This is a genomic window from Roseobacter sp. SK209-2-6 (assembly GCF_000169455.1).
GTDB lineage: Bacteria > Pseudomonadota > Alphaproteobacteria > Rhodobacterales > Rhodobacteraceae > Pseudophaeobacter.
Window position 1 is genome coordinate 1 of record NZ_AAYC01000019.1, and the last position, 57671, is coordinate 57671.

The 57671-nt window shown below is 54.1% G+C and carries 41 protein-coding genes and 4 pseudogenes (1 of these 45 running past the window's edge); 33 read left to right on the forward strand and 12 right to left on the reverse strand.

Features of this window, described 5'->3' with window-relative positions; all coding sequences use genetic code 11:
- The 8 genes and pseudogenes from RSK20926_RS23415 to RSK20926_RS20590 form a co-directional block, all read left to right on the forward strand.
- A pseudogene (locus tag RSK20926_RS23415) lies at nt 1–1086 on the forward strand (ABC transporter substrate-binding protein); the annotation flags it as partial.
- Between the two features lie 154 nt (nt 1087–1240).
- Nucleotides 1241–2353: an ABC transporter ATP-binding protein gene (locus RSK20926_RS20555; protein WP_008205124.1), complete on the forward strand. Its 1113-nt coding sequence runs from the start codon at nt 1241–1243 to the stop codon at nt 2351–2353.
- Between the two features lie 12 nt (nt 2354–2365).
- Nucleotides 2366–3433: an ABC transporter permease gene (locus tag RSK20926_RS20560; RefSeq protein WP_008209725.1), complete on the forward strand. Its 1068-nt coding sequence runs from the start codon at nt 2366–2368 to the stop codon at nt 3431–3433.
- A complete protein-coding gene (locus RSK20926_RS20565) occupies nt 3330–4559 on the forward strand; it encodes an ABC transporter permease (protein ID WP_232281949.1) in 1230 nt (409 codons plus the stop codon). The genes RSK20926_RS20560 and RSK20926_RS20565 overlap by 104 nt, the downstream gene beginning before the upstream one ends.
- Before the next feature lie 286 nt (nt 4560–4845).
- Nucleotides 4846–5618, forward strand: a pseudogene (locus RSK20926_RS22620) (IS3 family transposase); the annotation flags it as partial.
- Complete coding sequence (locus RSK20926_RS23265) at nt 5604–6206, forward strand: DUF3732 domain-containing protein (RefSeq protein ID WP_442852531.1); 603 nt, start codon at nt 5604–5606, stop codon at nt 6204–6206. The pseudogene RSK20926_RS22620 and the gene RSK20926_RS23265, both read left to right, overlap by 15 nt.
- A 151-nt stretch (nt 6207–6357) precedes the next feature.
- A pseudogene (locus RSK20926_RS20580) lies at nt 6358–7098 on the forward strand (ISNCY family transposase); the annotation flags it as partial.
- Between the two features lie 56 nt (nt 7099–7154).
- Nucleotides 7155–8281, forward strand: a protein-coding gene (locus RSK20926_RS20590) for an IS3-like element ISRosp5 family transposase (RefSeq protein ID WP_085979697.1) whose coding sequence is annotated in 2 segments (ribosomal slippage) — nt 7155–7419 and nt 7419–8281 — 1128 coding nt in all. Because the reading frame shifts where the segments join, the coding sequence is not laid out codon by codon here.
- 36 nt (nt 8282–8317) lie between these two features.
- On the opposite strand, the gene RSK20926_RS20595 is transcribed toward RSK20926_RS20590, so the two are convergent.
- Both RSK20926_RS20595 and RSK20926_RS20600 read right to left on the reverse strand, forming a co-directional pair.
- Nucleotides 8318–10606 (reverse strand): response regulator, encoded by a 2289-nt coding sequence (locus RSK20926_RS20595; RefSeq protein WP_008209737.1) that lies wholly within the window; start codon nt 10604–10606, stop codon nt 8318–8320.
- Nucleotides 10607–10620: 14 nt separating this feature from the next.
- Nucleotides 10621–11436: a PhnD/SsuA/transferrin family substrate-binding protein gene (locus RSK20926_RS20600; RefSeq protein ID WP_008209738.1), complete on the reverse strand. Its 816-nt coding sequence runs from the start codon at nt 11434–11436 to the stop codon at nt 10621–10623.
- 489 nt (nt 11437–11925) lie between these two features.
- On the opposite strand from RSK20926_RS20600, the gene RSK20926_RS20610 reads away from it, so the two are divergent.
- The gene (locus RSK20926_RS20610; protein ID WP_008209740.1) at nt 11926–15783 is read left to right on the forward strand and encodes a PEP/pyruvate-binding domain-containing protein; all 3858 of its coding nucleotides are present in this window, start codon (nt 11926–11928) and stop codon (nt 15781–15783) included.
- A gap of 424 nt (nt 15784–16207) precedes the next feature.
- Here the strand turns inward: RSK20926_RS20610 and RSK20926_RS22940 are convergent, their stop codons facing one another.
- Together RSK20926_RS22940 and RSK20926_RS20620 are read right to left on the reverse strand one after the other, a co-directional pair.
- Entirely contained in the window at nt 16208–16357 is a 150-nt protein-coding gene (locus tag RSK20926_RS22940; protein ID WP_157133197.1) for a hypothetical protein, read from the reverse strand.
- Nucleotides 16358–16603: 246 nt separating this feature from the next.
- Nucleotides 16604–17287, reverse strand: a complete 684-nt coding sequence (locus RSK20926_RS20620) for a hypothetical protein (RefSeq protein ID WP_037256123.1) — start codon at nt 17285–17287, stop codon at nt 16604–16606.
- A 544-nt stretch (nt 17288–17831) separates the two neighbouring features.
- Here RSK20926_RS20620 and RSK20926_RS20625 point away from each other — a divergent pair.
- Nucleotides 17832–19136, forward strand: coding sequence for an AAA family ATPase (locus tag RSK20926_RS20625; RefSeq protein WP_037256125.1), 1305 nt, complete (start codon nt 17832–17834; stop codon nt 19134–19136).
- Nucleotides 19133–20239 carry a ParB/RepB/Spo0J family partition protein gene (locus RSK20926_RS20630; protein ID WP_037256126.1) on the forward strand — a complete coding sequence of 369 codons (1107 nt, stop codon included), beginning with the start codon at nt 19133–19135 and terminating at the stop codon, nt 20237–20239. Before RSK20926_RS20625 ends, RSK20926_RS20630 begins: the two co-directional genes overlap by 4 nt.
- A 75-nt stretch (nt 20240–20314) precedes the next feature.
- Here the strand turns inward: RSK20926_RS20630 and RSK20926_RS20635 are convergent, their stop codons facing one another.
- A complete protein-coding gene (locus RSK20926_RS20635; RefSeq protein ID WP_008209747.1) occupies nt 20315–21355 on the reverse strand; it encodes an OmpA family protein in 1041 nt (346 codons plus the stop codon).
- A 262-nt stretch (nt 21356–21617) separates the two neighbouring features.
- Here RSK20926_RS20635 and RSK20926_RS20640 point away from each other — a divergent pair, with 262 nt between their 5' ends.
- A complete protein-coding gene (locus RSK20926_RS20640; RefSeq protein WP_157133199.1) occupies nt 21618–23039 on the forward strand; it encodes a caspase family protein in 1422 nt (473 codons plus the stop codon).
- Nucleotides 23040–23100: 61 nt separating this feature from the next.
- Here the strand turns inward: RSK20926_RS20640 and RSK20926_RS22635 are convergent, their stop codons facing one another.
- The 6 genes from RSK20926_RS22635 to RSK20926_RS20670 all read right to left on the reverse strand — a co-directional run bounded on the left by RSK20926_RS22635 (nt 23101) and on the right by RSK20926_RS20670 (nt 27446).
- The gene (locus RSK20926_RS22635; protein ID WP_008209751.1) at nt 23101–24219 is read right to left on the reverse strand and encodes a DUF4384 domain-containing protein; all 1119 of its coding nucleotides are present in this window, start codon (nt 24217–24219) and stop codon (nt 23101–23103) included.
- A 380-nt stretch (nt 24220–24599) separates the two neighbouring features.
- Nucleotides 24600–25022 carry an ExbD/TolR family protein gene (locus RSK20926_RS20650; RefSeq protein WP_008209755.1) on the reverse strand — a complete coding sequence of 141 codons (423 nt, stop codon included), beginning with the start codon at nt 25020–25022 and terminating at the stop codon, nt 24600–24602.
- Nucleotides 25019–25432 carry an ExbD/TolR family protein gene (locus RSK20926_RS20655; RefSeq protein ID WP_008209757.1) on the reverse strand — a complete coding sequence of 138 codons (414 nt, stop codon included), beginning with the start codon at nt 25430–25432 and terminating at the stop codon, nt 25019–25021. The genes RSK20926_RS20650 and RSK20926_RS20655 overlap by 4 nt, the downstream gene beginning before the upstream one ends.
- A gap of 9 nt (nt 25433–25441) precedes the next feature.
- Entirely contained in the window at nt 25442–26074 is a 633-nt protein-coding gene (locus RSK20926_RS20660; RefSeq protein WP_008209760.1) for a MotA/TolQ/ExbB proton channel family protein, read from the reverse strand.
- Between the two features lie 3 nt (nt 26075–26077).
- Complete coding sequence (locus tag RSK20926_RS20665) at nt 26078–26515, reverse strand: hypothetical protein (RefSeq protein WP_050773144.1); 438 nt, start codon at nt 26513–26515, stop codon at nt 26078–26080.
- Nucleotides 26516–26600: 85 nt separating this feature from the next.
- Entirely contained in the window at nt 26601–27446 is an 846-nt protein-coding gene (locus tag RSK20926_RS20670; RefSeq protein WP_008209764.1) for a hypothetical protein, read from the reverse strand.
- A 176-nt stretch (nt 27447–27622) separates the two neighbouring features.
- Here RSK20926_RS20670 and tssA point away from each other — a divergent pair, with 176 nt between their 5' ends.
- The 21 genes and pseudogenes from tssA (at nt 27623) to RSK20926_RS20770 (ending at nt 56184) form a co-directional block, all read left to right on the forward strand.
- Nucleotides 27623–28681 (forward strand): type VI secretion system protein TssA, encoded by a 1059-nt coding sequence (tssA, locus tag RSK20926_RS20675; protein ID WP_008209766.1) that lies wholly within the window; start codon nt 27623–27625, stop codon nt 28679–28681.
- 82 nt (nt 28682–28763) lie between these two features.
- Nucleotides 28764–29282 carry a type VI secretion system contractile sheath small subunit gene (gene tssB, locus RSK20926_RS20680; RefSeq protein ID WP_008209769.1) on the forward strand — a complete coding sequence of 173 codons (519 nt, stop codon included), beginning with the start codon at nt 28764–28766 and terminating at the stop codon, nt 29280–29282.
- A gap of 11 nt (nt 29283–29293) precedes the next feature.
- On the forward strand, nt 29294–30790 hold the full coding sequence (tssC, locus tag RSK20926_RS20685; RefSeq protein ID WP_008209771.1) for a type VI secretion system contractile sheath large subunit: 1497 nt from the start codon (nt 29294–29296) through the stop codon (nt 30788–30790).
- Between the two features lie 61 nt (nt 30791–30851).
- Nucleotides 30852–31355, forward strand: coding sequence for an Hcp family type VI secretion system effector (locus RSK20926_RS20690; RefSeq protein ID WP_008209772.1), 504 nt, complete (start codon nt 30852–30854; stop codon nt 31353–31355).
- A gap of 77 nt (nt 31356–31432) precedes the next feature.
- Nucleotides 31433–32236, forward strand: coding sequence for a type VI secretion system accessory protein TagJ (locus tag RSK20926_RS20695; RefSeq protein ID WP_008209774.1), 804 nt, complete (start codon nt 31433–31435; stop codon nt 32234–32236).
- Complete coding sequence (gene tssE, locus RSK20926_RS20700; RefSeq protein WP_037256148.1) at nt 32229–32726, forward strand: type VI secretion system baseplate subunit TssE; 498 nt, start codon at nt 32229–32231, stop codon at nt 32724–32726. The genes RSK20926_RS20695 and tssE overlap by 8 nt, the downstream gene beginning before the upstream one ends.
- A gap of 1 nt (nt 32727) precedes the next feature.
- Nucleotides 32728–34605 (forward strand): type VI secretion system baseplate subunit TssF, encoded by a 1878-nt coding sequence (tssF, locus tag RSK20926_RS20705; RefSeq protein WP_008209777.1) that lies wholly within the window; start codon nt 32728–32730, stop codon nt 34603–34605.
- Nucleotides 34569–35606 carry a type VI secretion system baseplate subunit TssG gene (gene tssG / locus RSK20926_RS20710; RefSeq protein ID WP_037256132.1) on the forward strand — a complete coding sequence of 346 codons (1038 nt, stop codon included), beginning with the start codon at nt 34569–34571 and terminating at the stop codon, nt 35604–35606. Before tssF ends, tssG begins: the two co-directional genes overlap by 37 nt.
- Before the next feature lie 25 nt (nt 35607–35631).
- The gene (gene tssH, locus RSK20926_RS20715; protein WP_008209779.1) at nt 35632–38355 is read left to right on the forward strand and encodes a type VI secretion system ATPase TssH; all 2724 of its coding nucleotides are present in this window, start codon (nt 35632–35634) and stop codon (nt 38353–38355) included.
- A gap of 166 nt (nt 38356–38521) precedes the next feature.
- Entirely contained in the window at nt 38522–39352 is an 831-nt protein-coding gene (locus RSK20926_RS20720; RefSeq protein WP_037256151.1) for an ion transporter, read from the forward strand.
- A pseudogene (gene tssB / locus RSK20926_RS23275) lies at nt 39345–39818 on the forward strand (type VI secretion system contractile sheath small subunit); the annotation flags it as partial. The gene RSK20926_RS20720 and the pseudogene tssB (RSK20926_RS23275), both read left to right, overlap by 8 nt.
- 789 nt (nt 39819–40607) lie before the next feature.
- Nucleotides 40608–43739 carry a type VI secretion system contractile sheath domain-containing protein gene (locus RSK20926_RS23280; protein WP_442852532.1) on the forward strand — a complete coding sequence of 1044 codons (3132 nt, stop codon included), beginning with the start codon at nt 40608–40610 and terminating at the stop codon, nt 43737–43739.
- Nucleotides 43740–43802: 63 nt separating this feature from the next.
- Nucleotides 43803–45914: a type VI secretion system Vgr family protein gene (locus RSK20926_RS20730; RefSeq protein WP_008209782.1), complete on the forward strand. Its 2112-nt coding sequence runs from the start codon at nt 43803–43805 to the stop codon at nt 45912–45914.
- A 9-nt stretch (nt 45915–45923) separates the two neighbouring features.
- Nucleotides 45924–46535: a DUF6931 family protein gene (locus RSK20926_RS20735; RefSeq protein WP_008209783.1), complete on the forward strand. Its 612-nt coding sequence runs from the start codon at nt 45924–45926 to the stop codon at nt 46533–46535.
- Nucleotides 46536–46549: 14 nt separating this feature from the next.
- Nucleotides 46550–46849: a PAAR domain-containing protein gene (locus RSK20926_RS20740; protein WP_008209784.1), complete on the forward strand. Its 300-nt coding sequence runs from the start codon at nt 46550–46552 to the stop codon at nt 46847–46849.
- Nucleotides 46850–46857: 8 nt separating this feature from the next.
- Entirely contained in the window at nt 46858–48357 is a 1500-nt protein-coding gene (gene tagH / locus RSK20926_RS20745; protein ID WP_008209785.1) for a type VI secretion system-associated FHA domain protein TagH, read from the forward strand.
- A gap of 39 nt (nt 48358–48396) precedes the next feature.
- Complete coding sequence (gene tssK / locus RSK20926_RS20750) at nt 48397–49737, forward strand: type VI secretion system baseplate subunit TssK (RefSeq protein ID WP_037256136.1); 1341 nt, start codon at nt 48397–48399, stop codon at nt 49735–49737.
- A gap of 57 nt (nt 49738–49794) precedes the next feature.
- Complete coding sequence (gene icmH / locus RSK20926_RS20755; protein WP_037256155.1) at nt 49795–51213, forward strand: type IVB secretion system protein IcmH/DotU; 1419 nt, start codon at nt 49795–49797, stop codon at nt 51211–51213.
- Nucleotides 51210–54782 carry a type VI secretion system membrane subunit TssM gene (gene tssM / locus RSK20926_RS20760; protein ID WP_008209789.1) on the forward strand — a complete coding sequence of 1191 codons (3573 nt, stop codon included), beginning with the start codon at nt 51210–51212 and terminating at the stop codon, nt 54780–54782. The genes icmH and tssM overlap by 4 nt, the downstream gene beginning before the upstream one ends.
- Nucleotides 54764–55465: a type VI secretion system-associated protein TagF gene (gene tagF, locus RSK20926_RS20765; RefSeq protein WP_232281947.1), complete on the forward strand. Its 702-nt coding sequence runs from the start codon at nt 54764–54766 to the stop codon at nt 55463–55465. The genes tssM and tagF overlap by 19 nt, the downstream gene beginning before the upstream one ends.
- Nucleotides 55462–56184 carry a PP2C family protein-serine/threonine phosphatase gene (locus tag RSK20926_RS20770; RefSeq protein WP_008209793.1) on the forward strand — a complete coding sequence of 241 codons (723 nt, stop codon included), beginning with the start codon at nt 55462–55464 and terminating at the stop codon, nt 56182–56184. The genes tagF and RSK20926_RS20770 overlap by 4 nt, the downstream gene beginning before the upstream one ends.
- Nucleotides 56185–56187: 3 nt before the next feature.
- Here RSK20926_RS20770 and RSK20926_RS20775 read toward each other — a convergent pair whose 3' ends face one another.
- On the reverse strand, nt 56188–57671 hold the 3' portion of the coding sequence (locus RSK20926_RS20775) for a serine/threonine protein kinase (protein WP_008209795.1). The gene runs 733 nt beyond the window's last position; 1484 of the gene's 2217 nt are visible here — the last part of the coding sequence; its start codon lies beyond the right edge, outside the window; its stop codon occupies nt 56188–56190.

The following is a 57671-nucleotide window of genomic DNA, read 5'->3' on the forward strand; positions in this document are numbered from 1 at the left end:
GAAGAGCGCTGGCGCGGCGGCATTGGCGGCGCCGCTGTATTCAAGAAGCGCTTTGGCTTCGTCGGGTGAAATTAATATTTTGATGTGGTCGGACTATCTGCCACCAGAGTTTATCGCAGGTTTTGAAGCCAAGACCGGTATCAAGGTGAACTACACCGGGATCGGCTCAAACGAAGAAATCATCAACAAGATGAAGGCCACCAAGGGCCAGGGCTTTGACATTGTCTCGCCAACCAACAACCGTTCCCTGCAGTGGGGACCGCTGGAGCTGCTGAAGCCTTTTGACATGAATAAGGTCAATATCAGCGCGGTGAACCCGGCAATGGCGAAAATCGGTACCGATGCATGGAACTTTGACATGGTGGCGTCCATTGGCTGCCACATATCTGGGGCACCGAAGGCATTGCCTATCGCACCGATAAATGGCTGCCAGAGGGCGATGCACCTTCTTACGGTGATGTCTGGTCGGAGGAAAATGCTGGCAAGACCATGGGCCGGGCGCACTCGATGATGCTGGGGGCCGGCCTCTATATGGAAGCCTCGGGTGAAATGGACGAAGGCTCTGTCTGGGCCGCCTATGATGACGAAGACACCATGCGTGAGGTCTGGGGCCAGATCACCGATTGGTGTATCTCGCGCAAGAACCGCATCAAACTGATCTGGAACGATGCGGATACCCAGAAAAACGGCCTGCTGAACGAAGGTGTTGTAGTTGGTCAGACCTGGGATGGCCCACCGCTGGCGCTGAAATCCGCTGGTGAGCCGGTGCATTACCAGGCGCCGGTCGAAGGGGCGATGGCCTGGGTTGACGGTATGTCCATGCCTGTTGGCGCACAGAACGAAGAGCAGGTCTATGCCTTCATCGACTACGCCTACGAGCAGGAGCCCGCAGGCAAAGCGATCGACAGCCATGGCTACAACTCGCCGGTTCTGGGCGCAGACACCCATTCCGGCGATGTCTACAAGAAGAACTTTGCGGAAGCCTATCCAGGCAGCTCGCTGGCCAATCTGAACCCATGGCCTGCGGAAGCCCCCTGGTATGCGGAAATCCGCACCGAGTTCGTGAACAAGTTCAAGAGCGCCTAAAGCAGCGCCTGACTTTCTGCTGGCTCCCGTACCTGTGTAGCGGGGGCCAGTTCCGCGCCAGCTTGCGCAAATTTCAACCTGAATGACCGAGCAGCTCTGATCTGCCGCTGGCCTGCCCAGCGGACAGGAAAGCTGCATACTGAGGAGAGACCACATGAGTGCAGGGGTCGGCGTAGATCTTGAGAACCTGTGGATCCGCTTTGGCGACTTTGTTGCCGTGCGCGACGCGAATGTGAACATAAACGGAGGGGATTTCTTTTCCTTCCTGGGGCCCTCGGGCTGCGGCAAGACCACGATCCTTCGGGCGGTCTCCGGCTTTCTGGAGCCCAGCGACGGCCGCGTGCTGATCGGGGGCAACAACATGAAGGGGATCGGGCCCAATAAACGCCCGACCGCGCTGATCTTCCAGAACCTAGCGCTGTTTCCGCTGATGAAGATCTGGGAAAACATCACCTTCTCGATGGAGATCAGGGGCGCCTCGGCCAAGGAGCGCCGCAAGCGGGCGGATGAGCTCTTGGATATGATCGCGTTGCCGGGGCAGGGCGACAAGCTGCCAAGCGAACTCTCCGGCGGTCAGCGCCAGCGGGTGGCCATTGCGCGTGCGCTCTGCGCCGAACCCGATGTGCTGCTGCTGGATGAGCCATTGTCGGCGCTGGACCTGAAGCTGCGCCAGCATATGCGTACCGAGCTGCGCGAGATCCAGCAGCGGGTGGGCATCACCTTTATCTACATCACCCACGACCAGGGCGAAGCCCTGACCATGTCGGACAATATTGCAGTGATGAAGGCCGGGGTGATCGACCAGATCGCCGACGGCAAGACCATCTACAACGATCCCTCGACTGCCTTTGCCGCTTCCTTTGTGGGCGAAAACAACGTGTTCCGCGGCAAGGTCAAGCGCGTCATGGGCAATGAGGCCCTGATCGAAACCAATCGCTCAGGCGATCTGGTGGCGCGGATCTCATCGGCCAATCAGGGCCGGATGAAAGAGGGTGAGGATGCGATGATGTTCATTCGGCCCGAAGCCTTTACCCTGGCGCCTGAAGGCGCCTCCGGTGATCATTTTGTCACCGCCAAGGTCAACCATGAGGAATTCGAGGGCAATGCTTTCAACATCTTCATGGAAGGTGAAGGTGGCAAGGAGCTGAAGGTCTCGATCCCCAACCTGGGGCAGTCCTTTGAGGATCACACCGGCCAGAACATCACCCTGGAATATGAGACGAACAATGCCGTCTGTGTTCCTGCGGGTGAGCTGGCAGCGGAATAGGGAGACCGTTACATGCCCCGTTTCCTGAAGGAATTCTTCACGCGCAACGGTGTCGGGATTGGCTCTTTGATGCTGGGCCTGGTTCTGTTCTGGACCATTGGCCTCATCATCCTGCCACAGCTCTCGATGCTCGACTTTTCGTTCCGGCCGAACCTGCCACCGCCAGAGGTTGGCGGCCCAAAGGATGTCTATACGCTGGAGAACTACAAATACCTGATCTTTGGCCCCGAGGGCGGTGGTCAGGCCTTTAACGCGGTGGACCTCAAGGTCTTCTTCCGCACCCTGGTGGCCGCGGTCTGCGTCACCGTCTTCAACCTGATCCTGTGCTATCCGATCGCCTATTACCTGGCCCAGAGTAAGGGTAATCACATTCGCATCTTTGCGCTGATGCTGATCATCCCCTATTGGATCAACGAGATCCTACGTGCCTTTGCCCTGCGCATCATCTTTGGTGAGACCGGGGTGCTGAACACGCTCCTGGTGGGCAGCGGTGTCTTTGACACGCCCTTTGACTTCATCCGCAACGATATCGCGCTCTATGCAGGCCTGGGTTACGCCTATATCCTGTTGATGATCTTCCCGATCTACAATGTGATCGAGAGTCTGGACCGCAATCAGATCGAAGCGGCGCGGGATATGGGAGCCAGCTGGCCGATGATCCACCGCCGGGTGGTGATCCCCTATGCCAAGCCGGGGATCAGCTCTGGCTGCACCATGGTCTTCATGCTCTCGGCTGGCGCGCTGGCGGCACCACAGATCCTGGGCGGGCCCTCGTCGCTCTGGTTCACCCAGCTGATCACCAACCATTTCACCAACAACTCTGACTGGCCACAGGGGGCAGCCTATGCGGTGGTGCTGCTGGTGACCTGTATCCTCCTGGTGCTTGCCATCATGCGCCTGTTCAAAGTCATATGGGAGATATCGGCAAATGAAGAACTTCTCCTTCATGCGGCTGAGCCTCTGGTTCTACCTGGCGATCTTCTTCGCCTATCTCCTGGGGCCACTGGTGATCATGTCGGTCACTGCCTTCAACTCCCCGGGCTTCCCGCGGATGACGCCCTGGGAATGCCTGACCTTTGAATGGTTCGGAGCCCTGTTCAGCGATGAGCGGATCCTCAACGGGATCTGGAACTCGATCCTGGTGGGCTTTGGCACCGTAATCCTCTCCGTTTCCATGGGGCTGGCAGGTGCGCTGATGCTGACCCAGATCTGGCCCAAACTGCGCGCCACCTATTACACGGTGATCATCGCGCCGATCCTCATCCCTGGGGTGGTTCTCGGCATCTCGACCCTGGTGTTCTGGGACCGGATCAACCGGATGCTGGGCCTGGGGGCGGATAGTTTCCTGTCCAACGGGCTGTTCCTGACCATCATTGGTCAGTCCACCTTTATCGCCAGCTACTGCATGCTGGTGCTGGTGGCGCGTCTGCAGCGCTATGATATCGCGCTGACAGAGGCGGCTCTGGACCTGGGCGCAACCCATGCGCAGGCCTTCCGCAAGGTGCTCTTGCCCTTCATGAAGCCTGCCATTGCCTCTGCGGCGGTGCTGGCCTTCCTGGCGAGTTTTGAGAACTACAACACCACCACCTTCACCTTTGGCGAATATCCAACCCTGACCATCGAGCTGGCGCAGAAGGTGCGCTACGGTATCACGCCCGCGATCTCGGCCCTGGCCTTTATCATCGTGGTGCTGACGGTCTTTGCAGCGCTCGCCAATGAGGCCAATCTGCGCCGCAAGGAACTGGTCGCAAAGGCGCGCAAAGAAGCAACCGTGGAAGAGCTTTCCTCCGGTCGCATCCGCATGCCAGGCTTCCTCAGCTCCAACTGGGCTGCTGTTGCGCTGGTGGTTGTGGCCTGTGCCACGGTTGTGGTGGTCGGAACCGCAACGGTCTACAGCCCGCAGCAATGTATCGCCGATGTGCAGGAGCAAAAGCGCCTGGAAACCGAGGAGCGGATCAACGAGCTGCGCCGCCAACGCGACCTGCGCCGTCAGCAGCAGCAGGAAGCCGAACAGGGCAATGCCGCTGAACCAAACCAGTCGCAGCCAACTGGCAATAACTCAGGCTTCGGAAATGTTTTTGCCCCAAGTGCTTTGTCCGGCGAGGAGGAAGAGGCATCCGAAGCGGAGGAGGCGCCATCTGGTAACAACTCCGGATTTGGCAATGTCTTTGACCCCGGTAGCCTAAACTCCGGTCAAGACAACTAGGCAGATCCGAACACATAGAACGCAAAGGCCCCGCCCGGATTTCAAATCCGGGCGGGGCCTTCTTTTCCTGCAAGGGTGAGCGATAGGTGAACTGCGACTCCTATTACTTCCGAGGGTAAGGGGATCGCCCCAGTTAAGCCATCATCTTTTCCCGGAACACTTCGGCCATCGTCTTACTCACCGATTGGTGTTTTCTACTATCCCTCTCTACCAAGGGAGGGACGGATCGCTGAGCCTCCCCAACTGAACTGGTCCACCGCTATGTTTAGGAACCGGAGGGCCAAGAATGGCGAACAAGCGACCGAAGCCCGAAGAGATTGTCTCGAAGTTGCGGCAGGTTGAAGTTCTGATGGGGCAAAGCATGCGCCGTCTGGATGCGATCAGACAGATCGGCGTTGTCGAACAGACCTATTATCGCTGGCGCAAGCAATACGGTGGAATGGGAATAGATCAGTTGAAGGAGCTGAAGCGGCTCCCGAAGGAGAACGACCGGTTGAGGCGAGCTGTGTCTGACCTGACGCTCGACAAGCTGATCTTGACGGAGGCCGCAAAGGGAGTGATGGCCGTCTAGGAATTGATCCTGTGGATCAATTCAGGCCCGAACGGGCGGAGCCCCTGAGCCCCGCTCGTCGTCGTGCTTGCATCGACCATGTCCGCAGCCAGTTCAAAGTATCTGAACGCAGAGCCTGCCGAGTGCTGGGGCAACATCGTTCGACACAGAGACATGTCCCGAGAGGCTGTGCAGATGAGGATCGTTCGGTTGCCGATATGATCGAGTTGGCCAGGCAGTATGGCTGCTACGGCTATCGTCGGATTGCGGTCTTGCTCAGAGATGCAGGCTGGTCGGTCAGCGACGGGCGTGTCGAACGGCTCTGGCGGCGAGAGGGGCTGAAGGCTCCAGCTAAGCAACCCAAGAAGGGGCGGCTCTGGCTGAATGACGGATCATGCGTGCGGCTGCGGCCGGAATATCAGAACCATGTCTGGTCCTATGACTTCGTTCATTGCCGGACAGATGACGGGAAGGCGTTCCGGACGCTGAACATCATTGATGATCTTTCCGAAAGAATTGATACGGCAAGACTGAGTGTTAAAGCATTGGAAGATGCCGTCAATCCGGATGAAGTAGGTCAAAGGCCAGATACGTTCCTCAATTTGATCAGCCGACAAATGTCCGAGTATGCACGACACCTCGATCTCGAGCACGGATCCGATTCAGTTCGGCTTGATTTGAAGAAACTCACCGTTGTTGCTGATACACCAACAAGGCCAATTTCCCTCAATCAGATGGGCAGTGCTGAGAACTGGGTAAACTATCATGTCTTGACACATCTTTCGCTTCACCATTGGTACCGCAATCAGAAACGTCCTGTTCCAGGTTTCATGATTTTTGATCAACCATCGCAAGCACACTACCCGCCGGATCGTGACCAAAACGAGGATGGAAGCCTAGAACCTTTGGGAGACGCAGATTGTCGAGCAGTCCACGACCTATTCAAGCTAGTGCACAGTGTTGCTCAGGATATTGGCGATGGCTTTCAGTGCATCGTGTTGGATCATGCGAGGATTGCCGAACCTTGGTTCAACGAGTCGATTGTGGAGGAGTGGCGTGGTGACAGGCGCCTCGTTCCACTGGGGTGGGCTGACTAGCCTTGATGCTATGATGAATCTCGCAACCATTAGTCCAAATGCTCTATAATTAACATAATAAACCTTACGCGATAATTTAGATGTAGCCGGGCACATTCTAAACTGGGTTGCGACAAATCCCCTATCTTGCTGAAAAGCAAGGAGAACGGACATGGCCCACACAGAGCTTGATTTGCGTGAGAGACGCACAATTGAAGACATGCGAATGAAAAAGTGCCTGTGAGCAAGATTGCAGCTGAGATCGGCAGACATCGTTCGACGGTTTATCGAGAGATCAAGAGGAACTATTTCTCAGACGAAGAACTGCCGTACTTGAGCGGCTATTACGGGATGAATGCTCAGAAATACGCATCAGCGGTCCGGCACAAGGCGCGCGGCAAACCTCCGAACAACCGCATTCATCATGCCAAGCGCGATTATGTGCTGAGCCTGATCAAAGACAGCTACGCGGATTTCGGGCCGACTTTGGCGGCTGAGATGCTGGCCGAACATCACGGATTCAAAGTGTCGCGCGAAACGGTTCGGAAGTGGATGCAGGAAGACGGCATCTGGTTGTCACGCAAGCAGCGCCGGACATTTCATCAACCACGTCTGCGACGGGAATGTTTTGGCGAGTTGATCCAGATCGATGGTTCTGACCACCGTTGGTTCGAGGATCGGGGTGATCCCTGCACCCTGCTCGTCTTCATCGACGACGCCACCAGCACGCTTGATGGAACTGCGGTTTGTGACGTCCGAGAGTACGTTCAGCTATTTCGAGGCACTGGAAAGCTATCTGCTCAAGCATGGCCGCCCGGTCGCTTTCTACAGTGACAAGCACACGGTGTTTCGGGTTCCAAAACCCAGCGAGCACATGACGGGCATGACCCAATTCGGGCGCGCTCTGGCTGAGTGATCCTCCCCCACTGAAGTGATCCGCCCGTATAGTTAGGAAACGGAGGATCAGATATGGGAATCAAGCGACACAAGCCCGAAGAGATTGTCACGAAGTTACGGCAGGTTGAGGTGCTTTGCGGCCAAGGGATGCCGCGCGTAGACGCCATTCGACAGGTGCAGATTACAGAACAAACCTTCTATCGCTGGCGCAAGCAATATGGCGGTATGGGAACCGACCAACTGAAGGAACTAAAGCGACTTCAGAAGGAGAATGACCGGCTGCGTTGGGCAGTTTCTGATCTGACATTGGACAAGCTCATTCTGTCGGAAGCTGCACGGGGAAACTTCTGAGCCCCTCGCGCCGCCGTAACTGCATTGATCATGTGCGACGCCAGTTCCACGTCTCAGAGCGTCGCGCCTGCCGTGTTCTGGGACAGCACCGTTCCACACAGAGGCGGGTGCCTGTTGGACGTGCTGACGAAGACCGGTTGGTGTCTGACATGATCGAACTGACACGCCAATATGGTCGATACGGTTACCGTCGGATAGCGGCTCTTCTGAGAGACGCCGGCTGGCAAATCAACGACAAACGTGTTGAGCGCCTATGGCGGCGTGAGGGGCTGAAAGTTCCAATGAAACAACCGAAGAAAGGACGGCTCTGGCTGAACGACGGGTCGTGTGTTCGACTCCGGCCCGAATATCGTGACCATGTCTGGTCCTATGACTTCGTGCACCATCGAACGGATGACGGGAAAGCGTTCCGGACACTGAACATTCTGGATGAACACAGCCGGGAATGCCTGGCGATCCGGGTGAAGAGGCGCTTGAACTCGGCAGAAGTTATTGACGCGCTGACAGATCTTTTCATCCTGCGTGGCGTTCCTGCTTTCATCAGATCAGATAATGGCCCAGAGTTCATTGCTCAGGCCGTTCGAGATTGGATCGCAGCGGTCGGTGCCCAAACGGCCTACATTGAACCAGGATCACCTTGGGAGAACGGATACTGTGAAAGCTTCAACGCGCGCTTCAGAGACGAGCTGCTGAATGGAGAGGTATTTTACAGCCTGCGTGAAGCCCAGATCCTGATTGAACAATGGAGAAATCACTACAACACAAAACGGCCGCATAGTGCTCTGGGCTATCGCCCACCGGCTCCGGAAGCCATCGTTCCGGTGGAAACCAGGCCGATCATGCACTAACACTCACACTGGACCACTTCGATGGGGCTGATCACTCTAGTGAGACCAAGTCCCTGTCTTCTCACGCCTGTCCTGCTGGATCACCCATTTTTCCAACGTCTCAAGAAGCGATTTTTTGTTGATGGGTTTACTCAAGAAATCATCCATGCCAGCTGCAAGGCACTTTTCTTTGTGAGCTTCTAGAGCATTCGCTGTTAGCGCAATAATGGGACAGCCTGCTTCATGAGCCACTGCTTCAAGTTCGCGGATCTTTAGCGTCGCTTCAACCCCATCCATGACGGGCATCATCATATCCATCAGGATGAGATCCGGGCGGTCCTTTTTAAACAGCTCAACTGCTTCAGCCCCATTCCCCGCAATGGTAATTTCATAGTTATCGTTTTTCAGCATTCGCGTTACGACCAACTGATTAGTGCGGTTGTCTTCGGCGATGAGCAGTTTCTTGTACTGTGTTTTCACCTCAGGTTCAGACTTTGGCAGCGAAGGTATGCTAGGAAGTTCACCCACATTCAGAACACGGTTGATCACCTGTCTCAGGTGCGAAGCCCTGAGAGGTTTCAGCGCAATTTCACAGATGTTCTCTACTTCACGAACGGAACGCGCCATGGCTTGCTCCACCGAAGACAGCATGACGATGGGGACTTGCGCGAACTCCGGTATCTTGTGAATACATTTGGCCAGCTCACGCCCATCGGTCACCGGCATCTGATAGTCCAGGATTGCGAAGTCCAAATGACATTTTTCCAATCGCAAATCTGCCAACAGCTCCAGGGCCCGATTGGCTGATTCAGCCTGAAAACACTGAACCCCCCAAGAAGTGAGGCGCTCTGAGAGGATGGAGCGGTTGAGTTCCAGGTCATCAACAATGAGACAAGTCAGCCCCTTAAAGTCGAAATCCCCTTCCTGCACCGAAGGCACCGCATCGCATTCAGTGAGCGGCAGCCTGATAGTGAACACAGAACCTTTGCCCGCGACCGATTTCACTGTAACCCGACCGCCCATTAGCGACAAAAGTCGTGAAGAAATGGCAAGCCCCAGTCCGGTACCTTCAAAACTGCGCGTTGCAGCGCTGTCAACTTGCTCGAACGCGCTAAAGATGTCGTCCAACCGTTCTTCTGGAATACCGATCCCGGTATCCAATACTTCTATCCCCAGTTGGTACCCCTTGGGTCCCTTGGCTCCTGAAACATCGATTGCGACATAGCCTGTAGAGGTGAATTTTATCGCGTTCCCAACAATATTGGTCACAACCTGCCGAACGCGACCGACATCTCCTGTGAAGAACTCCGGTAGGTCGGGCGCATAGCGCAGGGTAATCTCTACCCCTTTCATTGTTGCCCTAGGCGACAGCAGAGTCACCACATCTTCGATAGCAACCTGCAGATTGAAAGGTGCATTATCCAGTTCAACTTTTCCCGCCTCAATCTTGGAGAAATTCAAGATATCATTGATGATTGTAAGCAAGGCAGAGCCGGATTTGGAGATGGTCTCTGCATACATTTGCTGATCTTCATCCAGCTCTGTATCCAGGATCAGCTCTGCCATACCAATCACACCATTCATCGGTGTCCTAATTTCGTGGCTCATATTGGCAAGGAATTCGGATTTTGCCCGATTGGCTATGTCTGCCGCTTTACACGCTTCTTGCAGCGCATGTTCACGCTCGTTGCGCTCTGCAAAAGCATCCTCCAATACCCCGACGGAATAGTTCAGCGCCCAGAATTCGCGAGAAGCATACCAGGGTACGGAGGTGCGATGGGACACAACACCTGAAATAGCATCAGACATACGCGTATGGATCGAACGTAAGGGCCGCAATGCGAGCATGTTCACTAGCACAAGCACCAATACCGAAAGAACCGCAACTGAAAGAACTGTCCACATGATCATGTGGCGAACACGTTGCTGAACCATGAGCTGGCCGTCACGCATCGACCACTGAACGATCATAGTCCCAAATTTGAAGCCTTCGAGTTCGACAGACTGCTCATATGTCACGAACTCTTCTTTGCCGTTAACTTGCTCGCGTTCCACCGCTGCGATCAAATGCCCGTCTGCGTTCAGGATCTGGATTGAAAGGAGTTTGGGGTTGCGCGAAACCGCTTCATGCAGCCCTGTCTCTAGCACCGGCACATCTTCGACAATTATCGATTCCAGCATCAAGCCGCTCAGCAAGGAGACTGTGAGTCCCGCTTGCTCCGTCAGCTGATCTCTAAGCCGGTTCCCCTCATAGCGTTGCGAAAAATCTCCAACAACAAAGGCGACGAGCAGTGCCGCCAAGGCAAGCGACAGTACAATTTGAAACAGGATGCCAGTGCGTTTCATTTTCAGTTTTCTTACTAGAAGCTTCTGCTTTTTTCTATTGCATCCCGCACAATGTCATAGTCGGAATCTTCGCTTGCTATGAACCCATTCTTCGAGACACGGCGAACAATTTCTTCATTTTGCGCGGAGAGCATAACAGAACGCATTGCTTCAACGATAGCAGGATCAAGCTGCGCAGAAGCCAGCCATGGTTTCGTTACATTCTCAAAGGATGTGAGCACACGGATTGGCACCCCCTTGGCGACCAATTTCTTGTAGGTGCTTTCTTTCAACGCGCCTGCGGAATACTTCCCAACCCCGACGGCTTCTCCAACCAAATCATGTCGCCCCAAATAGTCAAAGCTATGCAAGTCGGACCCAGAGATACCTGAGTCGAGCAAATTGGCCTGAGCCAAATAGCGCCCAATTGTCGAAAGCTCATCCCCAAAAGCAAAGGTCAGCCCTGCGAGGTCTTCAAGAGACTGGATAGAGCTATCGCGATGTACGACGATAACCCCCTTAAAGCGCTTCTTGCCCTTTTTGGATTCCATGGCCACGATCTGAACATCAGGGTTTTCCTGTTTCACTACAACATAGGAAGCAGGGCCAAACCGTGCGAAATCGACATTCCCTTCCGCAAGTTGGCGAATGCCTTCCCTATATTCTTTTGCCACCGTCATCTTGATGGTCACTTTCTGCCCCAGCTGTTCCGTCATCCGGCTCGCTAAGAAAGACAGGAAAGGGCGGTATTTTCTAACCGTCTCTGTCGGCTTATCAGCGGCATATGTACCAAAAGTAAGCGTGACCTGGGCCTGCGCAGCAGTGGCAATGACCAAAAATGAAAATGCCATCGCGACAGCAAGGGTCCCACTCGTTCGTCGAAGCCCGTACATCAACCATTGGAAGATTCCGGTCTCGGGGTCAGCATTGGTTCTATGCATGTTCTAGCCTCCTGGCTGATGCAATGTATTTGGTCCCACTCAGGCACGGCCATCTATCATCACAAGGATAGAAAAAGTAAGTTAATAGCAGCCTGCACCTTCCAAAAAAATTAAGTGAAACCGTTCACACTTTCGCAATATTAACGATTCTGTAAGATTTTGGGCGCTTTTTTCGTAAAGTTGTCTAAAACTTGAAAGATAGCTTTGCTGTCGACGGGAACAAACGTGAACTTCATCTTCAAACTACCAGCGACTTGCTCGCAACCAAAAATAAGAACTACAGCCCTTTTTGCATTGACCCTTACGGTTGTGCCCCTCCCTGCCCTCGCCATACCTTCACCCGAGCTGGTGATAGGTTCGGTCTCCTCTCTTTCACAGGTTTTTGCCGTCGGTATCGCAATGATCTCTGGACTGGGTGCTATCATCGCAGCCAAGCTTGGGCTGAACCCGAATGGTGCGGCCAAAACCACCCGTTATCCCGTAAAGCTCCTCTTGTTCCTGACGCTTCTTGCAATGGCTTTGGCGGTCGGAAACTTCTGGCAATACAGTAGCAACAATGCGCTGGAACAAGAGCGCCTGCAGGCGACGTTGCTGCGCCCAGCACAGTTCAGCGGGACTGAAATCAAAGATGCCAACCTAAAGGAAGCAAGTTTTTCCAAACAGCAGAACAATCCGCTCGGTATCAGCACGGACGAGGCCGCCGCGCTTCTCTCCTCTGGAGACACAGTGTTCTTCGACATCCGTGAGACGGGTGAAAACGCCATGGGTACCCTGCCCGGAGCAACCCATGTTCGCTTTCCGGATTTTCTACAGTCCCAACCTCTAAAACCCGGGCAGCGTGCGGTTGTCTTTTGCCACAATGGAAACAGAAGCTCTGAGACTTGCGCCGAACTCGCGAAACTCGGCATTGATTGCAGTTTTATCGCGGGAGGCATCGAGAAGTGGATCGTTGAAGGGCGACCATTCAGCGACGCGGATGTTCAAACGCTATCTGATCTCAGGGCTATTCCCGAGTATCCGGGCAAAGATATTCTTCTGAGTACCACAAGCTTTACGGAACTGATGGACACCGAAGATCTCCAGATCGTGGATACACGCTACCCTGGTGATTTTGCTTCAGGTCACCTCCCCGGCGCGATCAATATTCCTATTCGTGCCCTAACCACAGAAGAACTGCTGCGTCGGATCAACGCCTTAGAAGATAAGCCAACTGTCGCTGCCTGCTATGATCGACGTAGCTGCTTCATGGGGCAGGTTCTTGGGTTGGAGCTGAGCCAACGAGGTTTAGATTTCCGCGGACGCTACACCCTGCCTTGGGAGTACTTCATCGCTCCACCGGCCAAGCCCCATGTGCAGGCATGGCTTAATGGCCAGCAAGCGACATTGTGGCAACAAGCCATCAGCGCCCTTTCGTCTGCCCTGCTCTGGGTGCACGAACGCGCGCATTTGCTGCTTGGTCTTTTCGCGCTCTCAGTCTTGACCCGCATCATCGTCTTGCCCGTGGCCCTAAAGTCTGAGCGCGACCAAATCACAACCGCCGAAAGTGCAGAGGAACTGGATACTCTAAAGAAAAATCTAGCCCAGGATCCGATCCGCAAAGCACGAGCAATACAGGATTTCTATGCGCGCAAGGGGCTCACTCCGATGCGCAATCTAATTGCTCTCCTCTTTCTGCCGGTGATGATGTTAGGGGTTTCCGCCGCCGGCGAAGCAAGCAAAGAGACAAGTGTCTCTTTCCTATGGCTAAATGACCTCGGAGTCGCGGATCACAGCTTTGCACTGCCAGTTTTGTTTTGTGCTCTTGCAGCTGTCTATTTGATCTGGGCAGTAGCCAAAACGCCCCGACAAGCGAAATTGTGGATTTGCCTTGGGGTTCCCATCCTATTCGCGATGGTCTTTAGCCTCAGCGCCGCCGCAAATATTTACCTGTGCTTCAGTCTTTCGCTTTTGCTCCTGCAACGGGCCTATGTGGTAGGGCTTCACAAAGATATCGCCGAAAGGTTCGCCACCAAAGCACACCAAGCACGTCTGGCGCGCCTCCCCGAAGGTGTCATCCCGATGGGCTACACCGAAGAGCTGGAAAACGCTGGCAACAAAGCACTGCGCCTTTCAATTCTAAAGAATGCAGGACTGCCTGTTCCGGATGGCGTCGTGCTGCGCAGCGAGGCCATCGCAAACTACAAGGCCATGAGTTCCCTAAAGAAAGAGGTTTTTGCCGCTGCAATTTGGGACCTTGTTGGAAAGAAAGCCTGTGCAGTGCGCAGCAGCGCCAGCAATGAAGATGGTGCAGATCAGAGCTTTGCCGGTGTTTTTGAATCAGAACTGGATGTAACCGCTGAAACCATGCGGGCTGCTTTGGACAAAGTCGTCGCCAGTTTTTCCTCGGAACGCGCAGCCAGCTATGATCATAGCCCGGCAGATGAAAACGCCGCCAATATCTTGGTCCAGCAGATGGTCCAGGCAGAATATGCCGGCGTTCTCTTTACCCAAGATCCCACCGCACCGGGCATGACTATGGTGGAATGGGTAGAAGGTTGTGGCGAGGATCTGGTCTCCGGCCGTATTACACCAACCTCTCTACGCTTTGGCCGCTTTACTGGCAAACCGGCAGATGAAGACCAGGATCAGACCCTGGATCTGCATCCTCTGCTGGAACTTGGGAAACAGATCGAAAAGACCTTTGGCCGCCCCCAGGACGTGGAATGGGCCTATCGCAACGGCAAGTTTCAGATTGTGCAAAGCCGCGACATTACCACATTGAATCTTGGAAAAGAGACGGAAAAGGCGCGACTAGGCGAATGGCAGAGCATCTTGGATCGGTTCCACAGTACCGATCCCGAAAAAGTCATGCTCGAACAGGACGAAATGTCCGAAGTGCTTCCGCGCCCAACTCCCCTCTCCTTTTCCTTTATGGGCAGTCTTTGGGCCCCGGGAGGTAGTGTTGATCTGGCCTGTCGTGATCTTGGTGTTCCCTATGGCCTGCCTGAAGGCAAGGACGCTCATCTGGTGAACTTCTTTGGCAAAACCTACATAGATGTTTCACTAAAATCAGGCATGGCCCTAAAGCTGAACGCCTCCAAGGCTAAGCAACTGCGAAAGCGGGCTGGTCCACAAATTAGCCATTTCCGCCAAACGGTTATTCCACAGCTTCAGGATGAATTGGCCCTATGGCAAGCGGTCGACTATGATGCCTTGCCACAAGGCAAGTTGATCGAGACGATCCAGACCCTGAAGGATCTTTTTGTCAAAGACATCTATGTCGAGGCTGAGAAAATCAACATTCTTGCGGGCTTTACAATGGGAGAAGCAAGTAAGGCGACTGCGGGCGATCCTGCGCTCCGCTCCTATTTGACACATGCGGAACTCCCTCATACCCCATCGGCTCTTTTGGCAAGTTGCAAAGGCGAAGAGGCTCAAACCGAAGCCCTGAGACTCATGGGGCATCGTTCGATCTTTGATTATGAACTCAGCGCCCCACGCTATGCCGAGGCCCCTGCCCTGCTCTGGCCTCTGATGGAAAGCACCGTTGCACCGCTTGGGAAGCCAGGTCAGATCCCTGCCAATCTGCCGCAGGAGCTACGTGAGGCGATCTCATTAGCGGTGTCCTATCAAGACCTGAAAGAGGAGGCCAAACACGAGGCCCTCAAGGTTCTGGCAGAGCTAAGACGCGCCTTTCTGTCTCTGGGAAAACGCAGTGGTCTAGATGACCTCGTGTTTTACCTAGAGTTGGAAGAGGTCCTCACAAGTGACTGGACTGAAAGCGGCAAGCTGCTTTCTACTGCGCGTCTCCGTAAGGAGACTGAGGACCTAAGGAAGCTTTCGGCTCCGTCACAAGTCCAACTGACCTTGCGAGATTGTGAACTTCTCTCAATGGGATCACAGCTTCATCAAGACAATGCGGCCTTAGGCGGGACCTGTGTGTCTGGCAGCGGGACTGTAACAGCTAAAGTCTTTTGGGTTGGCGATGAGACAGCTATCCCTTCTGAAGCATTTGCCGGCTTTGAAGACGGAGACATTCTCGCCTGCACGATGGTGAACCCTGCATGGCTACCCTATGTACAGCGCTCAGGCGCGGTTCTAAGCGAGGTAGGCGGCTGGCTAAGCCATATGGCCATTGTGGCGAGAGAAAAGGACATCATGATGCTTGTGGCATGCAAGGGCCTGAACCAAATTCAACATGGTGATCAGATCACAGTTTCGGAAGACGGAACCATTTCCCTGGCCGAAACCGAAAGTCTTGAAGTCGTATCAGCCTAGAGCAAGAACAGAAAATTCTTCTAGGGCCGGAAAGAGGCACTCCAGCCCTCTACCCTAGATTATACAAACCAGCACAAACGAGGCTCGGAGCGTTAAATCTGTTCCGGGCCTCGCTTTCTGAATGCTGCATGATCCGAGATTAGCTGCCAAATTTGTTCCCGTTCTTCATGTAGTTCGGGGTGGACTAGTCATCGATTGGGATGAATTGGCATACCCTTGTACCAAGACCAGATCCTGATGGGCCAGGGCCTATGCGGTTTGGTGTTCCTGCAGATCTGGAAGCCGTTTTGAAAAGAACAGGCTGGGAACCCAAATTACGAATGCCAGACCTATTTTGCGCCCACCAGGCGCGGCGAAACAAGTTGCAGACCTTCATATGAAGGTAAATGTCGGCATGGTGCTCAGAGGCATCGAAGTGGAGGAGCTAAAGCTCGACGACATTGAGGCTGCGGTCATCAATGCCTGCAAGCGATATCAGAGCGAGAAAGGTATCGTTGTCCCAGTCAGGATCACAGTGTCGAAGCCGCCGCTGTGTAGGCACATTCGCAGGCAATTGGTGACCGTTAATCAACATGCACACTTCTCCTGCTTATTAGGGATAGGTGCCCCAAAAAGGTTTTGCAATGACACAGATAGGCTTGAGATTTTTACAAGAGCTTGGGCATTCACCAATCTTTCTACGGCGTAAGAACTTCTGCGCTCTTCCCGCTGGCCGGAGCGTTTGAATTCACGGGTACCTAAGGTCAGTACTCGACCCATGCCAGTAGCCCGGTCTCAGCCTAAAAGGTCCCGATACCTTGGCTTCGGTGCCGGGCAAACTCTAGGTGGTGATTACAACATCGGTAATCATTTCATCAATTTCCCGGCAGGCAGCTACAATCCTGGCTTTCAAATTTGCTTGTACATAAGTGGCATGAAAACGACTTGGGGCAGTGAGCGTTAGTTGACTGTTACTTTGTTCCACTTGAATCAGAGCTTGATACCAGGATGCAAACAGTGAAGGGTCTTCTTGGTAGAGCAAGGCTTGAACGAGGTTCCAGGTCGATCCATTTTCCAGGTCTGGTGGCGGCGGAATCTTTACCGAGTTCAGAGGAACTATATTTTCTGGGAGTTTGTCTGTCTCTTTCAAACGGTATTCGAAATCAGGCCCGACAGCTGCCCAAACCGCACTTGTGTCTTCAAGGATGCGTTCAACATCAACCCCATATTCGCCTACCCTGCCCCGTACACCTTGACGCTTTACTTTGATCCAGCTCATGGCTCGCAACTTGGCCATCTCGCGTTTTACAGTACGCTCATCAACGTGCCAAAGACGTGCGATTTCACGCTGACCTACTGCGAGTTCGTCACGTCGCCAGTTGTAGCGAGCCGTGATCAGGGTAACGAAACGCAGGATCAGCTTTTGCTGTCCCTTACTCTGGGAGAGAGCATAAGATCCCATCACCGTGAGGATGTCATATTTCATAGCGGGGGCCGATCGCCCCGTTGGTTTTTTAATTTGCATTTCTGCCCCACCTAAGTGGTTTCCAGATAGATCTTTGGAGTTGCCTCGTAGAATCCAGGTTTAGCCCGGAATTCGTTTTAACTGATTATAGAGGAATTCGCTGACTACTCAACGCAATTCGCTTCCGTTACCTGATTTGCGTCCAATGCTGCGATTCTGTCAAGCTGAGTCACGGAATTATTGTTTCGCCTTTCAAATCCAAAACTAAAAATATGGTATTTATGGTATAGGGGGACATGCAGTATGACCCCTAATATGCCAATAATGTCCCTTAGTCTGAGCGTAATGGGTCGTTTGTGTCCCCTATTTCACTTCGCCTTGTAGAGACTGGTGTTAGCCAGCCAACTACGATGGCTGCGAATCGATCAGGGCTAAATACTCTTGTAAAACAAGGAACTCTCAACGGGTGTCCCTGCGGGGACAGGACGTTGAATCAGATGATATTAGTTTTTGCGTTTTTTGCAAATTCGGCGTAAACGGATAATGAGGCTGAAAAAGCGTCCCGAGAACGGACCGCGCTTCGACGACCAGCAAAGGAGCAGTCATGTTTACCCACGAAGATCTCGCTAGATTGCAGACCCAATCACTTAAGATGCAAAGCTGGATACGCCAGCAGACCTTTTCCCCAGAGATGGAAAAAACCCTACGCCGCTTCTCTAGCTGGGAGGTGGCGGAGCTGATCTTTAAGGTCAACCAATCCACTCTTCGTGGTAGGCTCGCTGCCGACCCCACCCTGCCCCAAGGACATGTTGAAGAAGATGGCCGCCAGCGTTGGTACTCGCTTGAGGAAATCAACGAGCTTCGTCGCAGAATTAAGATCAACCGCAAATCACTTCTCCCCCAACGGCCCGAAGGCAAGCGTGCCTTGCGGGTGGCGATTTCCAATTTCAAAGGGGGTGCAGGGAAATCAACAGTCGCACTGCACTTCGCACATGCGGCTGCCCTTGATGGGTACCGTGTCCTCTGTGTCGACTTTGACCCCCAAGCCACTTTGTCCCATTCCATGGGGCTAAGCGACGTGACAGAGGACTATACTGTGTGGGGGATTATGGCCCGGGATCTGGTGCGTGAAACCGAGAGAATGAACGCCACCTCTCGTGGGGCCGAGACCGGAGTGGCGCTGCCCGAGCGCCAACTCCCCGAGGCTATCACCGGGATGGGGTTGCAAGACTTGCGGATCAGCGACTTTATCAAACCTACGAGCTGGCCCACAATCGACCTGGTGCCCAGTTGTGCCAACGCGGCCTTTGTTGAATTCGCGAGCGCCCAATATAGGCATCTGAATCCAGAATGGTCTTTCTTTGCTGCGGTTTCCCGGTATCTCGATCAACTGCCAGCAGATGGCTATGATATGGTGATCTTCGATTGCCCACCTGCCATTGGCTATCAATCGATGAATGCGGTTTTCGCAGCAGATATGCTCTATATTCCCTCTGGCCCTGGTTATTGGGAGTATGATTCAACAACCTCCTTCATTGGTCAGCTGTCCGAAGCACTAGAGGATCTCTCTGCCTTTAACGGGATTGTCCCCGCGGGGACATTTACCCTGCCTAAGGTTTTTCAGGATGTGCGCTTTTTGCTGACACGCTATGAATCTGGAAATGATCTGCATCGCGCTATGCGGGATGCCTTCATGAAGGTCTTTGATGGGCGGATGGCCGAGCATCCGATTGAGATGACCAGAGCGGTAGAACAGTCTGGTCGTTTCCTGAGTTCAATTTATGAGATCGATTATCGCGACATGACACGAGAGACCTGGCGCAGGGCAAGGGCTTCATTCGATCAGGCCTACGATGAGTTCAAGACTTATGCGATTGAAGCATGGGACAATTTGGAGGATAGGCAATGAGTAAGAGACGCGTCTTTGACATTAATTTCCCAGCCCCCTCCCCTAGCCCATCAGAGGCTCAAGAACCCGCTCCTAAACCGGCACCGGCAGAGCAACGCCGTGGCCCGATGGCGACGGCCATCACGGAGAACGCAGAAGCCCTGAAGGCGCGAGCAGAGGCCGAACAATCCATTCGGGCGGAAAATGACCGCCTGGCACATGAGTTTGTGCGTCTAAAAAAACTAGGGCTTGTTGTTGACAGACTGCCACTTGAGGCGATTGAGACTAGCAAACTGGTCCGCGACCGTTCGGTGTCCAGAGATCCTGACCTGGAGGAGTTGAAAGCATCTATTCGCGATATTGGCCTTTCAAATCCAATTCGCGTCGAAGAGACCGGTGACGGTGGGTATCAACTCGTTCAGGGGTTCCGCCGTCTTTCGGCGTATCGGGCTCTATATGAGGAAACAGGCTGGGAAGAGTACGCCCGTATTCCTGCGGGACTTGTTGCAAGGGGCGAAACCTTGCAGGGGCTGTATCGCCGGATGGTGGATGAAAACCTTGTACGCCGGGATATTTCCTTTGCCGAGATGGCTCAGCTCGCGTTGTCTTTTGCGCAGGACCCAGAGACAGACTGCGCTTCCGTTGCTGATGCTGTAGCGCATCTCTATGCCTCTGCAGGCAGACAAAAACGCAGCTATATTCGCCATTTCGCAGATATGCTGGAAATGATCGGTACAGGGTTGAAGTTTCCTGAAGCTATCCCACGCGCACTGGGTTTGGAGTTGAAAAAGAAGCTCGCGGAAGATCCAAAGCGGGCTGCGCGATTTTTAGTGCTCCTCAAACATGCTGACCCCGAAGGGCCGGGGGCTGAGTTGAGTCTGTTGAAAGAGTTTCTCAAGGGAACCGGAGAGAAGGCCCCTGCCCCCACCAATGGTGGCAAGTCTCTAGCCAAGGGGAGCGCAAAAACATCGTTGCGCTGCGTTGTCCCTGCGGGGACAGTGCGCTGTCAGGCACGGGAAGGGCGGATTGAATTGGCTATGGAACGTGACTTTTCTACAGTTGATCGCTTCCGTTTAGAAGCCGCCATCGCTGCCTTTTTTAATGCTCTGGATGATGCCGAGTAAAAGCGGTTCTTCTCAAATCAAAAGGAGCTGCCCCCGCGGGGACAGCCCTTTTTTGTTGGCCAAAGCGAGGTTCTTCTAGTTCTGAACTACGAATGTGATGCGGCGGTTTTTGGCCCGATTGGCAGCAGATGTGTTGGGCACCAGGGGGCTTGCCTCACCATACCCTTGTGCAACAAGCCGTTCGGTCTGAATTCCTTTGCCTGCCAAATAGCGCACAACAGAGTTGGCGCGCTTTTGGCTGAGCCGAATGTTTGCGGCTTCACTGCCCTTGTCATCCGTATGACCACCCACCTCAATAATTAACTCTGGGCAGCGGCTGACGATGTCATAGAGACTGTCCAAGAAGCTGATGGATTTACCGTCTAGGCGTGAGGTGCCCGGAGCAAAATTGACACTTCGGCTACGAGACAAGATTTCAAATCTGCCTACACAGGCTTCTCTGTTGAAATTCCCTTCGACCTCCAGGGCCGCGGTTGCACCACTGCTGACAGACTGTACTGGAACAGCTGTCCCCCTCGCATTTCTCTGAAAGCTGAGGTTCAGGTTGACAATCCCAAGCGGTGTAATGGTGACATTTGCAGCTTCCTGCAACTTATCCCGGCCTTCCATCAGATTGAAATCCTGTAACTGCAAGATCACCGGATCGATCGAGGAAATATTTACGCGGTCATTGTCGAGCAGCGTAACAGCAAGCCGAGGCGCCAAGTCTATCTGTGCCCCATGAAGATCCAATGTGACGGGTACAGAGAGGATCTTGCGGCGTTGACTGTGTAGATCTTCCAACTGTGTCGGGTCTAGCTGAGCTGTGACTTTTGCCTCTGGGAAGCTGAAGGTCTCGAAGAACAGAAAACGCATTCGGACATTCCGCAGGTCAATTTTTGTGTCAACGGAGTCCAGAGCGACGACCAGATTCGCTGTTCCATCTTCGGTGATTTCACCGCTGATAGCTGCGAATTCGCTGGTTTCGGCGACCTTGTCTTTCTTGACCGAAAGAAAAGTTATGCTGGAGGCATTGGGGTCCAGGCGCCAACCATGCTCAAAGGGACTCGAGCGACTTGCCGAGGCTGTGAAAATGAAGAGTAGGGCGAGAATGGGAACGAGTACTCGGAGAAGCATATTATACACTCTTGTCAAAATAGCAGAATAACCAGGCCATGAGGCTTCACAGGTTCATAGACACATTCTAACAAGAAACTTGTGCCATGTTGCAAGGGCGGCAATACTTCTGCGGGTGGGCGGTTTTATTTTTGTCCCCGCGGGGACAGGCTTTTGGAGAAAGAAACTTGTGATTACTCGTACTTTCAAATTTGCTGTTTTTTCAGTTTTTGCCATCTTTGGCTGGCTTCATGCGGCGCTTGCGTCGGATGATACGCCTCGTATGGCGCTGATTATCGGCAATTCCTCCTATACTTCGGTATCTGGGTTGGATAATCCCGTTCATGATGCACAACTCATGGCCAAGACGTTGGAAAAATTAGGTTTTTCCGTCAGCGTGCAAATTGATGTCGGCCAGGTTGCCATGAAACGCGCTATTGCCAGCTTTGGACGTGATCTCCGTGCAGCCGGAAGCGAAGCAACAGGTCTGTTTTACTACGCCGGGCATGGGGTGCAGAGTTTTGGCAACAATTACCTCCTGCCAGTGGACGCCGATCTCGCAGATGCAGCCGATTTGGACCTGATGGCGGTTGAGGCACAGTCGGTGCTTCGACAGATGGCCTCCGCGCGAAACCGAACCAACTTGGTGATTCTGGATGCTTGTCGCAACAACCCATTCGAAGACATTGCTGATTTGAATGAAAGCGGCCTGGCAGAGATGAAAGCGCCTACTGGAACTTTCCTGGCCTATGCCACAGCGCCCGGAGGGGTCGCTTTGGACGGGTTGGGTGAGAACAGCCCTTTTACCGCGGCGGTAGCACAGCAGATTTCTGTTCCTGGTCAGCCGGTGGAACAGGCCTTTAAGGAAGTACGCAAAGCGGTGATCAAACAGAGCCAGGGGCAGCAAACACCATGGGATACTTCTTCCTTGGTCAGTGATTTCGTCTTTTTGACAGCCCCAGAAGAACCGCAGCTTTCAGCTGCTGAGATTGAGGAATTACAGGTCTGGCGCTCTGTGCAAGCCACACGTGACCCTGTTCAGTTGCTTTTGTTCTTACGCGGCTATTCTGATGGCCGCTACGCGGAAGAGGCGCGTATCCTGCTGGCCGAGGTGATGGAAGAAGAATTGACCGGTAACCAAGCAAGCCCTGAAGCGAAAAAACCTGCGCCACCTCCCAAACCCGGTGAGACATCGATGTTCGATGCGGCACAGCGGGAGGGGACAAGTGCAGCCTATGAAGCCTATCTTCAGAGCTATCCCGAGGGCACCTATGCGGAGATGGCGCTGAGCGAAATCATGGCGTTGCAAACGAATTCCAGCACTGACCCTATCGGAGAAGGGCACGGCGGCGCTGAGGGAGGAGACAGAGGCGAGGCAGAAGTAGCCCTCAACGAACGTCCTGCTGAGGTTGGCCCGATTACCTTTGTTAGCCCAATAGATACGGAGTTGGCCGCTATCAATGGGTTGAGTCTGTCAGAAATTGTAGAATTGTCCCCGGAGTTCCCGCCTATCGAAGGGCTACCTGATAGCTATTGGAAGGATCAAGCCTGTAGCAACTGTCATCAGTGGAACAGAGAGAGGCTTTGTACGCAGGGAAATACTTACCTGAGCCTGAACATGCAGCGTTCGCTGAGTAAACAGCATCCCTTCGGCGGGGCGCTAAAACGCTCCCTCAAAGCTTGGGCTGCAGGCGGGTGCCAGTAGAATAGAAAAAGGCTGGGTCCCCAGGAGGGCAGGGTGGTGCGGTGCCCGGCCTTCCTAAGCGCTAGGGTGCATTGGTTTCTATCAAGAAATAGACCCATTCCCCTTTGAAATCCTCGTGTTGTCGCCGTGCGGTGGCAACTTGGCGGTGCAAAAATTCAAGATAGGCCCCTGCCGGTTCGCTGATCGGGCGATGCCCTTCATAGAGGGGGACAGAAGCGGCAAAGGCCACTGCGATTTCCTGGCCGTAGGGCGGACCAACCGTGATCTGAAGACCTGGGTCTCCTTCGTTTTTTGCACCGACCCTGAGGGGCTGCTTTTCCTGCGTGCGTTGTAGCGGAATGATCTGGTTGGGCGAAAGGTGCAGGACACTACCACCCGCGTCAAAGAAGTCGACATAAATATAGGCGGGATAGTCTGGCGCTGTAAGGTCAAAGTACAGGCGCTCTCCGCCAGCATAGGCAAGAACACGGGCCTGCGCATCTGGGCCAAGCAGCAGTGGATTGGTTATCTGATCAGTGCTTTGCGGTAGTCCAACGGAGGAAATACCGGACAGGGCACCGCATTGAGGGCGCGGTAGTAGTCGCACGCGATCAGACAGTTGGATGTCCTGGCCGACCATCTGTTGCAGGGCGCTCATAACCGGGGTACGCAAACCTTCCTCTGGAAGGTGTCCTCTCAACTCCAGACTGGCGGTATCTGGATTGAACGAAACCTGCAGGCGGGAACAGGGCACCGAAGCAAGCATTGCCGATAGACCATCACGCACATTCTCAGTCGCATCTGGGAGATCACCGGGTTGGGTGAAACTCTGGAATACTGCCAGGGAAAGAGGGTCCAACTCCCCAGAGGTTTCACCCTGAAAGGCCAAGGCCGCGGTTACCTGTTCTGATTTTGGAGGTGTGAGGGCGAGTGTCTCGCTCTGAGGTGGCGAATTTGGCAAGGTCGCCGCGTTTAACGTCGGTGAGAGTAGCGTAGCTTGAGGTGCCGCATGAGTTTCTGCTGTAAGTGATTGGCTGTCTGCGGGACCCGCTGCAATCTCGGTGGTTTCTATGGCACTGGCTGTCAGCACACCAGATTGCGGGAGAGAGATGACCACAGATGTCGCGGAAGCTTCTGTATCCGCGATGGACGTTGTGGATGGCAGGATTGCTGCAACCTCCTCAGGGGGCGGGGACTTCACTATGACCTGTTCCGTCGGAAGTGTTTGCGTTTGCGAAGTGGGAAGGGCAGGGGCTGCTGTTGAGATTTTCTCTGAAAAATCCTGACGATGTGGCAGAGTCTGGCTTGGTAAGGAGAGGGGAGGGGCCTTGGTAAGAGGCGCAGCACTTGTGCCGAGCCCCTCTGCTGTCTGCTGGCTCTCCGGTATCGCTTCAGATGTTGCCTGTTGCGCTTCCGCCCGGCTCCTTGGAACTTGGTGTGCTGCAAGCGTAAGGCTGCTTTCAGGAGGGTTTTGTTGCAATATTTCAGTAGGTTGCAAAGACCAGAGAAGGAGGGCAGAAACAGCCAGATGTACAAGCACTGACCCCGCAGAGGCCGCTGTCCAGTGCTTTGCCATTTGGCTCACTGTTTTGCCTCAATCTGGGTGGCATCCGGAGACACCACAAGTACGACATCGAGAAATCCGCTTTTCTCACCAAGGTCTATCAAGGGTAAGATATGGCGCAACTCCGCCGCGTGATGGGCATTGATCCTGAGCCTTAGTTGGGGATCATCTTTCAAATGCTCTGTAAACTGATCGACGATGTTGTCTTTTGTTGTCGTGATTCCATTCAGGGCAAGCTGGCCCATCTCAGATACCGATAGCGTGATCCCTCCGGTGGGCATATCGCGACCTGAAAGAGCAACGGGTGGGGTTACTTCAAAGGGAGCGGTTGCATCCATGCGCCCGATCAGCATGAAAAAGACCAGGAGAAAGAAAACGACGTCGATCAGGGCTACGATCGTTTCGGTTTGTGTGGGTGTTTTGGGGCGTCTTAGCTTCATTCCAGAGCCTCCAGGCGGAGGACACGCACATTGGACACTCCTGCCAGCGCGGCGCCATCCAAAATATGCACTAACGACTGCGCAGAAGCGGCACCAGAAGGCAGAAGCATCAGTTGCCCATCTGGGTCTTCAGAAGTGAGGTTTTTAAAGACCTGCTGAAGCTCTTGCGGGGTGAGTGCCTTGCCTCGTAAATGCGGATGACCGTCCGCAGAAATTCGGATCATCAAACGCGGCAAAGGTTCAGCCCTGGCATCAATAGTTCCGGCACTGCCAGGATTGACAGCCGGGATCATGTCTAGGTTCAGATAGGTCGAAGTCACCATGAAGAAGACAAGCAAAATCAGCATAACATCGACCATCGGCACCAGCGAGATCAGAGCAGGAGGGTGTGCTTTGCGCCGTAACTGCATGGAGGAGGTCTAGCTCTCTTTGCTGTTCAATGCTTCATTTGCGATCAACAATTGACCTACCGTGCTTTCGATCATTTGAGCAGCACGCTCTATCCGTGCTGCCAATAGACCAGCTGCGACCGCTGCGGGAATGGCGACCAGCAGGCCGGCGGCGGTTGTCAGAAGGGCTTGCCAGATGCCCCCGGCCAGAAGAGACGCATTTGCCGCCCCTTCGGCGAGCTCAAGCTCTTGAAAAGACTGAATCATGCCCAAAACAGTCCCCAGTAGCCCCAAAAGGGGGGAGACCATGGCTATCAGCTCCAACAGCCGGATCAGGCTGTTCATTTGACTAACTTCTTCATTGCCGCGGCGTTCCAACTCTCCGGTGAGCAGTGTAGGCTTCAGACCTTCGTTGAGTGCGGACATGGCATAGGACAGGACGCGATCCGCTGGCGCACGGCCTGAGGCCAAGGCTTGTTGAGCAGAGGCGACATCGCCTTTGCCCCATTGGTGGATTGCGTTTTGGCGTCCTGCCTTCCCAGAGGTTGCGGGCCAGAGCTGAAGCAGCTTCAGACAGATTACCGACAATGAGATGAGTGAAAGCAACGCCAGGACCAGCAGAATTGGTCCACCGGTTCCCATTTTTTCCAAGAACGAGAGCATCGCTTATTTCACCAACAGGACCGAGCTCCGCGACGAAAGCTCGAGGAGGGGGAAGCAATCTAGTTCGCTCTCGTTTTGCGGTCGACAAGAGGTCATATCATGCAGGAGAATTTCGGAGATATTGGTGCATGAGATTTCTGGGATTTCGAACAACTTCAATGTTGTGCGCTGCACCGGCAGGGGAGCTGCGTCCACAGACAACAGCCGATCTATGATCCCCTGCGCGTCAAGTACGGCCAATGACATCTCAAAGCCCTCGAAACTCTTTTGGGTCTTGTTCTTAAACAAGAAAAAAGCGCGACATCCTCCGCCCTCAATCTCTTCGGTCTTGTTGATCTCTACAGAAAGCTGACCCGCTTCAGCCAGTAGTTTCGCTGGTGCCAAAGCTAAAACCAGCAGCAGAACCGCAGCCCAGTTGATAGACCATTCCCATCGCTTCATTGCTGTCTCCCATTTATGGCCCACGAACGGCATGGGCATGATTTCCGGTGCGCTATCGTGGTGGGAAGCCCTTTTCGGGGACCTCTCACACGAGGGTGGCGAGCGCCTTTTCTATTTTGTCCATGGCATCGCGAGCGCCATTTAGATCTCGTTGCTTTAACAGCCGGGCTGCTACGTGGACGGCGCGTGTCAGCCGATCACGGGCAGGCCCCGGTGCGCGCGCGACATGAGCTTGCAATGCCTGGGCGCGTTTGACCTGCGCCCCTAGTGAGCGCTGATCGGATTCACGTTGCCCGCGTCGCATCGTTGCTGCCTCATCTTCGCGATCTTTGCCGAGAGCGGCGATTGCGCGTTCAATCACCAGTACCAGTGTTTCTGCTTCTTGCAGGCGGCCTTCGTTGATGTGGCGGATGGTGCGGGCCATCGCACGTTTGAGCTTCAATTCCAAAGGGCCAGGGGCCAATCCTATTCTTGATCCGATTCTCTTGAGGCGGCGTTTCAGCGGCAACACCGCCTTTGCATCGATGCCATGAGCCTCAATGTCGCGGGCATCCAAATTTTTACGAGATTTATCCGTATTTTCTGGCTTCAGGCTATCAAGGAGGTTGCCACCGTCATCATAGAACAACACGTTGACCTTGGGCTTGCCCGCTTTGAGAAACCGTTTCAGCTGCTGAAGCACTGCATTCGGCGCTTGTTCACAGATCATTTCCATCTGCTCGGAATCAGCCACATAGGTTCCCCAAGCCATAGGAGGTTTGCCTCCGGCTTGTTTTAGCGGGTTACGCAGTGTTTCAGGTTTCGCCCCTGGTTGGATCATCAGGAGCGGATCTTTCAACTGGTCCAGGCAAAAGCCGAAACTCATCCGTTTCTTGCTGCCCTCGCGCACCATTCCCTTGACTTCGTCACATTGAATACGGTCTGCACTCATGGCCACCACTCACAAAAAGACGTGAAAACAATTGACTTTAAGATGGCGATAAGGCTCACTTGACGTCAAGTTATTGTTTTTTGATCAGTGCGTAAGCCTTCGCTGCAAATACTTGAAACATGGGCAGAGTAGAAAGACAAATCGCACATGACCTGTTTTTTGGAGGGTCTTTAGGGATGGATCCGGCTGTTTTGCTGCAGTCAAAAAGTGAGGAAACGCCCAGCGGCGACAATCTCGAATATGATCCGGTTTTCACTGAAATGGAGCTGGCAGCCCAGCCTGGTGAAGAGACGGAAATAGGCGGTGAACGCATCGAAGCGACAGATCCGGACTACCAACTGGTAGAGGAAAAAGCGCTTGATGTTCTAGGTCGCAGCCATGATCTGAGAGCGGGCGTTTTCTTAGCGGATGCAGTTTTGCATACCGAAGGTCTGCAAGAATTTGCAGCAAGTACTATTGTTTTGCGTGGCTACCTTGAAGATTTCTGGGATAGCTGTCATCCGGAACTAGATGAGGATGATGGCGATCCGACCATGAGGATCAACGCTGTGCAGGATCTCTGTGGTCAGCCCGATGGAATGGGGGGGCCGTCTCCTGTTTTTCGGTCGCTTCGCCGGGCAGCTTTGACAGACAGTCGCGGGTTCGGCCGTTTCTCGTTGAGGGATATTGAAATCGCCGAAGGCTTGATCGCAGCGCCTGAAGATCTGGATGTGGTTCCTGATCAGGCAACGATTGGAGCGGCCTTTCAGGACAGCAGCAGTGAGGGCGTTGAGGCGCGTCTCGCAGCAGTCGAAAACGCTCTCGGGAATGTGAAAGCAATTTCTGCGGTGTTCGATGAGAAAACACCAGGGCAGGGGCCTGAGCTCGACCCGCTAATCAAGTTACTGCAGCAAGTCGCCAAGCGGATCCGGGATTATGGCAATCTTCAAGACGCTGCTGCGGAAGAGGTCGCAGAAGAGGCCCCAGATGGTGCAAACCAAGTAGGAGCTGCAGGGCCAGTATCTACGCCCATTGCCGCGGCACCTGGGGCGATCAACTCACCCACAGATGTATCCAATACCCTGGACCGGATCATTGCCTATTATCACAGGGAAGAACCGTCCAGCCCGCTCCCTCTGTTGTTGGAGAGAGCCAAGCGTTTGGTAGGGGCTGATTTCTTGACCATCGTAAATGACATGGCACCGCGTGGGTTGGAGAATGTCCAGCTGATCGGAGGGTTGGAAGAGGATGATTGAGATCGATTAGAGGAGCGTTCCTTGGTTGGGACGGACAACAGGGAACCCTCTTGTTTTGAATTTGTGAGTTAAGGAGAGCTAGATGGCCGGAAGTTCACAGAAGTTTATTGCCCGTAATCGGGCACCGCGCGTTCAGATCGAATATGATGTCGAACTATACGGCGCCGAGAAAAAGGTCCAACTCCCTTTTGTTATGGGTGTCATGGCTGACCTGACCGGGAAGTCCGAAGTCGAGCAGCCAGCGGTTGCGGATCGCAAATTCCTGGAAATTGATGTCGACAACTTTGACAAACGGATGAAGTCTATGGCGCCCCGCGCCGCCTTTACGGTCCCCAATACGCTCACCGGTGAAGGCAATATGGCTGTCGATATCACCTTCGAGAGCATGGATGATTTCAAGCCTGCTGCCATCGCTGCCAAGGTTGAACCTTTGCGCGAACTCTTGGAGGCGCGCAGTCAGCTCAGCAATCTGATGACCTACATGGATGGCAAGACTGGTGCAGAAGATTTGATTTCCAAGATCATGCAGGATCCCAGCTTGCTCAAGACATTGGCTGCACAGCCCAAACCCGGCGGTGATGCCGAAGGTGAAAGTGAATAAGGAGGTAGAACATGGCTGAAGAAGAACTGCAGACAGAAGCTGCCCCCGCTGAATCCGCATTTGGATCCGCTGAATTTGCCAATCTCTTGCACAAAGAGTTTCGTCCCAAATCGGATCAGGCCAAAACCGCAGTTGAGTCCGCGGTTAAGACGCTGGCTGAACAAGCCCTGGCCAATACCGGTTTGATCTCGGATGATGCTTTGCGTTCGATTGAGAGCATCGTTGCTGAAATCGACAAGAAATTGACAGAACAGGTCAATCTCATCCTCCACAACGAAGAGTTCAAGCAGCTGGAAAGCGCCTGGCGCGGCTTGCACTATCTGGTGAACAACACCGAAACCGATGAGATGCTCAAGATCCGGGTCATGCCGATCACCAAGAAGGAACTGGGCAAGACGCTCAAGAAATTCAAGGGAACGGCCTGGGATCAATCACCGATCTTCAAAAAGCTCTACACGGAAGAGTTTAGCCAACTGGGCGGTGAGCCCTATGGCTCTCTGGTTGCGGACTACCACTTTGACCATTCGCCACCAGATATCGAACTGCTGGGCGAAATGTCCAAGATTGCAGCGGCAGCACATGCGCCTCTGATTACAGGTGCAAAGCCCTCGCTGTTCCAGATGGACAGCTGGTCGGAACTGTCAAACCCGCGCGATCTGACCAAGATCTTTCAGACACCGGAATACGCCGCATGGCGGTCTCTTCGCGAGAGCGAAGATTCCAAATATGTCGGTCTGGCAATGCCAAGGTTCCTGGGCAGGCTACCCTATGGGTCAAAAACGGACCCGGTTGAAGAGTTCGCCTTTGAGGAAGACACCACCGGGACAGACCATGAGAAATATGCTTGGGTCAATGCGGCCTATGGCATGGCGACCAATATCACCCGGTCCTTCAAAATGTATGGTTGGTGTTCGCGGATCCGCGGTGTGGAGAGTGGCGGAACATTGGAAGAGTTGCCCTCGCATACTTTCCCCACCACCGATGGCGGCGTCGACCAGAAGTGCCCAACAGAGATTGCCATTGATGATCGCCGCGAAGCGGAACTGGCCAAGAACGGCATGATGCCTCTGCTCCATCGTAAGAACACCGATGTGGCGACCTTCATGGGGGCACAGTCTCTGCATAAGCCAACCGAATACGATGATCCGGATGCGACGGCCAATGCGAACCTTGGGGCGCGTTTGCCCTATCTCTTCGCCACCTGCCGATTTGCGCATTACCTGAAATGCATGGTGCGCGACAAAGTCGGGTCGTTCAAAAGCCGCCAGGACATGGAGTCTTGGTTGCAGGAGTGGATCAACAACTATGTTGATTTCAATGCAGATATCTCTTCGGAGAACGAGAAGGCGCGCAAACCTTTGGCTGCGGCAGAAGTTGTCGTGGAAGAGGTCGAGGGCAATCCAGGCTATTATAGCTCTAAATTTTTCCTGCGCCCGCATTACCAGCTAGAGGGACTTTCCGTCTCGTTGCGGTTGGTATCGAAACTGCCCTCGGAAAAGGGAGGCTAACCAACCACTCATCGGCCTCTGAAATTTAACGTCAACGAGTTAGAATTGAAAGGATAGCAAAATGGCTGCCAATATGTTCGTGGAAATCTCAGATATTGAGGGCGACGCCACAGAGCAAAACCACAAGAAATGGATTGTGATTCAATCGGCAAACTGGAACGTAGAACGTGCGGTCGAAATGACCGACCTGGGTTCGACACAGCGTATGCATGCGAATTCCAACTTTGGTAAGATTGAGCTGACCTCGCAGATGGGTAAAGCCTCAAACGAGCTGGCAAAATCCGTTGCCAACGGCACTGTGCGCCCGGAAATCATCATGCATTGGTGCCGCTCGGGTGATGCGCAGGCCGAAGGACTTTTGAACTACTCCGTGTGGAAAATGAAAGATGTCGTGATCGACAGCTATTCAATTTCCTCCAGTGAAGATGGGATTCCAGAGGAAACCTGGTCGCTGGCCTATGCTGCGATTGAGCACACCTATAAATCCACCAACCAGAAGACGGGTAAACTCGAGAACCCGGTTGTCTTCCAGTGGAATGTTCAGTCTGGCAAATTCGAGTACTAAATTGCTGTCGCCCCAGGCGCGTCCAAGCGCCTGGGGTTCTTTTGTCCTATTCAGTTTGACAAGGCGGGGTATTGCCCATGAGCCCAGAAGAGCATTTGCGATCCGGTAATCCGCAAGAGGCCCTAAAGGCCCTGCAAGAGCAGGTCCGTGCGGACCCCTCTAATGCCAAGTTGCGGATTTTCCTGTTCCAACTGCTTTGCGTTCTTGGGGATTGGAAACGGGCCGTGGCCCAACTGCGGCTTAGTGCGGAACTGGATGCATCGGCAACGGTCATGGCTCAGGCCTACCGTGAGGCTATTCTCTGTGAGGTTTACCGTGACAAGGTGTTTCGGGGCGAGAAAACACCGATGATCCTGGGTGAGCCACAAGCCTGGCTCGCGAAACTCATTGAATCAGTAAAGCTATTGGCTGAGGGCCATCAGGCGGAAGCAGCCGGTCTGCGCGATGAAGCCTATGAGGCGGCCCCCGCCATTGCCGGGGAAATTGACGGAACCCGTTTTGAATGGATTGCGGATGCTGATTCCCGTCTTGGCCCAGTTTTAGAAGTGATTTTGAATGGTCGGTATTTCTGGGTGCCTTTCGCCCAAATACAAAAATTGGAAATCGACGAGCCAAGCGATTTGCGGGATCTGGTCTGGATGGCGGGCACTTTGACACTCGCGAATGAAGGGGCTTTGCCGGTCTTTATCCCAACACGCTATCCCGGCAGCGCAGCTGCAGGAGATGCCGCTCTCATGGCGCGAGCAACCGATTGGAAAGACGCGGGCGGAGGTGCCTATATCGGGTTTGGCCAGAGGCTATTGACCATAGGTGAGCAGGATTTTGCCCTCATGGACATCCGGCAGCTGCAGCTGGGGGATGCAGGCCAAGCCGATGGCTGACAAGATGCTGGCGGAACGTTTGCAGCCCTCCCTTTTGGACCGGCTGACGGACAATGATCCGGGCAATCGTAAAGAAAGCCGGGAAAGCCGCGTCATCGACCTAAACCGTCTACGAGAGATCATTCAGCGTGATCTGTCCTGGTTGTTGAATACGCAAAATGCGGGCCGCGAAATTGATGCCGAGTTCTATCCTTCCGCTGCAGATTCCGTCCTGAATTATGGGCTTGCGGAAGTCAGTGGGGAGTATTCAACCACAGAAAAGGCAGAAAAAATCCGTCGGTCGATTGAACGGGCAATCTCCCATTTTGAACCTCGTATTGTCGAAGGAACCGTAGACGTCCAACTGGTTGGCGAGATCGAAGCAACGGGTATGACCGTCGGTTTGGAAATTCGCGCAGACATGTGGGCCCAGCCTTTGCCATTGGAACTTTATCTTCGCAGTAAGGTGGATGTAACCACCGGTGAAGTTCAAGTCGAGAGGGCGCGCTAATATGGATACTCGTCTTCTTGGCCATTATGAGAACGAGCTAAATTATCTGCGGGATATGGGTGCGGAGTTTGCGGCGGCTTATCCCAAAATCGCTTCGCGTCTTGGGATGGAGGGAGTTGAGGTTCTCGACCCCTATGTCGAACGTCTGCTTGAAGGTGTGGCCTTCCTCTCAGCTCGGGTACAGTTAGAACTGGAGCTGCAATATCCGAATTTTACCTCCAACCTGTTGGAGATCATCTACCCACATTACCTTGCGCCGACGCCATCGATGATGATTGCGAATTTTGACCCGGACCCCAGTAACTCAGCGGTCAAAAGCGGCTACCTCATGCCAAGAGGGTCCATCCTGCGTTCCAGGCTGAAAGAGGGGGAGCAAACACCATGTGAGTTTCGCACCGCGGCTGACGTTACCCTCTGGCCGCTAGAGGTTACGGAAGCGCAGTATATCGATGGGCGTGGTGACCTGGTCGCAGCAGGGGTCGCGGCAGGGTACGATGCCAAAGCCGGGATTAGATTGCGCCTGAAGCGACGGGATGGGGAAAAGCTGCGCGATCTCAAACTCGACCGGTTGCTGTTCTATCTGGGCAATGCCGCTGGGAACAGTTGGCCTTTGCTAGAGCTGCTGTGCACCCAGGTACAGGGTATTGTCGCGCGCTCAACAGATCGGCGGGCTGATTGGCAGCTCCCCTTGCCGGATGGTGCGGTCGTGCAAAAGGGATTTGGCCGCGACGAAGCTCTTCTGCCGGTCCCGGCCAGGGTTTTTGATGGATACCGCCTGTTGCAGGAGTTCTTTGCCATGCCAGAGCGGTTCCGCTTTGTGGAGCTGCAGGGACTGGCACCAGCCTTTGAAAAAGCAGATGGTGCGGAGGTCGACCTTTATATTCCACTTCGCGAAGGCATGCGAGACATCGCGCCAGTTGTGGCGCCCGAGGTTTTCCAACTAAACACAATTCCGGCGGTGAATCTCTTTGAGAAACGCTGCGACCGGGTTCGGTTGCGGACCCAGGATACTGAGCATCACGTGGTTGCCAATCGGACCGCTGGTCTGGACTTTGAGATCTACGCCCTCTCCAGTGTTGTAGGTATTAGCGGTGAAGGTAAGGACGATGTGATCTTTCGTCCATTCTACTCCGAAGATGATTTCACTGCCGCAGGTGAGACCCATCCGGCCTACTACACGATAAAGAGGCGAATGAGAGAGCGTTCTGAGAAGGAGCGTTTGAGGGGCGTGCGTTCCTCCTACTTGGGATCAGAGACCTATCTGACCTTGGTCGACAGATCTCAGGCGCCCTATCCGGCTGGATTAGAGCAACTCGCGGTCAATGCACTGTGCACCAACCGTGACCTCCCTCTCTTGCTTGCGACAGGGGATGAAGGCGTATTCCATTTGCCCGAAGGTGGACCCGTCAAAAACATCCGCTTGCCGGTTTCTCCAACACGGCCCCAACCATCACTGGGGCAGGGGGATACAGCCTGGCGGCTGATTTCACACCTGAGTCTAAACTATGTTTCTATCGCAGATAGCGGCAAGGGAAATGCTGCGGCAGCATTGCGGGAACTTGTGGGTCTTTATGCGCCCTTAGGCAATCGGGTTACTGAAAAGCAACTCGAAGGAATTGTTTCCGTTTCGAGCCGTCCCATCGTGCGGCGGATGAGCGATGAGATCCTTTCGACCGCGGTACGCGGCATGGAGATCTCGATCGGCTTTGACGAGAGCTATTTTGAAGGCAGCAATATCTATGCGCTCGGCGCTGTGCTGGAGCGTTTCTTTCATGGTTATGCCAATATCAACTCATTCACTGAAACAGTGCTAAAAACCGAAAAACGGGGGGAAATCGCCAGATGGCGTCCGCAGAAGGGCCTGGGCCGCATCATATGAGCCTCTTTGACCAGTTGGTCGATGCCCCTGAGAAGCACCATGTTTTTCAGGCCCTTCGGATATTGGAAGCACATTTTGATGAGGCGCCGCGTCTCGGCGAAAGCCGCCGTCCACGAGAAGACGCTCTGCGTTTGGGGCAGGAGGCAGAGCTTGCTTTCCCTCCTTCAACAATTGCGGATTTCAAACCCGCATCGGCCGCAGGTCCGGCCCGGCTGACCAATCGGTTCTTTGGCCTGTTCGGACCACAGGGGCCTTTGCCCTTACATCTGACAGGCTACGCACGGGATCGGCAGCGCAATCACCGAGATTCCACCATGGTGGGTTTTGCAGATATGCTGACGCATCGCATGATGTCCCTGCTTTACCGCGCTTGGACCCAGGGGGCGCCGGCGGTCAGCTTTGATCGCGATGATGATCCAATTGCTGATCGAGTTGCCGCGATAGCAGGGTATCATGGTGTGGGACTTCAGGACCGTGATGCGATGCCGGATCTGGCAAAGCTGCACTACGCGGGTTTCATGGGGCAGGGGACCAAAACACCAGAAGGGTTGGTTTCCATTCTTTCTGATTTCCTCAAGGTGCCAGTGCAGCTGGAAGAGTTTGTTGGCAGTTGGCTGCAGCTAGAGCCTGATGATCGCTGGCAGTTGGGTGCCGGGGTAGGAGGGCTTGGTCAAAGCACCAGTATTGGTGAAAAGGTCTGGAGCCGCTCGGCAAAATTCCGACTGAAGATTGGACCTCTCTCTCTGACGGACTATGAACGTCTCTTGCCAGGAGGGACGGCGCTGGAGAGGTTGCGCGCCATCGTGCGGAGCTATGTTGGTGATTTTCTGGATTGGGATGTGAACCTTGTTCTGGCGGGCGATGCAGTGCCGCGTGCCAGCCTGGGAGGAACGACAAGGTTAGGCCATACAAGCTGGGTCCGATCGCGCCCGGACCCGGATGCAGATCAACCAGATGCAGAAGACCTTTTTTTGTACCCGGGCAGCATGCCGGGAAATTGAGATAGAGTTTAGGGAGTAAGGCGATATGACTGAGATCAGCCGCGTGGCATTGTTTGGTAAGCTCAACAAATTGGGATACCAGGCGGTAGAGAGCGCCACCGTCTTCTGCAAGATGCGAGGCAACCCCTATGTGGAGTTGGTGCACTGGATGCATCAACTACTGGCCCAGCAAGACAGCGATCTTCATCGCATAATTCAGCACTATGATTTGGACGCCGGCAAGATCGCAACAGAGATGACCCGGTCGCTGGACATGTTGCCTCGGGGCGCCTCCGCGATATCCGATCTGTCGGATCATCTGATGGATGCGATGGAGCGGGGCTGGGTCTGGGGATCTTTGCTCTATTCGGCGTCTCAGGTCCGCAGCGGGTACCTCCTCTTGGGTATCCTCAAAACGCCTGCGCTTAGAAATGTGCTGTCAAATATGTCTCCGGAAATTGCCCGGATCGGCGCGGATGATCTGGCTGACAATTTTGCAAGCGCCACCGATGGTTCGCCCGAAGCAGGTATGAAAGCTCAAGATGGTTCTGACGTAACCGGTGGGGGAGCAGAGCCAGGTGAGGCTTCCTCAGCGATGTCGCCTGGTGCCATGGGGCAGGGCGAAGCCCTGGAGCAGTTCTGTACCGATTTAACAGAACAGGCGCGCAATGGTGACATTGATCCCATTGTCGGACGGGATCAGGAAATTCGGCAGATTGTCGATATTCTGATGCGGCGACGGCAGAACAACCCAATCCTTACTGGGGAGGCGGGGGTTGGTAAGACAGCCGTGGTCGAAGGCTTTGCCCTGCGCATTGCGCGTGGGGATGTGCCACCGGCCTTGCAAGATGTTCGCTTGTTGGTTCTGGACGTGGGCCTGTTGCAAGCTGGGGCCTCTATGAAAGGTGAATTCGAAAACCGCTTGCGCCAGGTGATCGACGAAGTGCAAGCAAGCGATGTACCAATCGTTATGTTCGTTGATGAGACTCATACGCTGGTTGGCGCGGGTGGCGCTGCAGGTACCGGAGATGCGGCCAATCTGTTGAAACCGGCACTGGCCCGTGGAACTTTGCGAACGATTGGGGCAACAACCTGGGCGGAATACAAAAAGTATATTGAGAAAGACCCAGCTCTCACCCGCCGGTTCCAGGTTGTGAAAGTGGATGAGCCTGACATTCCTAAGGCCGTTTTGATGATGCGTGGCATTGCTTCGATGTTGGAAGGGCACCACAGGGTTCAGGTTCTGGATGAGGGGATCGAGGCGGCGGTAGGCCTTTCCGCACGCTACATTCCTGCGCGGCAATTGCCGGATAAATCTGTCAGCTTGCTCGACACCGCCTGCGCGCGTGTTGCGGTTAGCCAACATGCTGTCCCTGCTGAGGTCGATGATAGCCAGCGCCGAATTGAGGCTCTGACAACAGAGTTGGAGATTATCGGGCGAGATGAAACCGCAGGTTATGAAGTTTCGGAACGTCGGGAAACCGTAACCAAAGAAATGGCTGCAGAAGAAGAACGTTTGGCAGAATTGACGGAACGTTGGGATCAGGAAAAGGCGGTTGTGCAGGAAATTCTCGACCTGCGCGCCAAACTCCGAGAGGGGGCCGCGCCCGTGGAAGATGAGCCCGAAACTGGGGAAGAGGGTTCGCAGGGCGCCAATAATAGCCCGCTTTCCGAAGATCAGCGGGCTGAGTTGATGCAGGCGCTAAAGGACAAGAACGCAGAGTTGGAGAGGTTGCAGGGCGATAGCGCCCTGATCTTGCCCATTGTCGACCACCAAGCCGTGGCAAGCGTTGTTGGAGATTGGACGGGAATTCCCGTTGGTCGAATGGTCAAGGATGAGCTGGAGACCATTCTCAACCTTGAAGAACACTTGGCGAAACGGGTCATTGGCCAGGATCATGCCATGGCCATGATCTCAAAACGGATCCAGACCAGCCGCGCCGGTCTAGACAATCCTAACAAGCCCATCGGGGTCTTTATGCTGGCGGGTACCTCAGGTGTGGGTAAAACCGAAACAGCGCTGGCCCTTGCAGAGGTGCTTTATGGTGGGGAACAGAATGTCATCACCATCAATATGTCCGAATACCAAGAGGCCCATACGGTCAGCTCTCTAAAAGGCGCCCCTCCGGGCTATGTCGGCTATGGTGAAGGTGGGGTGCTCACTGAAGCGGTTCGGCGCAAACCCTATTCCGTGGTGCTGCTGGATGAGGTCGAAAAGGCCCATCCGGATGTGCACGAGATCTTCTTCCAGGTTTTTGACAAAGGTGTCATGGAAGATGGCGAGGGCCGGGTTATCGACTTCAAGAACACCTTGATCCTGCTGACGACCAACGCGGGTTCGGACATGGTGATGGATATGTGTTCAGATCCGGACCTCTTGCCAGACCCCGAAGGTCTGGCCAAGGCGCTCCGCGAACCGCTCCTAAAGGTCTTCCCTCCCGCGTTGTTGGGTCGCATGGTGACCATCCCCTATTATCCGCTCAGCCCGGATATGATTGCAGAGATCACCAAACTACAGCTGGGCCGTATTCAAAAACGGGTCCAAGAAGCCCATGGCGTGCCCTTCACTTATTCGGATGCAGTGGTCGACAAGATTGTTGAACGTTGTCAGGAACTGGAAAGCGGGGGCCGCATGATTGATGCAATCGTTACCAATACCATGCTTCCGGACATCTCCAATGAATTCCTACGCCGTTTGATGGAAGGCAATGAAGTGACGAAAGTTGCCATTGATATCAAGGACGGAGATTTCACCTACGCCTTTGACTAAGGTCCCTGACCCCTGAGGTTGGTGGAAACCAGATTTCGCTAAGGGGCAAGGGTTGGATCCTGATCCTTGATAAGCACAATAGCACAGGTCAGGCCGCTCTTCTGGCCTGGCAAAATTGAAACAGACCAGTTGGAGTGAGCCCTTGGATAGCACCGGACAAGGCAAGATGACGCTTCAGGATCGTGCCCGGGAGTTTATCGAACGCCCGGCAGTCACGAATGCGATCCTGGGGATCATCATTTTCAACGCCATCACTCTTGGTCTTAGTACATCCGATTTTGTGACTGATCGAATTGGCGGGCTCCTTGCGGTCATCGACAAGCTGGTTTTGGCAATTTTTGTCTCTGAACTTGCCGTAAAGCTCTTTGCCTATGGGCTGCGCTTCTTTTCTTCCGCCTGGAACATCTTTGACCTCGCAGTTGTGAGTGTTGGTTTGTTGCCAGATCGACAGGGTCTTTCTGCGTTGCGCGGTCTTCGGGTTATCCGGGCGCTGCGCTTGCTTTCAGTCATCCCGCAGATGCGGGCTGTGGTACAGGCCTTGCTTGATGCGCTTCCAGGAATGGGCGCGGTCATTGTCATGATCTCTATCGTCTTCTACGTTTTCGGGGTCATGGCAACATTGATGTACGGCAGCGCCTTTGACGTCTGGTTTGGAACCCTGGGTCGTTCGCTCTATTCCCTGTTCCAGATCATGACCCTAGAGAGTTGGTCGATGGGGATCGTGAGACCGGTGATGGAAGAGTATCCCATGGCATGGGCCTTTTTCGTACCTTTCATCGTCATTACCGCTTTTTCGGTTCTCAACCTCTTTATCGGCCTTTTGGTCAATACCATGCAATCTGCTGTGGAAGCAGAGGCTGAGGCGGAATTTGAGCAATTGCGAGAGCTGGTTCGCAAGGAAACCGATGTTGTCGATGCCCATGTGCTGGAATTGCATGAAGAGCTCAAAGCCCTTCGCAAGGAAGTCGCCTCTCTGAAAGGAGAAGGAAATGGCTGATAGCTCTCAGAAGTTCATTTCGCGCAATCGCGCGCCGCGGGTTCAGATTGAATATGACGTGGAGCTTTATGGCGCTGAAAAGAAGGTGCAGCTCCCGTTTGTCATGGGGGTGATGAGCGATCTTTTGGGAAAGAGCAAAGAAACTCAGCCCGCGGTTGCGGATCGTAAATTCCTGGAAATCGATGTCGATAATTTTGACAAACGAATGAAATCGATGGCCCCACGGGCCGCTTTCACCGTGCCCAATACGCTGACAGGTGAAGGCAGCCTTGCCGTGGACCTTACTTTTGAAAGCATGAAGGATTTCTCCCCCGGCGCAATAGCACACAATGTAGAAGCCCTGCGCCCCCTGCTCGAAGCGCGCAACCAGCTCCAGACCTTGATGGCCTATATGGATGGTAAGTCGGGGGCTGAAGAACTGATCGAGAAGATACTCCAATCTCCTGCGCTTCTGGCCTCTCTCTCGCAGGGAGAAAACGGCCAGAGTGAGGAAGCCGCGCTGGCACTGGAGAGCTTGCGGGGGCAGGCGTTGTCAGACGAGGATCAAGATCACAGTGAAGCAGTCCTTGGGCAGTTGCGAAAGCAAGCACCCGTGGAAGAGGTTCATGAAGACAGTGCGGCAGCAACACTGGATGCGCTGCGTCAAGTCCCGGTACCACCGCCAGAGGCAGCGGATACCAGTGCCGAAATTCTTTCTGAGCTGAGTGAAGCCGCAGTAGAGGTGAGACGCGAAGAAGATGATAGCGTGGAGGTGGCCCTTTCTTCCTTGGAGGTTGCTGACGAAGAGGCGCTTGAGTTTGATGCCACTTCGGAGGTTCTGAATTCACTACAAGCAAACGAACCAGAGCCTGTGGCCACCAAGGAGAGTACTTCTGACGTTCTTGCCGAGCTTGCGACACAGGGAGAGGAGCAGAACCTACCAAGTTCAGACCGATCCGAGCTCGAAGCGGTCTTGGGTGATTTGGCGGAGACAGATCTCCCATCGCTAGAGGAAATAGATCAGAGTGCCGAAGTACTTTCGGGCCTTGCAGCGACCGCTGAGGACATTGTCGAAAGTGAACCTGGAGAAGAACTGGCTGAGGTGCTTTCAAGCTTGCCGGAGATCGAGCCGGATACAGCCAACCAGGATGTCGCCACCGACGCCGTTTTGAGTGGCTTAGAAACTACCGAAATAGCCTCCCCCGAGAGTGAGGATGACGAGGATCTCGAAGCAGTGCTTTCAACTGTGCCCGCTGCAGACGAAGCGTCCTTGGAAGTGGAGACTACTGATGTTCTGGCGGCACTCGGTGAGACTGAGATAGAGGAAGAAACCGTTGAGGAAGGCCTGGATAGTATCCTGGCAGGGTTTGAGGCTGCCGAGGAAGAGTTCCCGGCAGAACCCCAGATAGAGGCGGTGCTTTCATCGTTACCTTTGGGCGACCCTACCCCTGAAGCGGTCGCATCTTCAAATGAGATTGATGCAGCGCTGAATGAGCTTGCGCTGGGGGCAGATGACCTTGGGCCGGACAAATCAGAGGAAGAGAGTGCCAGAATTTTGGCGGATCTCGAGATGGAGACACAGGCCCCCAATGCCGACCCAATAGGGGAGTTGGATCAGGTTCTGGAAAACCTTGGAGAAGAAGCACCCGCTGCGCAGGAAATCGATGTTGAGGCGGCGTTTGATGATATTCTATCAGACTTGGCAGAGGTGCCAGATGACCAGGACGCGGACGACAGTCTTGACGACATCCTAGATGATCTGGGAGCTATTGGTGACGCTGATGAGGAGCCCGCGGACGCGGCGCTGGATGACATCTTAGCGGGGCTTGATGCAGGGAGTGTCGAGGAGTCGGAAGCTACAGAGCAGGATAGCGCGGAGGCGATCCTTGCCGGACTGGAGAGCCAGGAAGCACCGCCATCCGAAGAGGGCGGTTTAGGGGATGCCCTGAATGAGCTTTCGGAAAAAGAAACACCCGAGCGGGAAAGCTCTGAAGATCTGGAACTCGCGGATCTATTAGGCGACCTGGCAGGTGATGCAGAGGAGGCGGGGAGCCTAGAAGCCGCCTCAGATGATCTCGACGACATACTGGCCGACCTTGGAGACAGTGCTGCAAGTGTCGAGGAAGATGCCACCGCTGGTGAAGCCAAAGAAAACCTTGAGGATGTGCTTGCTGCACTGGAAGGATCAGCTGAGCCCCTGGAGCAGGAGGACGGGCTGAGTGATATTCTGAACGATCTTTCCGAAGGCGAGAACAAAGTGGATGAGTTGTTCGAGGAAGACCCGGAGCTGTCTGACTTGTTGGGGGATCTAACAGCGGCAGTAGAGACAGAAAGTGCCACCGATGACACCCTCGGAGAATTGGATGACATCTTGTCGAGCCTTGGCGATGAGGAAGCTGGCCCAAATTCGGACGGAGTTGTAGGCGAGGCCACGGCAGAAGAACCAATAGCCGCCGTTGCAGATGACGAGCATGATGAACTTGATGCCTTGCTGAGCGATTTGGAGGCTGGCGAGTCCGCTGATGATGATCTTAGTTCGCTTCTCGGCAAGACCGATGTGACTGAGGGGGCCAGTGACCTCGATAATCTCCTTGCAGATCTGGGAATTGACGAAACGGGTGCATCAGCTTCGGATGCCGTGGACGAGACTGGGCCATCGTTAGAAACTGAGTTTGCCTATGGAACAATCAGTGCTGACCGGCCTGAACCGCAAAAGCTGATACGTAAACGATTCCGGATTGCTCTGCTGGGGGATTTCTCTGGGCGGGCTGCAAGGGGCCTAGTGGAGGCCGGGGGCGAACTGGCGACCCGCCCAGAAATTCAACTGGACCCGGACACTGTCGAGGAGGTGATTGAAGGGTTCAAAACCGAATTACGCCTACCCATCGGGAAGGAGGGCGCAGCGATCAGTGTCAAGCTTGGGGAGCTGGATGACCTGCACCCGGATGAGCTGTTTGACAATGTTGATCTGTTCTCGGAGCTGGTTGCATTGCGTCGGCAATTGGATAGCGGTGTCACGGTTGAGCATGCAACGCGGACACTGCGGTCTTGGGCAGAGGCTCACGCGACGCCAGCTCGCGCGCCAAAGCTGCGGTCAGCTGGCAATTCGGTGCCCGCTGATCGACGTTTAAGTGATTTTCAGCATTTGATCGGGGACCAGACAAACGCCTTGGGCGAGGTCTCCCCGGTGGAAGAAATGCTGGCTCGTATCGTGGGACCACATATCCGGGCCTTACCGGATCCGAACTTAACATCACTGCAGGCGGCGGTAGACGAAGCTCTAAGTGATGCGATGCGCCTCGTGCTGCACCATCCAGAGTTCCAATCCGTTGAGGCGCAGTGGCGCTCGCTAGATTTGATTGCGCGTTCTGTTGAGGTTGGAGATGATCTTGAGGTAATCCTCTATGATGTCTCTGCCGAAGAAATAGCGGTTGATCTGGCCAGTCAGGATGATCTGGCGGAAACGGGCCTTGTTAGACTTTTGACGGAAAAACCTTTGGATCCGGATCTTGGGCGTGGGGGCTATTCCGCGATCATTGGGCTATTTAATTTTGAAGAAACGCCTCCGCATGCGGAGCTCTTGGGTCGAATTGCGCGCGTTGCTGCCCATGTGGATGCGCCTTTCTTTGCCTCTATCTCGCCTGGCTTCCTGGATCTGCCAAAGCAGGACAGACCCATATTGACTGCCAAGGCCTGGGATACGCTGAAATCGATGCCTGAAGCGGGGCATCTTGGGCTGGCCAGTCCAAGGTTCTTGTTGCGCCGCCCATATGGTTCAAAAACGGACCCGATTGATGCCTTCAAGTTTGAAGAGTTTTCAGAGACAGAAGGGTTGCGGGGCATGCTTTGGGCGAACCCGGTTGTCCTGTTGACGATCCTTTTGGCACAGTCCTTCCGACAGAATGGAGACTCCTTGCAGTTGGGCTCCATAATGTCCCTGGGCGGTATGCCCTATCACTATGTGACGGATCGGCATGGGGATCAGGTGGCCTTGCCTTGTACTGAGCGGAACATTGATCTGGATAAGATTGCCGCAGCCAATGACCGGGGCTTCATGGCCATAAGCGCGGTCAAAGGCCGGGATGAATTGCGGCTCACCTCCTTTCAATCGGTTGCAGGTGGTGAGATCCTGGGTCCCTGGACAGGTGTGCCTGCGCCGGAACCATCTCCACCGGACCCCAGAGAGGCATCAGGACCGGCATCGATGAAGGCCAGTGATGACATTGTAGGAGATCAGGAGTCCGATGAGTTTGATCTTGGGGATCTGGAGTTGGATGGAAAAGACGCGGAAACGAATGAACTTGGAGACTTGGATGATTTGCTGGCGAGTTTCGAAGATGACAGCGATGATGCGGCAGAAGATGGCGATATGGATGCAGAACTCGCTGCTCTGCTGAGTGATTTGTAATGGGACGATTTGAAGTGGAACGGGTGTATTTCTGCCCGGCCCCTTTCGAGGAAAGGAGGAACCATGGTTGAGAGCAAAGCACATGACAGTGATATGGTCTGGATGTCCGGAAGTTATTCTGTACGGGACCTTTTGCTAAAACGCGCCATTGTGCGTGAAGGGCTAAGTAAGTTGACCGAGACAACTATCGAGTTTCAGTCAAAGAACAAGGCCGTGAAACTAGAGGATCTGGTAGGCCAAACAATGTGCCTTCATGTCCAGACTGAAGATGAGGAGGATCAAAAATACTCTGGTCTTTGTATTTCTGTTGAAAATATCGGGTTTCGCGATGGCTATGGGCAATATGTGGCTGAGGTCCGCCCTTGGTTTTGGTTGCTGACCAGAACCCAGGACAGTCGCGTTTTTCAAGAGATGTCGACCGTAGAGATCATTGAACAGATCTTTGGCGAATATGGTTTCAGTGATTTCAGCAACAAGCTGAGCGAGAGTTACGACCCACGCGAGTATTGCTTACAATACCGCGAGACGGATTTTGATTTCCTCTGCCGCCTGATGGAAGAGGAGGGGATCTATTATTACTTTGACAGCGCCAATGACAAAAATTCACCGGAGAAACTGACCCTTTGTGATGGCATCAGTGGGCACTCTCCGATCCTGGGCGAAGCCTCGCGGGAGTTTCATGCGCGAGATGACAGTGACCGGCGTCGCGAAGATCACGTTGCGGAATGGGCCCGAGAAGAAATTCTGACCCGTGGCAAGATGACCTTGAATGATTTCGACTTTTTGTCTCCGGCAGCGGACCTGAAGGCGAGCAACAAGATCGAAAAAGGAAAGCACAGCCACAAGAGCCACGAGGTTTATGACTATCAGGGCCACTATCGCAAAGACACTGGACTGGGTGATAAGCGTGCCCGGGTCCGCATGGAGGCAGAGGCGATCCGGCACAAACGATGGCGAGGAGCCGCGAGTGTTCGAACCATGGGCACGGGTTTTACTTTTAAGCTGACCAATCACCCCGACAAAGAAGCAAACGCGGAGTATCTGGTTACGGATGCGATCCACTATCTGCAGGTCGCCGGAGATTACAACGAGCGCGAAAAGCGTAAAACCGATGCGGCCGAGGATGGAGAAATGCGCCATGATGTTAAGGTTCGCAATATGGATTTCCCGGAGGAGATTCAGAACGACGCCTATGCGATTGTCTTTGGCGCTATTGAAAAACAAGAGCAGTATCGAGCACCTCTTGAGACGCAGTGGCCGGAGGTTCAGGGATTACAGACGGCCACAGTGGTGGGCGCCTCGGGGGAGGAGATCTGGACCGACGAACATGGGCGGATCAAAATCCAGTTCCATTGGGATCGCGAAGGCAAGAAGGATGAGAACTCCTCTTGCTTTGTGCGGGTCGTAACGCCCTGGTCAGGGAATGGCTGGGGTATGGTGGCGGTGCCGCGTATGGGGCAGGAGGTGGTCATTCAGTTTGAAGATGGCAATCCTGATCGTCCCATTTGTACAGGCATGCTTTACAATGCTGATACTATGCCGCCTTATCAGTATCCCGATGACCAGACTCAGCTTGGCATCAAAACCAACTCTTCGCTTGGAGGCGGTGGTTACAATGAGCTGATGTTTGACGACAAAAAAGGCGAAGAACTGATGCGTGTCCAGGCGGAAAAGGACCATCAGATGTTGATCAAGGACCGTTCAGCCGTAACCATCGGGCTGGACGCACCAGAGCCTGATGCGCCAGGAACAGATGAGAAAAGCTATGCGCTTACCGTAAAACAGCATATGGATGAGGTGGTGAAAAGCGGTAACCGAACCGAAGTGGTGGAAACGGGTGATAAGGCAGAGACCATCCAAACGGGGAATATGACCCTGGATGTTGATACCGGAAATCTGACCGAAACCATCGCCAAAGGGAACCACGAGGAGACGGTCAGCCTTGGGAATTTGACGGTCGATGTGACCGCAGGCAAGGTGAAGATGACTGCCGGCCAAGAGATATTGCTCCAGGTGGGACCTTCCTCTGTAAAGATCGATAATTCGGGTGTGACCATTAAGGGTCCAATGATTAAGATCGAAGGATCCGGAATGGTTGAAGCCAAGGCTCCGATGACGACCGTGAAGGGGGATGCGATGCTGACCCTGAAGGGCGGCCTGACGATGATTAACTAGGTGGAAACGATGTCAGAGAGATTTGAAAATCTGATCAAGCTTCCGCCGGATCCCGTCGCTAAGCTGTTGTCGCGTGCCAATGTCATTTTGAAAACACCGCTGGAGGCCCCACCCACGGCTGCAGCCCCTGCAGTTTTGGAAGAATTGGTTCAGAAGGGTGCATTGGTCGATCTGCTGCGTCTTCTGGCCATTCTATTGCCACCCAGAGAACGCGTTTGGTGGGCCTGTATGGCGGCACGGGACTATATTGGTCCCCGATCCCCCAAGGATCCCCCATCTTTGACCACATCAGAGGCCTGGGTGCGCGAACCCAACGAAGAAAACAGGGATGCAGCCCGCGTGACTCTAGACCATGCCTATATCGATGATGACACTGTGAATTGCGCATTGGCGGTTCTTTATGCGGATGGAACTTTGGGTCCGGGTGATCTGAAGCAATACCCCGCCCCGGCTGGCGCATCAGAGGCAGCAGCCTTTGCGATGAATATGGTAGCCTTGGGTCAATTGTCTGATAAGTTTGAAGAACACGGCCAGGTGCTCGTCGAGCGTGCATTGGATATTGCACGCGGGGGAAATGGCCAGGGTTCTGCTAAACCTGCTGCGGCGGAACAAGAGCAATAAGGAGATGAGCTGACATGGGAATGCCACAGGCCCGCGTATTCGATTTGCATGCCTGCATGCTGCCATCCATTCCACCGCCACCGGCAGTGCCGATCCCGATCCCAATTCAACCACCCTGTGCGGTGACGGTTTTGGTTGGAAAGCTTCCCGCCGCCCGCATGACAGACTTGTGTATGGCGGCGCCGCCCCATCCGATAGTCAAAGGCTCTGGTACCGTGCTGATCAACAAACTGCCTGCCGCCCGGATCATGGATAATACAGCCTGCGGGGGGATGATCGTGAAGGGTGAGTTTACGGTCCTGGTAGGAGGATAGCAGCGACGATGGCTGTCACCTTGAAGTTTCAGAATTCCGGAGCAATTCCGGGAGATGCCTCACCGGTTCCAATGCTTGGACCCAGCCTGACCATTGGGCGGGGCGATAGCAATGACTTGGTGCTGCCTGATCCGGATCAGCAACTTTCACGCAGCCATTGTGCAATCGAGGATCACAACGGCAATGTTTTGGTTGTCGACCTAAGCGCCAATGGAACATTCCTCAACTATTCAAAAATCCCCTTGGGCCGGACACCAACACCGCTGAATAACGGAGATGTTCTTTGCGTTGGGAACTATGAACTCCTTGTTGAGATAAGTAACAACAATCTGGCTGATCAAATTCCAGATCCCGTTGCTGCTGTTCCTATTTCACCTGGCGTAGCGGGGAATGCACCTGATCCCATGGCGCTGCTCGATGATGCAGGTCCCGAAGGAGATTTTCTTGATGATCTTCTTGGGGAGACAGCGCCAACTGGCCCGGCTCAACTCAATCCGGTAGACCCTATTGATGAGCTGTTGCCCCCAATGGGCGAAGACGAAGATCCGTTTTTCCAGAAACCTCTGGATGGTTTGGAGGGGGAGGGGGCAAGCCTGCCAAGCCACTCGCCTTCGGCATCGGATAGCTTTTCCGCCCCTGCTGCCTCTTCTTCGACCATTCCAGATGACTGGGACGATGATTTCTTTGCGGGAATAGGAGAGGCTGAGACTGCGGCGATCCCGGAACCAGTTGCGCCTGCCCCCGCACCAGTGATCAAAGAGCCAGAACCTACTCCGACTGTAGAGGAGGTTCAGACCGCAACACCCGCAACTGTGCCGCCGAAACCAGAAGACCAATCGCAGGCTCCATCCGCCCCGGCTACCAAACCCGTGGAGCGGGAAGCGAAAGGTGAAGATCGCGTAACGGCGTCGACCGCGCAAAGTTCCGATGACGCAGTGGGGGCCTATCTGCGTGGTCTGGGCTTGGAAGAGAATTTTCTTGCGGATGAGGACCGCAGCACCGCTATGGGCCGTTTGGGACGTGTGATGCTGACCTTGGTGACCGGGCTGCGTGAAATCCTGATGACACGAACTTCGATCAAGTCGGAATTCCGAATTGAGCAAACCATGATTTCAGCAGGTGGGAATAACCCACTCAAGTTTTCGATAACGCCTGACCAGGCAATCGAAGCCATGGTGAAGCCAGCGACCAAAGGTTACCTCAGCCCAGAGACCGCGGCAGAGGAAGCGCTCAGAGATATCAAGGCCCATGAGGTTGCTATGGTGACCGGTATGGAAGCCGCTCTCAAGGGTGTGTTGGGAAAACTGGACCCAAAGGCTTTGGAGGCTCAGATCGAAGATCGGGGTGGTCTGAGTGGTCTCTTAAGGGGCAAGAAAGCGCGCTATTGGGATGTCTATGAAAAACTATATGCAGACATTTCAGATCAGGCGGAAAATGATTTTCATGAGCTGTTTAGCCGCGAATTTGCTCGTGCTTACAAAGCGCAGCTCGATAAGTTGAAAGATTGATCTGCGGTATTTCCTGCAGACGATGGGAAGGAGAACCAGGTGTCCTGGGACAGTAAGGTGCTATGGACTGAGGGGCTATTTCTGCAGCCTCATCACTTCCAACAAGCGGATCGCTATACTGAAGCTTTGGTAACGGGGCTGGCGCGACGCATAAGCCCTTATGCCTGGGGTGTGAACGGGCTTGAGATCGACCATGAGGCTTTAAAAATTGGCCAATTCGCCCTCAAATCCTGCGAAGGGTTAACCCATGATGGGACGGTCTTTCGCGTTCCCATGGCGGATGCCCACCCCCAAGCATTGGAAGTTCCAAGCACGATCAAAGACTGTGTTGTCTATCTGACAATTCCGCAGCGGCGTCAGGGCGCTGCGGAGGTTGATTTGAGTGGTGCAGAACGATCTGCAAGTCGGTTACGCCCCGATAGTCAGGAAGTCACCGATGTGACCAGCAATGAACGCAAACCCGTTGCGCTTGATGTTGGTAAGCTCAGGCTCCAGTTCGCATTGGCAGTGGATGACCTGGCGGATCTTCTGGCTATTCCCGTGGCCCGTATCATCGAAGTGCGTGCCGACAAGGAGATCATCCTTGATCAGGCTTTCATCCCTTCTTGCTTGGATGTGCGGGCGGCTTCGGTCTTGCAAGATTTCCTGCGTGAGTTGGAAGGCTTGCTTGCGCATCGCATGGAGGCCTTGGCGGGCCGATTGGCAGAGGCGGGCACTGCGCGCGGGGTTGCGGATATTTCCGACTTCCTGCTTCTAAGCGTTGTAAACCGGATGCTGCCGGTTGTGCGCCATCTGCGCCAGATAGAGAACCTGCACCCCGAGAGGCTCTACGCACTCTGCGCAAGTCTTGCAGGGGAACTCTCTGGTTTTATGGCCGCAGATAAGCAAGCGCCGGAACTGCCGCCCTATACACATGATGACCTTATGAATTGCTTTGCGCCGGTCATTCGGGTTTTACGCCAGTATCTGAGTTCGGTCTTGGAGCAAACAGCCATCCCGATCAAACTGGAAGAGCGCAAGTACGGGATTTCGGTTGGTGTCATTGCGGATCGCAAACTTTTGGGCAATGCGGGATTTGTTTTGGCGGTCAGTGCGGATCTGCCCGCCGAAGATGTCCGCCGTCATTTCGCAGGGCAGGCAAAGATTGGACCTGTCGAGGAAATTCGCCAGTTGGTGAACTCTGCTCTGCCTGGGATCACTCTTAGACCCTTGCCCGTAGCACCTCGTCAAATCCCCTATCATTCCGGAGTGGTCTATTTCGAAATGGACGGGGAAAGCCCTTATTGGCGCAAGATGACGACCTCCGGCGGCATTGCTGTACATGTCTCAGGCCAATTTCCCGGCCTGAAAATGGAGCTTTGGGCCATTAGAAACGGCTAACTGATACATGCGCTCTGCCAGATTGGCAGGCTGCGGAACAAGTGATTGGGTATGAATATGGGTGACTACGACGACCCCTTTGCAGAGCCGGGTGATACGGACAAGACGGTGATCCGGCCAAATCCGGGTGGCCGCAGGTCAGCTCCCTCAGTGGAGCCTCAACCCACCGCGCCGACGCCATCTTCGACCCTGGGTGAGGAAAGCTCGGCAGATGCAATAGGTGTTCCACAAGGGCTTTCGTCATCAGCGCCCAAACCCGCCGCAGGTAAAGCGGCTCAGATGGCGCTGACGGGGATGAACCCTTTGGCCGCCTGTGCTTCAACTCTTTTTGCATTGATCAGCCGGATCCGAAATCGTGCCCAGCATATGGACCCTGACGGGCTGCGTAAAAATGTTGTTGCTGAGGTCCGAGCATTTGAAAACAGGGCGCTGCAGGCAGGAATAGCTGCGCAAACGGTCAAAGTTGCCCGCTATGCTCTTTGTGCCACTCTTGATGATGTTGTGCTCAACACGCCTTGGGGCGGGCAATCCAACTGGGGTTTGCAATCCATGGTCGGAACCTTCCATCGAGAGACCGTTGGCGGGGACCGGTTCTATGACCTTCTTGCCAGATTGGAAAAAGAACCAGGCAACAATATCGATATGCTTGAATTTCTTTACATGTGCATGTCGCTTGGTTTCGAAGGCCGTCTGAGAGTGGAACAGGGGGGGAGCGAAAAGCACCTGCAGATCCGAGCAGCACTGGCTAGAATTATTCGCAACCAGCGTGGGCCGGTGGAGCGCGATCTCTCTCCTCATTGGGAAGGATTGGTCAAACCGTTCAAGATGCTCTCTGCCTGGCGACTTGTTTGGATATCCCTGGCGATTACTGGGATTTTGCTGGCGGCGCAATTTACGGGGCTCAGCTGGGCCCTGTCCAACGAGACGGAGAACGTCGTTGGGCAACTGAGCATTGTTGATGCGGGGCAAAAGGCAGAGCTAGAGCGCCGGGCCCCACCGCCACCGCCGCCACCACCAGCGCCAACCATCGAAGAGCAGATTGCCAAGGTCTCTGGCTTTCTGGAGCCAGAGATTGCGGGGGGCATCGTCAAGGTCTTTCAAAAGGGTAATGTGCTCATAATTCGACTGGCGGGCTCTGGTATGTTTGGCTCCGGATCCGACCAGCTGAGCAAAGCCTTTCGAACACCGGTTCAACGCCTGGCAGAGGCTCTGAACGATGAGAAAGGGCAGGTCATCGTGGTTGGCCATTCAGACAATATTCCAATCAGGTCTTCTCGCTTCCCATCCAATATGGCGCTTTCCTTGGCGCGGGCAAAATCGGTGATGGAAGGGATGGCAAAAGCCATGGCAGAGCCGGAACGACTGTCGGCGGAGGGGCGCGCGGATCAGGAACCCATTGCGGACAATGGAACCAAAGCGGGACGGGCCAAGAACCGCCGAATTGAAATCTTGCTGGTGCAGGAGGTTGGCCAATGATCCGCCGATATATTCTTCCGTTGCTACGATCCCTTTATACTGCGCTTCTCTTTCTCGCCTTGGTGCTCTCTCTTTGCACCTGGTTTTTTGCTCCATTTATTGCCACCGAAGATTGGCGGCCCTTTGATACGGTTTTTGCACGTGTCCTGACCATTGGAATAATCTGGTTTGTGGCACTCTTCATCATCGGCCTGGTTTTCTTTCTGCGGCGTCGGCGCGATCGCAAGATGGCAGAAGATATGGCTGAGGCCGTTGATACGGTTGATGATGACGATATCCTCGCCGAAGAGATTGGAGAGCTGCGTGGCAAATTCAAACAAGCCATGGCAGAACTGCGAAAGAGCAAGAATGGACGTCGCCATCTGAATGTTCTGCCATGGTATGTGATGATTGGCCCACCGGGCGCAGGTAAGACCACGGCGATTGTGAATTCAGGTTTGCAGTTCCCGCTAGCTGAGAAACTGGGCAAAGCGGCCATCGGGGGTGTTGGCGGCACGCGAAACTGCGACTGGTGGTTTACCAATGAAGCGGTGCTTATTGATACAGCGGGGCGCTACACAACGCAGGAAAGCGATGCCGAGGCCGATAATGCGGCTTGGCTCGGCTTCTTAGGTTTGCTCAAGAAATATCGAAAACGGCAGCCAATCAATGGGGCACTTGTTGCGATCTCTCTATCTGATCTATCCCTGCAGGATGAGATGACACAGAAAGCGCATGCGCAGGCTGTGCGACGCAGGCTGTCCGAACTGCGCGAAAAACTCGGTGTGCGCTTTCCTGTCTATGTTCTGTTCACTAAGGCGGATTTGATCGCAGGTTTTCAGGAGTTTTTTGAAATCCTTGGCAAAGAAGACCGGGAACAGGTTTGGGGCTTTACGCTACCCTTGGCGAAAAACAAGAAGAGTGCTGCGCCAATAGATCATTTCGATGAGGAGTTCGCTGCACTTCTGGGACAGATGAACGCACAGCTCCTGGAAAAAATGCAGGTTGAAACAGATCACCAACGTCGCGCATTGGTCGCGGGCTTCCCTGCGCAGGTTGCCTCTATGCGGTCGGTTGCAAAAGAATTCCTGACAGAGGTTTTTCAAGACAACCGTTTTGAGAAACGGCAGATGTTGCGTGGGGTCTATTTCACATCGGGAACCCAGGAAGGTACGCCGATCGACAGGTTGATGTTGGGCATGGCGCAGACTTTTGGCATTGGGCGCCAAGCCATCGGCACCGGGCAGGGAACAGGGCGTTCCTTTTTCCTGACAAGACTTTTTGAGCAAGTCTTGTTTCCAGAGGCAGGTCTGGTTTCTGCAGATGACAAGATTGAGCGCCGCTATCGCTGGACCAGAAGGCTCGCCATTACCGCAACCGTTCTTGTCGCCGCACTCATGGGTGGACTTTGGGTGAATTCCTATCTGGAAAATGCGGAGTTCATCGAAGAAGCAGAAGAACAGATCAGTGCTTATCAGGCTGCTGCTGCGACCCTTCCACCCAGCCCAATTGGCGATACCGATTTGGTTCCCGTTGTGGATGCGCTCAACATTTTGCGTGATATGCCCGGTAATCCGGTTTTGAACAAACCAGAGCCAGAGCGCGAAATGACCTATGGGCTGTACCAAGGGGAAGTCATTGGAACCCAAGCAGCTCAGACCTACCGCCGTGCGTTGAATCAGCGCCTGCTTCCGCGTCTTCTGGTCAGGCTTGAAGAACAGATCGCCGCCAATGTGAACAATACGGATGTTCTCTATGAGGCGTTGAAGATCTATTTGATGTTAGGGCTACAAGGTCCGATGAACCAGGATCTGGTCAAGGAATGGATGCGGCTGGATTGGGAATTGGTGGCATATCCCGGCGCAGTTCGCATCCAGCTTCGCAAGGATTTGACGGATCATCTTTCGGCTTTGCTCTCGCAGCCAATGGAAGAAATTGCGCTGAACGGACCTTTGGTGGAACAGGCTCAGAACATCTTGTCAGAGATGCCACTGGCGCAGCGGGTCTATAATGGGATCATCAACTCTAACACTGCGACCAGCCTGCCGAAATGGCGTCTGACAGAGATTGGGGGGCCTTCTGTCAAACGCGTTCTAGTACGCAGTTCGGGTAAGGCACTGAACGATGGTATCGAGGGCATCTTTACCTACAGCGGCTTCAACAATGTCTTCTTGCCAGAAGCTGTCAGTGTTTCTGAGAGAGTGCAGAACGAAGCCTGGGTTCTGGGGGAACGGGCTGGAGAGGGGCAAAGTGAATCGGCCCTGCTTGCGCTCAGCCGCGATGTGCTTGATCTATACTATAATGACTACATCAGTCGTTACGATCAGGTTCTGGCTGATGTGGATATTGTGCCATTGGAATCTCTCAGCCATGCTGTTGAGGTCACCAATGTTCTGTCAGGACCGACGTCACCAATTGTGAACATCCTGACAGAAATCAGCCGCGAAACGCGTTTGGCTGAAGATCGCTCTTCTTTGGATTCAGAATCTTTGGGCGAAGGTGTTTCCCAAGTGGCAGCGATCGAAACGCGTTCCAGTCTCTCGATCCAGGGTCAAATCTTGTTGGAAGCCCTGATAAGTTCCGCAGCCAATGCTCCGGGAGAGGCCGCGAAACCGCCAGGTTCTTATGTCCAAGAGCGGTTCCAGTGGTTGCATGAATTGGTTCAGAGACCGGAAGGGCAACCTTCCCGGCTTGATGATCTGATGGGATCGCTGCAGCTTGTCTATCAAGAGCTGAACAAGATGTCCTTTAGCGGTGTCACCTCGGGTGAAAGCGGGCAGGCTCTATTGCAGTTCCAGCAGTCGGCCTCCCGCCTTGATGGCCCCATTCAGAGATGGGCAACCCAAGTTTCGGCCGGCTCTTCTGGGATTACATCCGAGGGAACCCGGGCTTCGATCAACGCGCGCTGGCAGTCCTCCGTGTTGCCCTTCTGTCAAAAGGCTTTGGACAATCGGTATCCTTTCAACCGGCGGGCCAGGGCGGATGTGGCTATGGTTGATTTTGCCAAGCTCTTTGCGCCGGGTGGTTTGATTGACAGTTTCTTTGATGAAAACCTGTTGAAATATGTTGATACCCGCAGTCGGCCCTGGACTTGGAAACGTGTGAATGATGTAGATCTGGGTATTAGCCAGGCTGTCCTGCAACAAATGCAATTTGCAGCTGAGATCCGTGATGCGTTCTTTGCAGGTGCGGCCAACCCAGCTGTTCAATTCCAGATCACACCCAAGGCGTTGGATCCCAAGGCCAAAGAAGTGCTTTTGGAAATTGATGGCTCCAAGGTCGCCTATAGTCACCGCATGGGGCAGCCGTCTCCCGTTGCGGTGACCTGGCCTGGATCGGTTGGATTGGCACGAATTACGCTGTTGCCTCAGAAACGTGGCAATGAAAACAGCATGTCGCGTGATGGGCCATGGGCCTGGTTCCGCCTTTTGGATGCTGCGGAAGTGCGTCGCACAAACGTCTCTGATCGGCGCCGTGTCAATTTTCGCGTTGGTGGACGTCTCGCCCTGTTTGAGTTGCAGTCCGGGTCAGTTGTTAACCCCTTTGCCCTTCCTGCGATGGCAAAATTCAAATGTCCGCAGTCAATGTGATGGAGGGTGGTTTTGGAGCCTTTGGCAAAATGCCAACAGTCGGGGATTTCTTCCGGATCAATGCTCCCAACAGCTTTGTTCGGGGCTGGGACAGCTGGATACAGGAGATCCTTCTAGAAGGGCAAGACACCTATGGCGCTGGCTTCGATCCACTTTACATGTCGGCACCAATTTGGAGGTTTACTCTCCCGGCGGGACTTGCAGGCGCAAGCAAGGTTATGGGGATCTTGATGCCATCGATCGACAGGGTAGAGCGTCGATTTCCCCTAACCTTGATGTGCCCCCTTGCTACCCCCGGTCCGCCGGCCCTGGATCATTTGCGTGAAACCGCTCTTTTTGAACAGCTGGAGGATATCGCTCTCGCTTCTCTTGAGGATGACGCCAGTCGGGAGCAGCTGGCGCAGCAATTGGCTAAACTGACTATTCCCGATCTCAGAGATGCGGTGCCACTACGAGCCGCGGCGCAAACTCTGGTTCTGACTGGAACGGGTGAGGGGACGGCATTGGAAACGCATCTGGCCGCAGCGCTTCTTGCTCGTCACGCACCAAAGTGCAGTCTTTGGACAACTCAATTGGAAGGAGGGCCGCGTTTGCTTGTCAGCCCGGAGCTTCCAAGAGGCGAAACAGCGCGCGGACTGTTCGATCTTTCAGCCCCCATCTGGAGAGAGGCCCAACCCATATGAGTAGCCTGCTAAAATATCGCTATGTGGCACAGACCCATGTGGGGCTGAAGCGCAAGGTCAACGAAGATTCTATTCTGGCCCTTCCAGATCACGATATTTGGCTTGTTTCGGATGGAATGGGAGGGCATCAGGCAGGGGATTATGCCAGCCGGTTGATTGCGGATGCCGTTGCCACGATGCCTTTGGGTCTGGATCCGGCAGCAAAAATGCATACCTTGCGCGAGCGCATTCAGGACGCCCATCGGGCGATCCAGGCTGAAGCTGAAAACCGGGGCGCTGGGACAATCGGTGCAACCGTTGTAGCCTTGATTCTTGCCAATGGACACTTTGTTGGAATTTGGGCAGGGGACAGCCGTATCTACCGACTTCGCAATGGCCAAATCGAAATGCTGACCTCTGATCACTCCGCCGTTGCTGAGTTTGTCCTGGCCGGCAAAATGAGTTGGGATGAAGCGGACCAGCACCCTCAGTCCAATGCGATTTCTCGGGCCGTTGGTGTCGGAGATGATTTGGAGTTGGATAAGGTCAGGGGGGAGGTAATCGCGGGTGATCGGTTTTTGATCTGCTCTGATGGCCTGACCAAATACGCGACATTTTCCATGTTAGAGAATACCTTGTCCAACGCACCATTGGAAACGGTGGGGGAACAGCTAATGCAAATCGCGCTGTCTGGCGGCGGTGCAGACAATATCTCCTTGATCGTAGTGGATGCGCTCTGAGCTTTAGGGTTCGGCAGTGATCAAAATCTTGCTGTCCATTGATAGGACAAGGCCTGCATCTCTCGCCGCGCTCTCTTTTAGAGCTTCTGCAAAGCCAACGGCACTTTCAGAGGTTGGTCTCATCCCGTCAAACAGAGGCTCCGCTGAATGCAGCACGAGGATACGGCTTTTCCCAAGTGTGCTGTCATCGACCCTAAAGGCAATGCCTCCGGTCTGGGCAGATTCAGCTAAATCATAAGCAACTCGAATTGGGAACTGGCCTGTTGCACCTGCGCGAAGATCAGCAATAGCGTTATCTTGCCGGGAAATATTTGGTAGCAGGTGGAAGACGTTGCCCGAGACATCAAGGATCGAGACCGTCAGATAGCCCGACGTCATGCCGGAAGGAAGCACAACATCAATGATGGGGTTTTCCCCCACGAAGAACCGGCCAGACGGATTGGCTTTATCCTCACCGCCAACTCGAAACTCGACCACAATATCGCCGGATGGCGCATTGGGTAGAAATTGCTCCACCACGCAAAGTGAGGGATTCAGAACCTCTGTATCTACCGTGATTTTGCGTTCCCCAGAGATTTTCCGTAGAGCGTCAAAAATCTGAATCCGACTTTCGGGTCCTGCGATACGCCCAGTGATGACGATAGGCTCTTCCGGTCCAAAGCCCCCAACAGCTTTCGCCGGAAAAACACGAAGTGGGCCGCAGTCTTCTAAACCCTCTGTAACACTCCTGACCTCTGAAAGAGGGAGAGAGGGAAGGACGAAGGTGATTTCAGCAACCCCTTCCAAGTTCCCAGGCATACCATTGCCGAAGCGGTTGTTCAGATCGGCAGCCAGTGCAGCATCATTCGTAATACCGGTAAGCCGCGCCTGATTGTTACTGACTGCAAGGCGCCATTCCAGCAAAGGCTCCAGGGGTTCGATCACGGCTAAAACATCGTTTGCCCAGTTTTTGTTGATATCGCCGCTCGCAAGAGTGAGTTCAGTTTGATCAACAAACTGCTTTAACGCCTCTTCGGTTTCGGGCGAAGGAACATTGCCCACGGCACGACTGTGACCGGAGCGCTTCTTTTCAACAATGAGGGTAAAGGGCTCCGCTGCTGGATAGGTCGGGCCAAACAGTCCGTCAAAAGCGCCCGTAATTGAGCCACCGATACCGGCGGCTGTAAGGAGCAACAACAAGAGACCCAGCACAAGTGGTGCTGAACGCTTCTTGGGTTTTACTTTTTGAGGTGCAGCGTTTTCAGGCTCTTTCTTGACTGTTGAGGTCGCCCTTGCGGTGGTGGGAACTATGATTGTGGCATCGTCCACATCTGGAGCGGGAGGCTCGATAGGGGCATCAATCTTTGCATCACCATCGGCAATTGGATTGTCCAGAAACTCCAATACAGCCGATGCACTCTGCAGCCGCTTATCAGGGTCCGGCTCACACATACGCTCAATAATTAGTTTGAGCGGCTGAGGTAGGCCATCCGTGTTGAGAGGCAGCT

Bases quoted from the DNA above. Each gene is read 5' to 3' on its own strand.
- RSK20926_RS20555 (WP_008205124.1), top strand. From the start codon at position 1,241: ATGAGTGCAGGGGTCGGCGTAGATCTTGAGAACCTGTGGATCCGCTTT.
- RSK20926_RS20560 (WP_008209725.1), top strand. From the start codon at position 2,366: ATGCCCCGTTTCCTGAAGGAATTCTTCACGCGCAACGGTGTCGGGATT.
- RSK20926_RS20595 (WP_008209737.1), bottom strand. From the start codon at position 10,606: ATGAAACGCACTGGCATCCTGTTTCAAATTGTACTGTCGCTTGCCTTG.
- RSK20926_RS20600 (WP_008209738.1), bottom strand. From the start codon at position 11,436: ATGGCATTTTCATTTTTGGTCATTGCCACTGCTGCGCAGGCCCAGGTC.
- RSK20926_RS20610 (WP_008209740.1), top strand. From the start codon at position 11,926: ATGATCTCTGGACTGGGTGCTATCATCGCAGCCAAGCTTGGGCTGAAC.
- RSK20926_RS22940 (WP_157133197.1), bottom strand. From the start codon at position 16,357: ATGTTGATTAACGGTCACCAATTGCCTGCGAATGTGCCTACACAGCGG.
- RSK20926_RS20620 (WP_037256123.1), bottom strand. From the start codon at position 17,287: ATGCAAATTAAAAAACCAACGGGGCGATCGGCCCCCGCTATGAAATAT.
- RSK20926_RS20625 (WP_037256125.1), top strand. From the start codon at position 17,832: ATGTTTACCCACGAAGATCTCGCTAGATTGCAGACCCAATCACTTAAG.
- RSK20926_RS20630 (WP_037256126.1), top strand. From the start codon at position 19,133: ATGAGTAAGAGACGCGTCTTTGACATTAATTTCCCAGCCCCCTCCCCT.
- RSK20926_RS20635 (WP_008209747.1), bottom strand. From the start codon at position 21,355: ATGCTTCTCCGAGTACTCGTTCCCATTCTCGCCCTACTCTTCATTTTC.
- RSK20926_RS20640 (WP_157133199.1), top strand. From the start codon at position 21,618: ATGGCGCTGATTATCGGCAATTCCTCCTATACTTCGGTATCTGGGTTG.
- RSK20926_RS20650 (WP_008209755.1), bottom strand. From the start codon at position 25,022: ATGAAGCTAAGACGCCCCAAAACACCCACACAAACCGAAACGATCGTA.
- RSK20926_RS20655 (WP_008209757.1), bottom strand. From the start codon at position 25,432: ATGCAGTTACGGCGCAAAGCACACCCTCCTGCTCTGATCTCGCTGGTG.
- RSK20926_RS20660 (WP_008209760.1), bottom strand. From the start codon at position 26,074: ATGCTCTCGTTCTTGGAAAAAATGGGAACCGGTGGACCAATTCTGCTG.
- RSK20926_RS20665 (WP_050773144.1), bottom strand. From the start codon at position 26,515: ATGAAGCGATGGGAATGGTCTATCAACTGGGCTGCGGTTCTGCTGCTG.
- RSK20926_RS20670 (WP_008209764.1), bottom strand. From the start codon at position 27,446: ATGAGTGCAGACCGTATTCAATGTGACGAAGTCAAGGGAATGGTGCGC.
- tssA (WP_008209766.1), top strand. From the start codon at position 27,623: ATGGATCCGGCTGTTTTGCTGCAGTCAAAAAGTGAGGAAACGCCCAGC.
- tssB (WP_008209769.1), top strand. From the start codon at position 28,764: ATGGCCGGAAGTTCACAGAAGTTTATTGCCCGTAATCGGGCACCGCGC.
- tssC (WP_008209771.1), top strand. From the start codon at position 29,294: ATGGCTGAAGAAGAACTGCAGACAGAAGCTGCCCCCGCTGAATCCGCA.
- RSK20926_RS20690 (WP_008209772.1), top strand. From the start codon at position 30,852: ATGGCTGCCAATATGTTCGTGGAAATCTCAGATATTGAGGGCGACGCC.
- RSK20926_RS20695 (WP_008209774.1), top strand. From the start codon at position 31,433: ATGAGCCCAGAAGAGCATTTGCGATCCGGTAATCCGCAAGAGGCCCTA.
- tssE (WP_037256148.1), top strand. From the start codon at position 32,229: ATGGCTGACAAGATGCTGGCGGAACGTTTGCAGCCCTCCCTTTTGGAC.
- tssF (WP_008209777.1), top strand. From the start codon at position 32,728: ATGGATACTCGTCTTCTTGGCCATTATGAGAACGAGCTAAATTATCTG.
- tssG (WP_037256132.1), top strand. From the start codon at position 34,569: ATGGCGTCCGCAGAAGGGCCTGGGCCGCATCATATGAGCCTCTTTGAC.
- tssH (WP_008209779.1), top strand. From the start codon at position 35,632: ATGACTGAGATCAGCCGCGTGGCATTGTTTGGTAAGCTCAACAAATTG.
- RSK20926_RS20720 (WP_037256151.1), top strand. From the start codon at position 38,522: ATGACGCTTCAGGATCGTGCCCGGGAGTTTATCGAACGCCCGGCAGTC.
- RSK20926_RS20730 (WP_008209782.1), top strand. From the start codon at position 43,803: ATGGTTGAGAGCAAAGCACATGACAGTGATATGGTCTGGATGTCCGGA.
- RSK20926_RS20735 (WP_008209783.1), top strand. From the start codon at position 45,924: ATGTCAGAGAGATTTGAAAATCTGATCAAGCTTCCGCCGGATCCCGTC.
- RSK20926_RS20740 (WP_008209784.1), top strand. From the start codon at position 46,550: ATGGGAATGCCACAGGCCCGCGTATTCGATTTGCATGCCTGCATGCTG.
- tagH (WP_008209785.1), top strand. From the start codon at position 46,858: ATGGCTGTCACCTTGAAGTTTCAGAATTCCGGAGCAATTCCGGGAGAT.
- icmH (WP_037256155.1), top strand. From the start codon at position 49,795: ATGGGTGACTACGACGACCCCTTTGCAGAGCCGGGTGATACGGACAAG.
- tssM (WP_008209789.1), top strand. From the start codon at position 51,210: ATGATCCGCCGATATATTCTTCCGTTGCTACGATCCCTTTATACTGCG.
- tagF (WP_232281947.1), top strand. From the start codon at position 54,764: ATGTCCGCAGTCAATGTGATGGAGGGTGGTTTTGGAGCCTTTGGCAAA.
- RSK20926_RS20770 (WP_008209793.1), top strand. From the start codon at position 55,462: ATGAGTAGCCTGCTAAAATATCGCTATGTGGCACAGACCCATGTGGGG.